Origin of the sequence: Methylomonas koyamae, assembly GCF_006483455.1 — a bacterium.
Taxonomy (GTDB): domain Bacteria; phylum Pseudomonadota; class Gammaproteobacteria; order Methylococcales; family Methylomonadaceae; genus Methylomonas; species Methylomonas koyamae_B.
In genome coordinates, this window is the sequence record NZ_PPPU01000013.1 from 171800 (window position 1) to 229470 (window position 57671).

54 protein-coding genes (2 of these 54 running past the window's edge) are annotated in these 57671 nt (G+C 54.9%); 25 read left to right on the plus strand and 29 right to left on the minus strand.

Annotated features, from left to right (window positions below):
* The 7 genes from rhuM to C2U68_RS08035 form a co-directional block, all read left to right on the plus strand.
* A protein-coding gene (gene rhuM / locus C2U68_RS08000; RefSeq protein ID WP_140912017.1) for a RhuM family protein crosses the window boundary here: on the plus strand, positions 1-339 show its 3' portion. It extends 75 nt beyond the left edge of the window; 339 of the gene's 414 nt are visible here — the last part of the coding sequence; its start codon lies off the left edge, out of view; it ends in the stop codon at positions 337-339.
* Positions 336-1811: a restriction endonuclease subunit S gene (locus C2U68_RS08005; RefSeq protein ID WP_140911948.1), complete on the plus strand. Its 1476-nt coding sequence runs from the start codon at positions 336-338 to the stop codon at positions 1809-1811. Before rhuM ends, C2U68_RS08005 begins: the two co-directional genes overlap by 4 nt.
* Entirely contained in the window at positions 1808-3226 is a 1419-nt protein-coding gene (locus C2U68_RS08010; protein WP_140911949.1) for an RNA-binding domain-containing protein, read from the plus strand. The genes C2U68_RS08005 and C2U68_RS08010 overlap by 4 nt, the downstream gene beginning before the upstream one ends.
* A 234-nt stretch (positions 3227-3460) precedes the next feature.
* Positions 3461-6706: a type I restriction endonuclease subunit R gene (locus C2U68_RS21560; protein ID WP_260839261.1), complete on the plus strand. Its 3246-nt coding sequence runs from the start codon at positions 3461-3463 to the stop codon at positions 6704-6706.
* A gap of 153 nt (positions 6707-6859) precedes the next feature.
* On the plus strand, positions 6860-7840 hold the full coding sequence (locus C2U68_RS08025) for an ABC transporter ATP-binding protein (protein ID WP_260839262.1): 981 nt from the start codon (positions 6860-6862) through the stop codon (positions 7838-7840).
* Positions 7837-8598, plus strand: coding sequence for an ABC transporter permease (locus tag C2U68_RS08030; RefSeq protein WP_140911951.1), 762 nt, complete (start codon positions 7837-7839; stop codon positions 8596-8598). The genes C2U68_RS08025 and C2U68_RS08030 overlap by 4 nt, the downstream gene beginning before the upstream one ends.
* An 18-nt stretch (positions 8599-8616) precedes the next feature.
* The gene (locus tag C2U68_RS08035) at positions 8617-10776 is read left to right on the plus strand and encodes a hypothetical protein (RefSeq protein ID WP_260839263.1); all 2160 of its coding nucleotides are present in this window, start codon (positions 8617-8619) and stop codon (positions 10774-10776) included.
* A gap of 32 nt (positions 10777-10808) precedes the next feature.
* On the opposite strand, the gene C2U68_RS08040 is transcribed toward C2U68_RS08035, so the two are convergent.
* The gene (locus C2U68_RS08040; protein ID WP_140911952.1) at positions 10809-12443 is read right to left on the minus strand and encodes an alpha-D-glucose phosphate-specific phosphoglucomutase; all 1635 of its coding nucleotides are present in this window, start codon (positions 12441-12443) and stop codon (positions 10809-10811) included.
* Positions 12444-12515: 72 nt separating this feature from the next.
* Here C2U68_RS08040 and C2U68_RS08045 point away from each other — a divergent pair, with 72 nt between their 5' ends.
* Both C2U68_RS08045 and C2U68_RS08050 read left to right on the plus strand, forming a co-directional pair.
* On the plus strand, positions 12516-13070 hold the full coding sequence (locus tag C2U68_RS08045; RefSeq protein ID WP_313901407.1) for a L,D-transpeptidase: 555 nt from the start codon (positions 12516-12518) through the stop codon (positions 13068-13070).
* 87 nt (positions 13071-13157) lie between these two features.
* A complete protein-coding gene (locus tag C2U68_RS08050; RefSeq protein WP_082409752.1) occupies positions 13158-13436 on the plus strand; it encodes an Lpp/OprI family alanine-zipper lipoprotein in 279 nt (92 codons plus the stop codon).
* A gap of 65 nt (positions 13437-13501) precedes the next feature.
* Here C2U68_RS08050 and C2U68_RS08055 read toward each other — a convergent pair whose 3' ends face one another.
* From C2U68_RS08055 to C2U68_RS08065, 3 genes are all read right to left on the minus strand, one after another.
* Positions 13502-14464: a L,D-transpeptidase family protein gene (locus C2U68_RS08055; RefSeq protein ID WP_140911953.1), complete on the minus strand. Its 963-nt coding sequence runs from the start codon at positions 14462-14464 to the stop codon at positions 13502-13504.
* Positions 14464-15372: a recombination-associated protein RdgC gene (gene rdgC / locus C2U68_RS08060; RefSeq protein WP_140911954.1), complete on the minus strand. Its 909-nt coding sequence runs from the start codon at positions 15370-15372 to the stop codon at positions 14464-14466. The genes C2U68_RS08055 and rdgC overlap by 1 nt, the downstream gene beginning before the upstream one ends.
* A 384-nt stretch (positions 15373-15756) precedes the next feature.
* Positions 15757-16320, minus strand: coding sequence for a YceI family protein (locus C2U68_RS08065; RefSeq protein WP_140911955.1), 564 nt, complete (start codon positions 16318-16320; stop codon positions 15757-15759).
* Between the two features lie 98 nt (positions 16321-16418).
* On the opposite strand from C2U68_RS08065, the gene C2U68_RS08070 reads away from it, so the two are divergent.
* The 5 genes from C2U68_RS08070 to fdxA all read left to right on the plus strand — a co-directional run bounded on the left by C2U68_RS08070 (position 16419) and on the right by fdxA (position 21206).
* On the plus strand, positions 16419-16763 hold the full coding sequence (locus C2U68_RS08070; protein WP_140912020.1) for a DUF2069 domain-containing protein: 345 nt from the start codon (positions 16419-16421) through the stop codon (positions 16761-16763).
* A 10-nt stretch (positions 16764-16773) separates the two neighbouring features.
* Positions 16774-17466 (plus strand): DnaA regulatory inactivator Hda, encoded by a 693-nt coding sequence (gene hda, locus C2U68_RS08075; protein WP_140911956.1) that lies wholly within the window; start codon positions 16774-16776, stop codon positions 17464-17466.
* Entirely contained in the window at positions 17463-18401 is a 939-nt protein-coding gene (locus C2U68_RS08080; protein ID WP_140911957.1) for a ketopantoate reductase family protein, read from the plus strand. Before hda ends, C2U68_RS08080 begins: the two co-directional genes overlap by 4 nt.
* 220 nt (positions 18402-18621) lie before the next feature.
* Positions 18622-20733, plus strand: a complete 2112-nt coding sequence (fusA, locus tag C2U68_RS08085; RefSeq protein WP_140911958.1) for an elongation factor G — start codon at positions 18622-18624, stop codon at positions 20731-20733.
* Positions 20734-20882: 149 nt separating this feature from the next.
* On the plus strand, positions 20883-21206 hold the full coding sequence (gene fdxA / locus C2U68_RS08090) for a ferredoxin FdxA (RefSeq protein WP_140911959.1): 324 nt from the start codon (positions 20883-20885) through the stop codon (positions 21204-21206).
* Between the two features lie 125 nt (positions 21207-21331).
* On the opposite strand, the gene C2U68_RS08095 is transcribed toward fdxA, so the two are convergent.
* From C2U68_RS08095 to C2U68_RS08120, 6 genes are all read right to left on the minus strand, one after another.
* The gene (locus C2U68_RS08095; RefSeq protein WP_260839264.1) at positions 21332-22027 is read right to left on the minus strand and encodes a DUF3240 family protein; all 696 of its coding nucleotides are present in this window, start codon (positions 22025-22027) and stop codon (positions 21332-21334) included.
* A 108-nt stretch (positions 22028-22135) separates the two neighbouring features.
* A complete protein-coding gene (locus tag C2U68_RS08100; RefSeq protein WP_140911961.1) occupies positions 22136-22441 on the minus strand; it encodes a DUF3240 family protein in 306 nt (101 codons plus the stop codon).
* Positions 22438-25500, minus strand: coding sequence for an efflux RND transporter permease subunit (locus C2U68_RS08105; protein WP_140911962.1), 3063 nt, complete (start codon positions 25498-25500; stop codon positions 22438-22440). Before C2U68_RS08105 ends, C2U68_RS08100 begins: the two co-directional genes overlap by 4 nt.
* Positions 25500-26585 carry an efflux RND transporter periplasmic adaptor subunit gene (locus tag C2U68_RS08110; RefSeq protein ID WP_140911963.1) on the minus strand — a complete coding sequence of 362 codons (1086 nt, stop codon included), beginning with the start codon at positions 26583-26585 and terminating at the stop codon, positions 25500-25502. The genes C2U68_RS08105 and C2U68_RS08110 overlap by 1 nt, the downstream gene beginning before the upstream one ends.
* A 2-nt stretch (positions 26586-26587) precedes the next feature.
* Positions 26588-27895 carry a TolC family protein gene (locus tag C2U68_RS08115; protein WP_140911964.1) on the minus strand — a complete coding sequence of 436 codons (1308 nt, stop codon included), beginning with the start codon at positions 27893-27895 and terminating at the stop codon, positions 26588-26590.
* 107 nt (positions 27896-28002) lie between these two features.
* Positions 28003-28395 (minus strand): hypothetical protein, encoded by a 393-nt coding sequence (locus C2U68_RS08120; RefSeq protein WP_140911965.1) that lies wholly within the window; start codon positions 28393-28395, stop codon positions 28003-28005.
* Positions 28396-28535: 140 nt separating this feature from the next.
* Here C2U68_RS08120 and C2U68_RS08125 point away from each other — a divergent pair, with 140 nt between their 5' ends.
* From C2U68_RS08125 to C2U68_RS08145, 5 genes are all read left to right on the plus strand, one after another.
* Positions 28536-29489 (plus strand): Tim44 domain-containing protein, encoded by a 954-nt coding sequence (locus tag C2U68_RS08125; protein WP_140911966.1) that lies wholly within the window; start codon positions 28536-28538, stop codon positions 29487-29489.
* Positions 29490-29491: 2 nt separating this feature from the next.
* Complete coding sequence (locus C2U68_RS08130) at positions 29492-30112, plus strand: class I SAM-dependent methyltransferase (protein ID WP_140912021.1); 621 nt, start codon at positions 29492-29494, stop codon at positions 30110-30112.
* A gap of 351 nt (positions 30113-30463) precedes the next feature.
* Positions 30464-32428, plus strand: coding sequence for a TonB-dependent receptor plug domain-containing protein (locus C2U68_RS08135; protein ID WP_186289542.1), 1965 nt, complete (start codon positions 30464-30466; stop codon positions 32426-32428).
* Between the two features lie 54 nt (positions 32429-32482).
* Positions 32483-33001, plus strand: a complete 519-nt coding sequence (locus tag C2U68_RS08140; protein ID WP_186289543.1) for a YfiR family protein — start codon at positions 32483-32485, stop codon at positions 32999-33001.
* A 2-nt stretch (positions 33002-33003) separates the two neighbouring features.
* Positions 33004-34530 (plus strand): ATP-binding protein, encoded by a 1527-nt coding sequence (locus C2U68_RS08145; protein WP_140911969.1) that lies wholly within the window; start codon positions 33004-33006, stop codon positions 34528-34530.
* 72 nt (positions 34531-34602) lie between these two features.
* Here the strand turns inward: C2U68_RS08145 and phoU are convergent, their stop codons facing one another.
* From phoU to C2U68_RS08175, 6 genes are all read right to left on the minus strand, one after another.
* Positions 34603-35322 (minus strand): phosphate signaling complex protein PhoU, encoded by a 720-nt coding sequence (gene phoU / locus C2U68_RS08150; protein ID WP_140911970.1) that lies wholly within the window; start codon positions 35320-35322, stop codon positions 34603-34605.
* A 10-nt stretch (positions 35323-35332) separates the two neighbouring features.
* On the minus strand, positions 35333-36166 hold the full coding sequence (gene pstB, locus C2U68_RS08155) for a phosphate ABC transporter ATP-binding protein PstB (RefSeq protein WP_140911971.1): 834 nt from the start codon (positions 36164-36166) through the stop codon (positions 35333-35335).
* A 29-nt stretch (positions 36167-36195) separates the two neighbouring features.
* Positions 36196-37848, minus strand: a complete 1653-nt coding sequence (pstA, locus tag C2U68_RS08160; RefSeq protein ID WP_140911972.1) for a phosphate ABC transporter permease PstA — start codon at positions 37846-37848, stop codon at positions 36196-36198.
* On the minus strand, positions 37845-40127 hold the full coding sequence (locus tag C2U68_RS08165; protein WP_140911973.1) for an ABC transporter permease subunit: 2283 nt from the start codon (positions 40125-40127) through the stop codon (positions 37845-37847). Before C2U68_RS08165 ends, pstA begins: the two co-directional genes overlap by 4 nt.
* Positions 40128-40342: 215 nt before the next feature.
* Complete coding sequence (locus tag C2U68_RS08170; RefSeq protein WP_140911974.1) at positions 40343-41332, minus strand: PstS family phosphate ABC transporter substrate-binding protein; 990 nt, start codon at positions 41330-41332, stop codon at positions 40343-40345.
* Between the two features lie 119 nt (positions 41333-41451).
* Positions 41452-41967 carry a dihydrofolate reductase gene (locus C2U68_RS08175; protein ID WP_140911975.1) on the minus strand — a complete coding sequence of 172 codons (516 nt, stop codon included), beginning with the start codon at positions 41965-41967 and terminating at the stop codon, positions 41452-41454.
* A gap of 60 nt (positions 41968-42027) precedes the next feature.
* Between C2U68_RS08175 and C2U68_RS08180 the strand changes: the two genes are divergently transcribed.
* Positions 42028-43053 carry an asparaginase gene (locus tag C2U68_RS08180; protein WP_140911976.1) on the plus strand — a complete coding sequence of 342 codons (1026 nt, stop codon included), beginning with the start codon at positions 42028-42030 and terminating at the stop codon, positions 43051-43053.
* A gap of 48 nt (positions 43054-43101) precedes the next feature.
* On the opposite strand, the gene C2U68_RS08185 is transcribed toward C2U68_RS08180, so the two are convergent.
* The 9 genes from C2U68_RS08185 to C2U68_RS21160 all read right to left on the minus strand — a co-directional run bounded on the left by C2U68_RS08185 (position 43102) and on the right by C2U68_RS21160 (position 48850).
* Positions 43102-43653, minus strand: coding sequence for a FlgO family outer membrane protein (locus C2U68_RS08185; protein ID WP_140911977.1), 552 nt, complete (start codon positions 43651-43653; stop codon positions 43102-43104).
* Positions 43654-43772: 119 nt separating this feature from the next.
* A complete protein-coding gene (locus C2U68_RS08190; RefSeq protein WP_140911978.1) occupies positions 43773-44402 on the minus strand; it encodes an SPOR domain-containing protein in 630 nt (209 codons plus the stop codon).
* The gene (gene argS / locus C2U68_RS08195) at positions 44403-46163 is read right to left on the minus strand and encodes an arginine--tRNA ligase (protein WP_140911979.1); all 1761 of its coding nucleotides are present in this window, start codon (positions 46161-46163) and stop codon (positions 44403-44405) included.
* A 57-nt stretch (positions 46164-46220) separates the two neighbouring features.
* A complete protein-coding gene (locus tag C2U68_RS08200; RefSeq protein ID WP_140911980.1) occupies positions 46221-46904 on the minus strand; it encodes a YggS family pyridoxal phosphate-dependent enzyme in 684 nt (227 codons plus the stop codon).
* The gene (gene tatC, locus C2U68_RS08205; RefSeq protein ID WP_140911981.1) at positions 46897-47652 is read right to left on the minus strand and encodes a twin-arginine translocase subunit TatC; all 756 of its coding nucleotides are present in this window, start codon (positions 47650-47652) and stop codon (positions 46897-46899) included. The genes C2U68_RS08200 and tatC overlap by 8 nt, the downstream gene beginning before the upstream one ends.
* Positions 47627-47947 (minus strand): Sec-independent protein translocase protein TatB, encoded by a 321-nt coding sequence (gene tatB / locus C2U68_RS08210; RefSeq protein ID WP_140911982.1) that lies wholly within the window; start codon positions 47945-47947, stop codon positions 47627-47629. The genes tatC and tatB overlap by 26 nt, the downstream gene beginning before the upstream one ends.
* A 7-nt stretch (positions 47948-47954) precedes the next feature.
* On the minus strand, positions 47955-48170 hold the full coding sequence (gene tatA, locus C2U68_RS08215) for a Sec-independent protein translocase subunit TatA (protein ID WP_140911983.1): 216 nt from the start codon (positions 48168-48170) through the stop codon (positions 47955-47957).
* 24 nt (positions 48171-48194) lie between these two features.
* Positions 48195-48512 (minus strand): phosphoribosyl-ATP diphosphatase, encoded by a 318-nt coding sequence (locus C2U68_RS08220; protein ID WP_140911984.1) that lies wholly within the window; start codon positions 48510-48512, stop codon positions 48195-48197.
* A 185-nt stretch (positions 48513-48697) separates the two neighbouring features.
* Positions 48698-48850 (minus strand): hypothetical protein, encoded by a 153-nt coding sequence (locus tag C2U68_RS21160; protein WP_186289544.1) that lies wholly within the window; start codon positions 48848-48850, stop codon positions 48698-48700.
* Between the two features lie 188 nt (positions 48851-49038).
* On the opposite strand from C2U68_RS21160, the gene C2U68_RS08225 reads away from it, so the two are divergent.
* The 4 genes from C2U68_RS08225 (at position 49039) to typA (ending at position 52838) form a co-directional block, all read left to right on the plus strand.
* The gene (locus C2U68_RS08225; RefSeq protein ID WP_140911985.1) at positions 49039-49941 is read left to right on the plus strand and encodes a LysR family transcriptional regulator; all 903 of its coding nucleotides are present in this window, start codon (positions 49039-49041) and stop codon (positions 49939-49941) included.
* On the plus strand, positions 49938-50510 hold the full coding sequence (locus C2U68_RS08230; protein WP_140911986.1) for a class I SAM-dependent methyltransferase: 573 nt from the start codon (positions 49938-49940) through the stop codon (positions 50508-50510). Before C2U68_RS08225 ends, C2U68_RS08230 begins: the two co-directional genes overlap by 4 nt.
* Before the next feature lie 10 nt (positions 50511-50520).
* Complete coding sequence (locus tag C2U68_RS08235) at positions 50521-50913, plus strand: rhodanese-like domain-containing protein (protein ID WP_140911987.1); 393 nt, start codon at positions 50521-50523, stop codon at positions 50911-50913.
* A gap of 101 nt (positions 50914-51014) precedes the next feature.
* The gene (typA, locus tag C2U68_RS08240) at positions 51015-52838 is read left to right on the plus strand and encodes a translational GTPase TypA (protein ID WP_140911988.1); all 1824 of its coding nucleotides are present in this window, start codon (positions 51015-51017) and stop codon (positions 52836-52838) included.
* A 23-nt stretch (positions 52839-52861) separates the two neighbouring features.
* Here the strand turns inward: typA and C2U68_RS08245 are convergent, their stop codons facing one another.
* The 3 genes from C2U68_RS08245 to C2U68_RS08255 are packed head-to-tail and all read right to left on the minus strand — an operon-like array spanning position 52862 to position 56597.
* Positions 52862-54553 (minus strand): NAD+ synthase, encoded by a 1692-nt coding sequence (locus C2U68_RS08245; RefSeq protein WP_140911989.1) that lies wholly within the window; start codon positions 54551-54553, stop codon positions 52862-52864.
* Between the two features lie 14 nt (positions 54554-54567).
* On the minus strand, positions 54568-55755 hold the full coding sequence (pncB, locus tag C2U68_RS08250; protein ID WP_140911990.1) for a nicotinate phosphoribosyltransferase: 1188 nt from the start codon (positions 55753-55755) through the stop codon (positions 54568-54570).
* An 11-nt stretch (positions 55756-55766) separates the two neighbouring features.
* Positions 55767-56597, minus strand: coding sequence for a hypothetical protein (locus C2U68_RS08255; protein WP_140911991.1), 831 nt, complete (start codon positions 56595-56597; stop codon positions 55767-55769).
* Positions 56598-56753: 156 nt separating this feature from the next.
* On the opposite strand from C2U68_RS08255, the gene C2U68_RS08260 reads away from it, so the two are divergent.
* Positions 56754-57422, plus strand: a complete 669-nt coding sequence (locus C2U68_RS08260; protein ID WP_140911992.1) for an NUDIX hydrolase — start codon at positions 56754-56756, stop codon at positions 57420-57422.
* Between the two features lie 56 nt (positions 57423-57478).
* Here C2U68_RS08260 and C2U68_RS08265 read toward each other — a convergent pair whose 3' ends face one another.
* A protein-coding gene (locus C2U68_RS08265; protein WP_140911993.1) for a sulfite exporter TauE/SafE family protein crosses the window boundary here: on the minus strand, positions 57479-57671 show its 3' portion. The gene runs 617 nt beyond the window's last position; 193 of the gene's 810 nt are visible here — the last part of the coding sequence; its start codon lies off the right edge, out of view; the stop codon is at positions 57479-57481.

Here is a 57671-nt window from a genome sequence, read left to right on the forward strand (position 1 = left end):
GCCATAGACGGCTCGGTTTGGCTCACGCAGTTGGAAATTGCCGAGCTGTTTGCCGCCACCAAACAGAACATCAGCTTGCATATCAAGAACATTCTTAAAGACGGTGAGTTGGTCGAAGCTTCAGTTGTCAAGGAATCCTTGACAACTGCCGCCGACGGCAAGAACTACAAAACCAAACTATTCAGCCTGCCGATGATACTGGCCATTGGTTACCGGGTTCGCTCGCCAAGAGGTACGCTGCATGTAGGATGGGCTGTTAAGCCCATCAACCGGCGTTTACGATGGGCTTCATTGGCATTTAGCCCATCCTACGTTGGCTTGCGGGAGGCAAGCCGATGAAATACCCGGCTTATCCGCAATACAAGGACAGCGGCGTAGCGTGGTTGGGTGAGGTGCCCGTGGATTGGGAGGTAAAAAAGGCGCGATATTTGGCATCTATGAAAGGAGGCTCCACCCCTTTAACAACCGAAAACCAATTCTGGGATGACGGCAATATTCCTTGGGTTTCACCGAAGGATATGAAAATTGGCCGAATTACGGATACTCAAGATCACCTAACCTCAGAAGGAGCTAGTCAATGCGCTAGCGGCATTCTTGCGCCCGGCCATGTATTGATCGTGGTACGTTCCGGCATTCTCCGGCATTCGTTACCGGTAGCCATAAACGACGTACCGGTTACTTTGAATCAGGATATGAGAGCCTTCAAATTGGGCGCGCGTCTTGATGCAGAATACCTAAGGTGGTTTATCGAGGGTAACCAAAAGCTGTTGTTGGAACAGTGGTGCAAGTCCGGCACCACGGTAGAGTCCATCGAAATGAGTTATTTGGCAGACGGTTTGATACCAGTTCCTCCAAGAACCGAACAAACCACCATCGCCGATTTTCTGGACCGGGAAACCGGGCGAATTGATACGCTGGTGGCGAAAAAGCGCAAGCTGGTGGAATTGCTCAAGGAAAAACGCAGCGCACTGATTTCCCGCACCGTCACCCGCGGCCTGCCCGCCGACGCCGCGCGGGAATTTGGCCTGACCACCGGCAACGCCGCCGTCCATGAAGCGCCCGGCGCGTATGGTAGGCGTAGGGGCGAAAAATTTTTCGCCCCTACGGACGGCGCTGGCACCCCCGAAAAATTCAAGGATTCCGGGGTTGAGTGGTTGGGGGAAATTCCAGTAGATTGGGTAATAACTAATTTGGGTTTTGCCAGTACAAAAATCGGTAGCGGTAAAACACCAACCGGAGGTGCGGAAACTTATGTGAGTGACGGAGTAATGTTTCTGCGTAGCCAAAACGTGTATGACGAGGGCTTGCTCTTGGATGATGTAGTTTTTATCGCCGAAGAGGTTGATGTTGAAATGTCAGCTTCCCGCGTTTTCCCTAATGATGTCCTTTTGAATATTACGGGTGCTTCGATTGGTAGGACATCAATTGTTCCAGCAGAATTTCCGCTAGCGAATGTCAATCAGCATGTTTGCATAATTCGGTTAAAGAATAAGGTTCATAGCTACTTTATTGCATGGGTAATGAAATCATCCTCGGTTAAAGCCCAAATTGAAAATGCGCAAACAGGGGCTGCTCGAGAAGGGCTTAACTTCTCACAAATTAGCAAAATCAAATTGGCACTTCCTCCTATTACCGAACAAACCGCCATCGCCACCTACCTCGACCGCGAAACCGCCAAAATCGACCGGTTGGTGGAAACAGTCGAAACCGCAATCGCCCGCTTGCAGGAATACCGTAGCGCATTGATCACCGCCGCCGTGACCGGCAAAATCGATGTGCGAGCCTATTCAGCAAAACAGGAAACGGCATGACTTTGGATCGGGATCAACACTATTTGCGCGGTCTGGTCGAGGAATTGCGTAAATTGCCGGATGAAACGACTTGGCTGGAATTCAAGGCCAACAATAGCGACCCTGACGAGATAGGCGAATATCTTTCCGCGTTGTCCAATGCGGCGGCACTGGAAGGCAAAGCCAATGCGTATTTATTGTGGGGTATCGCCGATGACGATCACGCCATTCTCGGTACGGATTTTGCGCCAAGCAAAGCCCGCAAGGGCGGTGAGGAGCTGGAAAGCTGGTTGCTGCGTTTGCTGAGCCCACGTCTGCATTTCCGCTTCTTGCCGGTAGACATTGACGGCAAAGCGGTTGTAGTTTTGGAAATTCCACGCGCCAACGGCAAGCCGACGCAGTTTTCCGGCAAGGAATTGATCCGGGTAGGTTCTTATAAAAAGCCGTTGAAAGATTATCCCGAATTGGAACGCTCGTTATGGCGGGTGTTCGACCAAACGCCTTTCGAAGCGTTGAAGGCCGCCGAAAACTTGGCTGCGGCCGATGCGTTGGCATTATTGGATTATCCTGCTTACTTCGATTTGTTAAACCAACCGTTGCCGACCGATCAAGCCGGCATACTGTCTCGTCTCGAAGATGCGGCTTTGTTGGCGCGGAATGTCGCAGGCGGCTGGGACATTACCAATTTGGGCGCAATCTTGTTTGCCAAGGATTTACACCGATTTCGCGGTTTGTCGCGCAAGGCGATGCGGGTGATTGCTTACCAAGGCAAAGGTCGGCATAGCCCCAAGCAACGCGAGCAGGAAGGCCGCAAAGGCTATGCGTCTGGATTCGAAGGTTTGATCGATTACGTCAATGCGCTATTGCCGAATAATGAAGTCATCGGCAAGGCGCTGCGACGGGACGTGCCAATGTACCCAAGTTTGGCGGTACGCGAACTGGTAGCCAATGCTTTAATCCACCAGGATTTTTCGATTACCGGAGCCGGGCCGCTGGTCAGAACCGAACGTTTTTTGGATAGCCCGCCGCGCTCCCGGAACGAGGCTTTGGCGTCGTCGATGCGATTGTTCGGTATTTGCGAGGAACGCGGCAGCGGGGTTGATAAAGTGGTGTTCGAAACCGAACTTTACCAATTGCCAGCTCCCAGTTTCGAAACGGCTGAAGAATCAACGCGAGTTTTACTCTTTGCCCACAAAGCATACAAACACATGGATAGTCAGGATCGTATCCGCGCCTGTTATTTACATGCTTGCCTGCGTTATGTGCAACGCGATCCAATGACTAATGCCAGCCTTCGCGAGCGTTTTGGCATTGAGCCTGAGAACAGCGCGATGGTTTCCCGAGTCATCAAGGAAACGCTGCTGTCTGAATTGATTAAACCTTTCGATCCAGAACAAGGAAAGCGGCATGCCAAGTACCTGCCGTTTTGGGCTTAGCTCTTATTTGATGGTTATTTGACTAAAACAGACATTTTAGTAAACAACCAATGCTAACCAACTGATTTATAAGTACAGTTTATAGAGTTCTTTTTGATGGCTATTTGACTGGCACGTTTCGTAGCGGATATTAAGCCACCGTAACCAACCAGGAAAAATTGGCAATTAGTTAAGTAAAACGACTTTTCCTTAACTAAGCCTGGAATTAAGTTAAGAAACAACAAGGACACCTGAATGGCGCAAACCACCGAAAAAGCCTTCGAAAGCTACGTCGAGCAAATGTTACTAGCGAAAGGCTGGCAAGCGGGTTCGGTAAAAGAGTGGGATAAGGCGCTGGCGTTATTCCCGGCGCAAATTCTCGATTTTATCGCCGCCACCCAAAAGCCGCTTTGGGACAGCATGAGCGAGCAACATGGCGCTAATCTGCCAGCCATGTTGATCAAAGAGTTGGTTAAGGAACTGGCGATTAAAGGCTCGTTGCATGTATTGCGTCACGGCTTTAAGTTTTACGGCAAGACCTTTCGGCTGGCCTATTTCAAACCGGCGCATGGCTTGAATACCGAGGTGCTGGCACACTATCAACAAAACCGGCTGACGGTGACGCGGCAGGTGCCTTGCCATCCGGGCGACCACAGTACGCTGGACATGTTGTTCGCAGTCAACGGCTTGCCGGTGGCGACCTGCGAGCTGAAAAACCCTTGGACTGGGCAAAACTGGCGGCATGCGGAGAACCAGTATCGTAATGACCGCAATCCGCGCGCGCCGTTGTTCGAGTTTAAGCAGCGGGCGCTGGTGCATTTCGCCGCCGACCCGGACGAAGTCCACATGACTACCCGACTGGTGGGCAAAAAGACCTTTTTCCTGCCGTTCAATCGCGGCAGCCATCCCGGCGAAACGGTCTGCGGAGCGGGCAATCCACAACACCCTTCCGGTTACCGCAGCGGTTATTTCTGGGAAGACGTGCTGGAACGCGAGCAGTTTCTGGACATTCTCGGTAATTTTATTTTCATTGAGCGCAAGGAAGAGAAAGTCGACGACGGCAAGGGTGGCAGTCGCTTGCTGCAAAAAGAAGCGGTGATTTTTCCGCGTTATCATCAACTTGATGCCACCCGGCGACTGGTCGCTGCCGCGGAATTGGAAGGCCCCGGCCGGAATTATCTGATTCAGCATTCGGCAGGCAGCGGCAAGACTAATTCGATTTCCTGGTTGTCGCATCGCTTAGCCAGCTTGCATGATGGCAACGATCACAAGGTGTTTGATTGTGTGATTGTGATTACCGACCGGCAAGTGTTGGACAGGCAATTACAAGATGCCATTTATCAAATCGAACACGCGCAAGGCGTGGTGAAGGCGATTGATCAGGATTCCAAGCAGTTGGCGGCGGCGCTGATTGATGGCACCAAGATTGTGATTACTACCTTGCAGAAGTTTCCGTTTGTGTTGCGCGGTTTATTGCATGCTGCTGGCGCTGATAACATCGACGCAGCAGACGAAATGGCAAAAACGCAAGCCAAAGCCTGGGAGCAGGAAATCGGCAAGCGGCGTTATGCGGTGATTGTCGATGAAGCGCACTCGTCGCAAACCGGTGAAACCGCCAGAGAACTCAAATCAATTTTGGGCAGATCGTCTCCTATTGATCGTTCTGAAATCGATGCAGAAAGCTCCCTCTCCCTCCGGGAGAGGGCTGGGGTGAGGGGAAACAACCAACCAACGTCTAGTTTTATATCCCCTCATCCTAACCTTCTCCCGGAGGGAGAAGGAACCGTCTTGTATGGCTCGGGTAAACGGGAATCAGGTGAAACAGAAGAACCGGATTGGGAAGACCGATTGAATCAGGTCATGGCTTCGCGCGGCCGTCAGCCCAACATCAGCTTTTTTGCCTTTACCGCCACTCCGAAGGGCAAGACCTTGGAGCTGTTCGGTCGTATCGGCCATACCGGCAAACCGGAACCGTTTCATCTGTACAGCATGCGCCAAGCCATTGAGGAAGGTTTTATTCTGGACGTGTTGCAGAATTACACGACCTACAAAACCTATTTCAAATTGGTCAAAGCCATGGAGGAAGACCCGAATCTGCCAAAGAAAAAGGCAGCGCGGGCCTTGGCTAAATTCCTGGTGCTGCACCCGACCAATATCTCGCAAAAAATCGAAATCATCGTCGAACATTTTCGCAACCACGTTAAACATCATTTGGGCGGCCAAGCCAAGGCGATGGTGGTGACCGGTTCACGCCTGCACGCCGTCAAATACATGCAGGCGTTTCAGGCTTATATCGAGCAGCATGGTTACCACGATGTACAGCCCTTGGTCGCGTTTAGCGGTACTGTGCTCGATCCCGAAACCGGGCAGGAATATACCGAACCGGGCATGAACGTCGACAGTGTGACCGGTAAAGCGATCAACGAAAAGCAATTGCCGGAGCGTTTTAATTCGCCCGATTATCAAGTGCTACTGGTCGCCAACAAGTACCAAACCGGTTTCGATCAGCCGAAGTTGATGGCGATGTATGTCGATAAGCGTTTGGATGGCGTACAGGCTGTGCAAACCCTGTCGCGCTTGAATCGCATGTTGCCGGGTAAGGAAGCGCCGTTCGTGCTGGATTTTGTCAATGAAGCTGATGATATTTACCGCTCCTTCAAACCTTATTACGACGCCACCAGTTTGCAGGAAACCTCCGACCCGGCTTTGCTGGAACAGGTCAAGCATGACTTGGACAGTATGCAGGTTTATTACTGGAACGAAGTGGAAGCGTTTGCCCGTATTTTCTACCGATCACCCAATAAGCAAAATCCGGCTGATCACGCCCATTTGCAGCGTCACTTACAACCGGCAGTGGACCGGTTCAAGGCGATAAGCGATGAAGAGCAGCGCTCTGTATTTCGGGACAAGTTAAGTGGCTATGTCAATGTGTATGCTTTTTTGAGCCAGATCATGCCTTATGCCGATCCTGATCTGGAAATGCTGTATAGCTTTGGTCGCTTGTTATTACCGCATTTGCCGCTGGATCGGGATAACACCAACGTCAAGCTGGGCGACGAAGTCGATTTGCAGTATTACCGGCTGCAACGGGTGTTTTCCGGTGCGATTGATCTGGCGGATGAGCAAGGCGAGTACACGGTTAAAAGTCCGACCGATGTCGGCACCGGCAAAGCCAAGGACGAAAAAGCCCCATTATCGGAAATCATCGAGATATTAAACAACCGCTTTGGCACCAACTTTACCGAAGAAGACCGCTTGTTCTTCGAACAAATCAGAGAAAAAGCGACCAATTCGCCAGAGGTGATTCGGTTACGGCAAGCGAATCCGTTTGATAAATTTCAGCTAGGTTTACGCCAAGTGTTGGAAGATCTGATGATTCAACGGATGAATGAGAACGACAAGATTGTGACGCGATACATGGATGACAAAGCCTTCGAAGATGCGGCGTTTGCGGTTTTGTCTAAGGTGATTTTCCAGAGCATTCCTCACACTGGAGGATAAACGGGCTTTGCCAGATTTAACGCCCACCCGCGTATGACAGCAAGGGCCCTTCGCCGCGTTAGTACCCTTAATTGCGGCATTTCAGGGCCGGTTGAATAGACGAGAATGGCGAATCCTACTTCCCCCAAACAGGCAACATTCAGGAACACAATCGTGACCACAGACGCCACCTCTGACCGCACGCCGGGAAGCCAAAGCACAACGATTATCTCGGTGCGCGGCGTACACAAAACTTACGCCGGCGGTTTTCAGGCCTTGCGCAATATCGATCTGGAGATCCGGCGCGGCGAGATTTTCGCGTTGCTCGGGCCGAACGGTGCCGGTAAGACCACGCTGATCGGCATTATCTGCGGCATCGTCAATCCGTCCTCGGGAACCGTGGTCGCCGCCGGCCATGACATCCGCAAAGATTACCGCGCCGCACGGGCGGCGATCGGTCTGGTGCCGCAGGAATTGCATACCGACGCGTTCGAATCGGTCTGGGCTACCGTCCGTTTCAGCCGCGGCTTGTTCGGCAAAGCGCCGAATCCGGATTACCTGGAGCGGATTCTGCGGGCTTTGTCGCTGTGGGATAAACGCGACGCCAAAATCATGGCGCTGTCCGGCGGCATGAAACGCCGACTGCTGATTGCCAAAGCCTTGTCTCACGAACCGGAAATCCTGTTTCTCGACGAACCCAGCGCCGGCGTCGACGTCGAATTGCGCCACGACATGTGGCGGCTGGTGCGCGAACTGCGCGAGCAGGGCACCACCATCATTCTGACCACGCATTACATCGAAGAAGCCGAGGATATGGCCGACCGGATCGGCGTGATCAACAAAGGCGAACTGGTCTTGGTCGAAGACAAAACCGCGTTGATGCGCAAACTGGGCAAGAAGGAACTGGCCTTGACCTTGCGGCAACCGTTGACCGCATTGCCGGCAGAGCTGAATGCCTGGCCGCTGAACTTGTCCGCCGACGGCCAAACCTTGGTTTACACCTTCGACAGCCAGACCGAGGAAACCGGTATCGCCGAATTGTTACGAGCCTTGAACCAACAAGGCATCGATTTCAAAGACTTGCGCTCCAGCGAAAGTTCGCTGGAAGACATCTTCGTCAGCCTGGTACAGCAAGCCAAAGGAGCTAAGCCATGAATTTTTACGGCATCCGCGCCATCTACCATTTCGAAATGGCCCGCACCTTCCGTACGCTCGCAGAAAGCATCGCCGCGCCGGTGCTTACCACTTCGTTGTATTTCATCGTCTTCGGCCGCGCCATCGGCTCGCGGATGGGGGAGATCGACAATGTCGGTTACGGCGCCTTCATCATTCCCGGCCTGGTGATGCTGAATCTGCTGAACGAGAGCATCTCCAACGCCTCGTTCGGCATCTACATGCCGAAATGGTCCGGCACGATCTACGAATTGCTGTCGGCACCGGTGTCGTGGATCGAAGTGCTGCTGGGCTACGTCGGCGCGGCCGCCACCAAATCGGTGATGCTGGGTCTGCTGATTCTGGGCACCGCCCGAGTCTTCGTGCCTTACCAAATTGCCCACCCCGGCTGGATGGTGGCGTTTTTATTACTGACTGCCGTCAGCTTCAGCCTGTTCGGCTTCATCATCGGCCTGTGGGCGGACAGCTTTCAGAAACTGCAAGTGGTGCCGATGCTGGTGGTGACGCCGCTGACCTTTCTCGGCGGTGCGTTTTATTCGATCAACATGTTGCCGCCGCTGTGGCAGAAAGTCACCCTTTTCAATCCGGTGGTCTACCTGATCAGCGGTTTCCGCTGGAGCTTTTACGGCATTGCCGATGTGGACGTGGCCATGAGCCTGGGGATGACCTTCGGCTTCTTGCTAGCCTGTCTGGCCTTCGTCTGGTGGGCATTCAGAACCGGTTATAAGATCAGAAACTGACGCCGATCGGCCGCGAAGATGAGCAGGGTTTCCGGTTTGGCTGCGCTGGTTTCGGTCATCGCGTCGATACGCCGAGTTCTCGACCGAACTTTTCGCAGCCGCTGTTGTTTCGACGCCGGCGCGGCGATTTTATTTTTCGGCGCGCTGGCGCAGCAGCCGGCGCTGCAAAGCGATGCTTATCAAGCAATCCAGGAGCTGGCGGCACTCGGCTACCGTATCCCCAGCGCGGAGGCGCCGTTAAGAGTGTTCCCGGCATTGACCGACACCGAGTTCAGCGGGCGCCATGCCGGGGCTTGGCGGCCCGGCAGCATCTATTTACGCGACCGAACCCAGCCCGATTTCCCCGCACGGGCGTACCTGCGCCACGAGCTGTTTCACGAAGCCAGTTATCGCAGCTGTAACGGCCGCCTGCCGGAATGGGCCGAAGAAATGGCTGCGATGCGTTTTAGTGGCGAACTGGCCGGCCGCGAGCAAGAGCCGCAGCCGAACACCACCGAATTGGAAGACCTGATCAGCCACATTCGGCAAAATTCGCCGCTGAACCAGCGCGACCGGGAAATTTTGGGGCGGCTGGCGCTGGATTACCCGTGGCCTGCCGAAATCTGCCAGGTTCCGGAAGCATTGAGCCGCCTATTGGGCGCGCCTTTTAGTGCAGCCGGCTCCGGTTACGTCTTGGCCAGTCTGGTTTCCGGCCGGATTTTAGAAACCGGCGGCGACATTGCCACGCCAATGCCGCCCGGCTCGTTGTTGAAAATCCCCTATGCGGCGGCGTTGAACCAAGCCAATCCGCAAGTCCTGGCCGACGAACTGGCGGCCAGCGATACCGGCCAATTGTTGTTACGCCGCGCCGCGTTCCGGCCGGAACGTTACCGGCTACTGTTATCCCCGATCAAACAGCAAAGCCTGACGCAACACGCACCCGTAACCGAACGGGATTGGCGGGCATACCTCGGCGAACGCGGTGGCGACGGCAGTTTCGCGCTCGATGCCTCGTTGCCGGAACTGGTGTTGACGCTGCGGGCCGCCCTGCTGTCGCAGCCCGATTACTTCACAGGCCTGGTGCGGAACGGCGCCAATCCGAATTCGACTTTGGCCGGCATCAACCCTGCCGACAAACGCATTTTCCGTGAGCTGCAAGCCTTAGCCAAGACCGGCACGGTATCCAGCAGCGACGGCCAACCCTTGATCGGGCATTTAATGCTTGCCTGGCCGGCCGAGCATCCGGTGTATCTGGCGATTTTTCGCCAATCCGGCAGTAGCGGCGCCGCGATTGCCGCGAAAGCAGCTGGCTTACTGCGCGATTGGCAACGGCGGTTTCCGCCGCGCTACGCCGCCGTGCGGGTGCATCTGTTATCGGCAACCGATCCGACCAGTTGGCAAGCGCACAGCGATTGTCCGGAACTGGAAACCGGCTCGGCGCGTTTCAATCTTTGCGGCACTTTCTATGTTACCTCGACCGCCCGCGGCAGCCGCTCGGAACGGCAGGTAAGCGGCATATTGCACCAGCGCGCGGCGGGCGGCGCGAGGGTATTGGAAACCGATGCCGACAGTTACGCCGACGCGGTGCTGGCGGCCGAAGCCCAGCAATTAACAGGAGAGGCGCGCGAGGCGTTGCGAGCGGTGATCGTTTGGAACGGCAGCCGGGGCGGACACCGCCATCCGGAATCCCGCTCGCTCTGCGACACCACGCACTGCATGGTGTTTCTTGGCGAGGATGTGGATGTAAGCAGACCAAGCCGGCGTGGACACACCACCGACCCGAAATTACTCGGTTTATTGGATGAATTGGCCGCTAACCGCGAGTGGTTGCCGTTTGCCAACGGCGGCGCACAACACTGGCAACGCCAAATCCCAATCGCAGAGTTGCAGCGGCTTTTCGCCGAAGCGCACATTTTGGAGATTCGGCGGGAGCGGCGTAAGGACGGCGCCTTATACGTGCGCCTGGTCTATGCCGACAACGACGAAGCCGTTTCCTGCGAAATATTTCGCAACACGCTAAAGCTGCCGTCCTGCCCGGACTCGATTCAAGCCGCAGACAACCAGAGCTGGCTATTTCAAGGCATAGGTGCCGGCCATGGCGAGGGATTGTCCATCGAAACCGCCCGCGAACTGGCTGAAGCCGGCCGCAGTGCGGAACAGATTTTACGGGACGCTTACGCTAGTAAAGCTCCCCGCTAGGCGGTTGACACCCAGCGGGAAACAGCGGCCAATCAGGTAATCACGTCCGGTTCGGTTCTGCCGGTACGTTTTTTCACTTCGCACAGTTGTTCGGCAATGTCGATCAATTCGGCCAATGCTGCCTGGGCATCCTGATCGTGCTTGCGGACATCGCGCTCATAGCGCTCCAGGTAGATCCGCAAAGTCGCGCCGACGGTACCGGTGCCGGACAGGCGAAACACGATGCGGGAACCGTTGACGAAGCCGATTCTAATGCCTTGCCGGCTGCTGACGCTGCCGTCGACCGGGTCGGTGTAGCTAAATTCGTCGGCGTATTTCACCTCGTAATCGCCCCAAGTCTTGCCGGGCAGGCTATCGAGCTGGCCGCGCAAATGGTCGACGATGGCATTGGCGATTTCGGTATCGACGGCTTCGTAATCGTGGCGGCAATAGATGTCGCGGCCGTAGGTTTGCCAATGTTCGCGGACGATGTCTTCCACCGATTCGCGTTTGCGGGCGATCAGATTCAGCCAGAACAATACCGCCCACAAACCGTCTTTCTCGCGCACATGGTTGGAACCGGAGCCGAAACTCTCTTCTCCGCATAGCGTGATTTTGTCTGCGTCGAGCAGATTGCCGAAAAACTTCCAGCCGGTCGGGGTTTCGTAGCAAGGCAGGCTGAGTTTGTCGGCGACCCGATCCACGGCCTGGCTGGTCGGCATCGAACGCGCTACCCCGCTGATGCCTTTGGCGTAAGCTGGGACCAATTTGGCGTTGGCGGCCATGATCGCCAGACTGTCGCTGGGCGTGACGAAGATATTGGCGCCCATGATCATGTTGCGGTCGCCGTCGCCGTCGGACGCGGCGCCGAAAGTCGGTGGGTTGGCGCCGAACATGATTTCGGCCAATTCATGGGCGTGCACCAGATTCGGGTCGGGATGACCGCCGCCGAAATCCTCCTGCGGCACCGCATTGAAAACTGAACCGGGCGCCGCGCCGAGCACGTCTTCCAGAATGTGCTTGGCGTAGGGGCCGGTGATCGCGTGCATCGCGTCGAACTTCAGTGTGATAAAGCCGTTCTGGATGCTTTGTTTCAATAGCTCGAAATCGAAAATCTGCGCCATCAATTCCGCATAATCGGCCACCGGATCGATAACGCGGATTTTGACGCCGCCTTTTTCGACCTCGCCGATCGTGTCCAAATCGATATCGCCGAAACGGGCTTTTTTGTAGCCGGTGATGGTTTTGGTATTCTCGTAAAGCTTGTCGGTGAACTTCTCCGGTGCCGGTCCGCCGTTGCCGACATTATACTTAATGCCGAAATCTTCTTCGGGGCCGCCGGGATTGTGACTAGCTGATAGAACAATACCGCCGAAGGCATTGTATTTCCTGATAATATTCGATGCGGCGGGGGTGGACAACAAGCCGCCTTGGCCTATAATGAGTTCACCGAAACCGTTGGCGGCCGCCATCTTGATGATGATTTGAATGGCTTTACGGTTGTAGTAACGGCCGTCGCCGCCAATCACCAAAGTTTGGCCTTGGTAGCCTTCCAGGCTGTCGAAGATGGATTGGACGAAATTTTCCAAATATTTGGGCTGCTGGAAGACTTTGACCTTCTTACGCAAGCCCGATGTGCCGGGCTTTTGATCGTCGTAGGGAGTGGTTTTGGTGATTGTTGTTGTCATATGCTACCCTTTGTAATACCACGTTTCGAAAGGGTTAAAGTACACCAAAATTTTGATTATTTACAGATTGCCATGTTAAAGAAAAAGTTACTAGGCGCTTTGATTGTACTGGGAAGTTCCGCGTCCGTTAACGCTTTCGCAACGGATGAAGTTTGGCTGCTAGTCGATACTCAGAAGCAAAATATGGAAATACGCAAGGGTGAGAAAACCGTTGCCGTACTCGAAAACATCGCCATCGGCCGCAATGGCGCCGGTGAAAAGAGCCACCGCGGCGACGACGTGACGCCGCTCGGCAATTACCGTATCGGCTGGATCAACGAAAAAAGCGCGTTTCGTAAATTTTTCGGCCTGACGTACCCCAACGTCGAACATGCCGACCACGCCCTAAAGCAAGGCAAGATCGACCTCGATACCTATGAGGCTATCGCCAGGGCTCATTCCTACGGGCAAGTACCGCCGCAAAACACCGGCCTGGGCGGGCAAATCGGCATTCATGGCTTGGGCAGCGGTAGTCTGTCCATCCACCGATCCATGAATTGGACACACGGATGTATCGCATTGACCAACGATCAAATCGATCAATTGAGCCAATGGGTAGAAAAAGGGACACTCGTAACCGTGAAATAATGTTGGTAAAATCCAAAAAAATGTTGGACAATTGCCACCGTTTTTCATTCTTTATTTTTTGAAACCACAATCAAGGGGAAATAAACCATGATGAGAGCTATTAAATTATCAGCAGTTGTTGCCGTTGCAGCTTTGGCTACCGGTTGCGCAAGCACTTCTGACCTGGAAGCTTTGGATGCACGCGTTGGCACTTTGGAAGGCAAAGTAGCTACCGCTTCTGCTGACGCTGCTTCTGCAAAAGCTGCTGCTGCTGAAGCTGCTGCTAAAGCCGCTGCTGCTGAAGCTGCTGCTAACCGCGCTGCTCAATATGCTCAAGACACCAACAGCAAATTGGACCGCATGTTCAAAAAATCACAACACAAATAAGCTTTAACGCTGTTGTCGATTTAAAAAGCCCGTGAGCCGCAAGGCCACGGGCTTTTTTATTGCCGTTAGTTTGCTGGCAACGCTTGGCTTTGCACAACTGGCGGAGTTTGAACCGGACGCTCGTAGATCGCGGTCGGTATTCCGGTCGATTTTTCGATAGCTGCTTTCAAAATCGAACCCTTGATGACCGGCATTTTGCCGCCGTTAGCCTGCTCGATTAGATCCAATGCCACATGCAGGCGCTGCTCGAAAGTAGCGGGCGTTTCTTCCAGATCCGGATAGGCTTCAAGATAGAGCGTGTCGTGATACCAACCAACCTTGATCGATTGGTTGACGATATTGACCTGAGTACCGACTTTGACCATTGGGAAGAACTGCTCGATGTCGGCTGGATACATGCGCATGCAACCGTGACTGACACGCATGCCAATACCGTTCACTACGTTGGTGCTATGTATCAGGTAACCCGGCAAGCCCAGCTTAAACGCAAAGAGTCCTAGAGGGTTATTCGGGCCCGGCGGATAATAAGGATCCAGCACATCACCATCTGCTAAGTGTTCGGCGATGATGGAGGGTGGCGGCGTCCAGGAAGGATTTTCAGTCTTCCCGACAATCCGTGTTTTCCCGAGCGGGGTTTTCCAATTATCTTCTCGACCGATTCCGATCGCGTAAGTGACTACTTTACTGGCATCCGGAAAATAATAAATCCGCATCTCCGGTAAGTTGACGACAATGCCTTCCCGCGGCGCATTGGGCAAGATAAAACTGCTAGGAATCCGCACCTGAGTGCCTTCGCGCGGCAACCAGCGATCGACGTAAGGATTGGCCAGCACGATTTCATCCTGACCAAGCCTGAAATTGACTGCAATATCGATTAGCGTATCTTCCTGCTTGGCGGCTACGTACTTGACCTCGTGCGGCGGATTACCGACCAGGCTGTCGCCCGGACGATCCGGAGCCGGCAACGTTAATGCCGACACACTGGCACTCACGGCCCACAACAAGCTGGTGATTAAACGAATTTTCATCAGATAGCGCCCTCGGCGTTAAACAACTCAAGCAGACGCGGCAAAAACTGCGCAAGTTCCGCGGTCATAATGGAAAAATCGGCATCGAATTGCTCGGTCTCGTCAAATGCCTCGATATCGGCCGCTTGCTCCTGAATCAGATCCAGAAACTTCAAGCGTTTGACGGCGAGATTCTCGTCCAACACGAACGATAGACGTTCGGCCCAACTCATCGCTAATTTGATCACTTGCTTGCCGCTATCCAAGTGGTTTTTGATCTCCGGCAAAGCCAAGTCGTGCCGCTTGCAGCGAATAATGGCGCCTTCCTCTTCAGGAGAGCGCAACTCGCACTCGTCTTCGATCAGAATATCCTTGGGTGAGGCATTGTCGGTCAGCCATTGCGTCATCACGCCGGCCGGCTTTGCGGTGGCTGTTAACGGTACGACCGGTAAAGAACCCAGGCATTTCCGTAATTGGCTGAGCAAATCCTCGGCCTTTTTAGCCGACGCGGCATCCACCACCAGCCATCCGCCTTGGCTATCGATATAGGCGTAGGTTTTTTTGGAAAACGAAAACGCCCGCGGCAACAATTCGAAGACCAATTCATCCTTGAGCCGGCTACGTTCCTTTGCCGGTAATTTACGGGCCTCTCGCTCTTCGATTTCGCTGATGCGCTCTTGCAGCATCTCGTTGATCACCGAACTTGGGACAACTTTTTCCTCTTTTTTGCCGCAAAGCATGAAAAAGCCATTGTTGGCATGCACCAAGGCATCGGCAGCTCTGCCCAACGGCGGAGTCCAACCGAAACTGAATTCGTCGTGACTACCGCAAGCACGAAATGGTTGTTGTTGCAGCTTTTGCTCCAACTCCTCGGCTTTCAGTTCGAACGGCTCGGAGAAACGGTAGACGGCCAAATTTTTAAACCACATGAAATCGCTCTTTTTCAAAACCGTCAATTATCTCAAATTTGCCCGGCCGCTTGCACCTGTGTCACTTAAAAAGCCGCGGAACGCCTCGCCTCCGCAGTTATACACACAAAGTCTTAGCCAATCCGCCTCAAATACCGCTTGACAAAATAACTCTTTGAAATAAAACAAAATAAACATAAGACGCTGATTCTTATAGAAAAAATCACCCTGTCCAAATTTTATACAATCTAACAAAAAGCCAGTATTTGCAGGCAACCGCCGCGGCTTTCGACATTCAACGCACAGAGTTATCCACAGACATTGTGATTAACCCAAGCCCCATCCCATCCAACCCGAATTTGCCGACCACCCCAATTCGCTGCAAATCAACACAGACGCTTCGAATCAATCCTTCACCGCCTCGACTTGAATCAACACCTTGACCTGATCGGCTACCGCAGGCACATATTTATCGATACCGAACTCGGAACGCACGATCAGGGCCGAAGCGTCGGCACCGCAACTGTACTTCATGCGCAACGGATTGATACCGCAATAAAAATGCTCAACCTCCAATCGTACCGGCTTGCTGACACCGTGCAACGTCAACACGCCGTCGGCCCCGACCAACTTGTCACCTCGGAAAATCAGCCGATTGGATTTGAAACTCATCAGCGGATATTTTGCGCTGTCTAAAAAGTCCGGTCCGCGCAAATGCGCTTCCAGCTCCTCCAGCCCGGTACTGATCGAGGCGGCACTGACCGAGATATCCATGCTGCCGCTACCGGTCGCAGTATCCAGCAACACTTTGCCGGATGTTTCGTTAAAACGCCCGCGCTGAGTGGAAAAACCCAAATGGTTAATCTCGAAACTCGGAAACGTGTGCCGACTATCGATGGTGTAGCTTTCGACAGCCAACGCGGAACCGCCGAATAACGCCAGCGCAATCGCGCCAAATAAACGAGCCATCGCAAACCTCCAAACCCAATAAGACCAAACTGCATTATGGCAAAGAGTTTGTGATAATGAGCGGGTTTACACTCCACAGCTTGGCTCGCGCCACTTTCATGCAAAGAATCCATTACTACAATCTAGCGTTGGCCGGATTTTTCGGTCTATTTTTTTTGTTGATGGCATGGCACACCCTATTGGCGCCATCCAACCGCTTGCCAACGGCATTGATCCTGATTGCCAGCGTCGGCCCGTTGCTCCTACCCTTCAAAGGCTTGCTGAATCGCAACTTGAAAAGCTGCACCTGGATGAGTTACATAAGCCTGCCTTATTTTGCCCATGGTATCGCCGAATCTTACGTCAATCTGAGCCAACGCCCGTACGCACTATTGGAAGTGTTGTTCAGTTTGATGCTGTGTTTCGGCGCCGGTCTCTACGTCTATAAAGCGGAAAAAGCCTGAGCCGACGCCGATGCAAGTCCCGTTACAGTTCGAATTTCAGGCCAACCAGACCTTCAGCAGCTATTACCCTGGAAACAACGGCGAAATTCTGGAGCAACTGCAGAAACTAGCTACCGGCGGCTCAGAACAACAAATTTTTCTGTGGGGCGACAACGGTAGCGGCAAGAGCCATTTGCTGCAAGCGTGCTGCCAACTCGCGACTAAGACCAATAAGGAGCCATTTTATTTAGAATTGGCAGCCGGCCGCTTGCCGAATCCGGCCTTGCTGGAAGGCTTGGAACATCTTGAACTGGTATGTTTGGACAACATCCAGTACATTGCCGACCATCCGGATTGGGAACACGCCTTTTTCAATTTCTACAACGCGCACCGGCAAGCGAATCACCAGCTGGTTCTGGCTGCAGACTGCCCCCCCAAATATTTAAGCTTCGAATTGCCGGACCTGAAAACTCGGATGGGCTGGGGACTGACGCTAAAAATTCAGCCATTACGTGAAGACCAATTGATCGACGCCTTGAGCCACAAAGCGCATTTTCTCGGCTTCGACATTCCCCCCGCTGTCGGTCGCTTTCTACTGAATCACTACGTACACGATGTGGCCGCCCTGTGGTTGTTGCTGGACCGAATCGACCGGGCGACCCTCGCCGCACAACGTAAATTGACCATCCCGTTTTTGAAACAGATTTTGAGCAATAACGCGTGAGCGACAAAATCCTGATCATCGGCACCGGGGCCATAGGCGGCTTTTACGGCGCCTTGTTAGCCCAGTCCGGCGCCGAAGTCAGCGTCGTTTGCCGTTCGGATTACGAAACCGTAAGCCGCCATGGTTTCGAGATCAACAGCCATGCACTGGGCCGATGGCAGTTTCGCCCGGCGCAAGTCTTGCGCCGGGCACACGACTACAAAGATTGCGCCGATTATCTGGTACTGTGCAGTAAGGTCGTCGCAGACATCGACCGCGTAAATTTGATCCGCGCCGGCCTGTCCGACAAAACCGCGATCGCGTTCATCCAAAACGGCGTCGATATCGAAGCGGAATTGCTCGCCGCCTTCCCGGACAGAGTGTTGATCAGCGGCTTGGCATATATTTGCTGCAACCGGTTAGCGCCCGGCCATATCAGGCATCTGGCCTACGGCAAACTGACCATAGGCGCGCTAACTCCGGACGACGCGGGACTCAGCGAAAGACTGCGAGACTTGTTCATTGCCGGTGGCGGAGACTGCGAAATCAGCCACGACATTATCGCCAGCCGCTGGCAAAAGTGCGTCTGGAATGCGCCGTTCAACCCGTTATCGGTACTCTCCGGCGGGCTCGCGACTCAGGCGATTCTGCAGAACCAGGAAAATTTCGTCCGGGAGGTGATGGAAGAGGTATGCCGGATAGCCGCCGCTTGCGACCACCCCTTGGCCGACGATACCGTCGACATCAATCTCGAGCGCACCCGCAACATGCCAGCTTACAAAACCAGCATGCTGCTGGATTTCGAACAAGGCCGGCCGATGGAAACGGAAGCCATTCTCGGCAATGCGGTTCGCGCAGCTCAACGCCACGGCATCGAATGCCCACGGTTGCAGTCGCTGTATGCATTGATGCAGCTCAGAGAACTGCAAATCCATGAAAATCGGCCCCCAGATTAATTCACACAATTGACATTCCGTTTTTTTTGATTTTTCGGTTAGAATGTGAAGATTTTCATTGACCTTGTCATTGAAGAAGCCGTGTGCATTTCGCCTCATACCTAACAAAGCGAAGAGCGGCCGCATACTTCGCTAGGCTAGCAGCTATGTGATCCACAACGACCGTGGCAATGGTGCTGGGGTTTAAAGAGTTTTTATATTCAATATTTAGAGTAAAACCATGACTGATCTATCGCTTTACAGAAACATCGGTATCTTCGCGCACGTCGATGCCGGTAAAACCACCACGACCGAGCGGATTTTGAAGCTGACCGGAAAAATCCACAAAATCGGCGAAGTACACGATGGTGCGGCGACTACAGACTTCATGGTGCAAGAACAAGAGCGCGGCATCACCATTCAGTCTGCGGCGACCACCTGCATGTGGCCGGGCAGCACCAACCAATTTCCGGCGCACCGCTTCAATATCATCGACACCCCGGGCCACGTGGACTTTACGATCGAAGTGTATCGTTCCTTGAAAGTTCTGGACGGCGGTATCGGCGTATTCTGCGGTTCAGGCGGCGTTGAACCGCAATCCGAAACCAACTGGCGTTACGCGAACGATTCCAAAGTCGCTCGTGTTATCTACGTCAACAAACTGGACCGTCTGGGCGCGAACTTTTACCGCGTCGTCAAGCAAGTCGAAGACGTCCTGGGCGCGAAACCGGTTGTTATGACCTTGCCGATTGGCGAAGAAGAGAACTTCATTGGCGTGATTGACCTGTTGACCCGCAAAGCCTGGGTCTGGGACAACTCCGGCGATCCGTTGAAGTACGAAATCCAAGACGTGCCAGCCGACATGGCCGAGCAAGTCGAAGAATGGCGCGCGAAATTGATCGACCAAGTCGCCGACCAAGACGACGAGATCATGGAGAAATATCTGGAAGGCGAAGAGCCGACCATCGAAGAAATCAAAAAATGTATCCGTAAAGGTACCATCGCGATGGATTTCTTCCCGACCTTCTGCGGCTCTTCGTTCAAAAACAAAGGCGTGCAATTGGTACTGGACGGCGTCATCGAATACCTGCCGAATCCGACCGAAGTCAACCCGCAACCGGAAACCGACATCGAAGGCGTCCCAACCGGCGAACACGCGATCGTCGATCCGGAGCGTCCATTCCGCGGCCTGGTGTTCAAAATCATGGACGACCGCTTCGGCGCGCTGAACTTTGTTCGTATTTATTCCGGCAAATTGAAAAAAGGCGACACCGTTTTGAATACCTATACCGGCAAAACCGAACGGGTAGGCCGGATGGTGGAAATGCACGCCGACGACCGTAACGAGATCGAAACCGCGCAAGCCGGCGACATCGTCGCCCTGATCGGTTTGAAAAACGTGCAAACCGGCCACACGCTGTGCGATCCCGACAAACCGGCTACGCTGGAACCGATGGTATTCCCTGATCCCGTTATCTCGATCGCGATTTCGCCGAAAGACAAAGGCAGCAACGAGAAAATGGGTATCGCGATCGGCAAAATGGTGGCCGAAGACCCGTCTTTCCGCGTCGAAACCGACCAGGAGTCCGGCGAAACCATCATCAAAGGGATGGGCGAGTTGCACTTGGACATTAAAGTGGACATCCTGAAACGGACCCACGGCGTCGATGTTAACGTCGGCAAACCGCAGGTCGCTTACCGCGAAACCATTACCAAACGCGTCGAAGACGAATACGTCCACAAGAAACAATCCGGCGGTTCAGGCCAATACGCGAAAATCAACTACATCATCGAACCCGGCGAACCCGGCAGCGGCTTCCAATTCGAATCGTCCGTGGTTGGTGGTAACGTACCGCGCGAATACTGGCCGGCCGTCGAAAAAGGCTTCAAAGCCAGTATCGATAAAGGCGTGTTGGCGGGCTTCCCTTGCTTGGACTTCAAAGTCAATCTGACCGACGGCGCGTTCCACGCGGTCGACTCGTCATCGATCGCTTTCGAAATCGCCGCCCGCGCCGCGTATCGCCAATCCATCCCGAAAGGCGCACCGCAATTGCTGGAACCGATCATGAAAGTGGACGTGTTTACTCCGGAAGCTCACGTCGGAGACGTGATCGGCGACTTGAACCGCCGCCGCGGCATGATCAAATCGCAAGATCCGGGCGTCACCGGCGTTCGCATCAAGGCCGACGTGCCGCTGAGCGACATGTTCGGTTACATCGGCGATTTGCGCACCATGACGTCCGGCCGCGGCCAGTTCTCAATGGAGTTCTCGCATTACGCACCTTGTCCGAAAAACGTCGCTGACGAAGTCATCAAAGAAGTCAACGAACGCAACAAAAACAAGGAAAAGTAATTTTGCCGGAACCGGAGGCCTCGGCGCCTCCGGTTCGATTTGGGGTTCCGGCTCGCTAGCCGCCTGATTCACAAACAGGATTATTTTCAACCATAAAGTTTCCGCAACGTACGGAAACTTGTTCCAGTACCTAACCTTGGAAGAACATTATGGCTTTTGTAATTACCGAAAATTGCATTAAATGCAAATTCACCGACTGCGTTGACGTCTGTCCGGTGGACTGCTTTCACGAAGGGCCCAACTTCTTGGTCATCGACCCGGACGAGTGCATCGACTGCACGCTGTGCGAACCGGAATGTCCGGCAAACGCGATCCATGCCGAAGACGAATTGCCGGAAGGCCAAGAACATTTCGCCGCATTGAATGCGGAACTTGCCAAAGTCTGGCCGCTGATCACGGAAGTGAAAGACGCGATGCCTGACGCCGACGAATGGAACGGCAAACCCGGCAAGTTCGCTTTGTTGGAAAAATAAAAAACCGCTAACGCTCTAGAAGCATCCGGACCACTGCCCACATCGCGGCTTTGGTCCGACTTTGTCGCAGCGACACTGAGCTGCCGCTCGACCAAACCAGCGGTAAGATAGTATCCGCCGCAGCCTTAAATCTCGCCTTTCTCCACCACCGGCATGATCCAGTAATGGATGCCTGAGCCGGAAAACTCTTCTTTCAACCTTTCCAGCAAAGCCGATATCGCCATTTTTTCGGCGTAGATTTGGAAGCGCGCCGTTTGCTGTTCGTTCTCATCGGCCGCAGTGAGAAACTTGGTCATCCGGTGTTCACCGAAATTATCCCTATCGATTTCGAAGCCCGACAGACATTCCATCATCGCCACCTCCAAATCCGGAGGTACGATAAAAGATATCGAAAACTGCTGGTGGTTGACCGATTTGAAAAAGTCGTCTTCGCTGTTAAACCGATCAGAAGCGTTCTTGATAACTTGCAAATAGCGGCCGCGGCGGCGATCGCCTTTACGCTTATCGACGATACCGGCCGGTATCTCGGTCTGATTTTGGCGGGGATCGTTGTACCAACTGCGGTGGTAGTAAGGCCTGACCACCACCATACGGCCGTTAAATCGCCGGTTCTTTAAGGCCTTGACGACCCGTTGCACAGTGACTTCCGAATCCAGTGTTACCAAGCCGTGATATTCGATAGTGCCGACCCGAGTATCTTGCAGCGCCAGTATCTCCACATCCACGATTCGTCCCGACTTTCTGAAAAAACCGTTATTCAGCGCTGGCGCCACGAATTCGGAAATTTCTATATGCCGGGTATTGGCGGGAATTCTGCGCAAAAAAATGTTCATAACTCGTAATGTGGCATGAAAATTAGCTCATTTCACAACAATCAATGGCCTTCGAAGAACTGTAGCACTCCCTGCCGGTTTATGCATGCTTTATGCTTAAATTACGCCCTGTTCGATTGCCGGCACCAACCAGTATTTCAATCCGGAGCCGGCAAATTCATGCTTAAGTCTAGCCAACAATGCGGGGGCATGCTGCTTCTCGACATACATTTGAAAGCGGAGCTTGCGCTGGTGCCCGGCGACCTGTTCCGCCAACGACAAACCTCGGGCGTTGTAGTCATGGACATTGGCCGGATAACTGGAAAATCCCTGTTGCCATTCCAACGCCAGCAGACAGTCGACTAAAGCGTCTTCCAAAGTAGGCGGCGCAGTCACGGTCAGAATAAAAGCATCGTGGTTCATGGTTTAAGTTCCGGGTTACGGCCGAACAACTTATAAAGGATCGGCAGCAATATCAGTGTCAACAATGTGGACGACAACAAGCCGCCGGTCACTACAATCGCCAACGGCCGCTGGATTTCCGAGCCGGGGCCGGAGGCGAACAACAGCGGAATCAAACCGAAGGCGGCGATACTGGCGGTCATTAAGACCGGTCTCAACCGCCGCGCGGAACCTACGACGACGACGCGAGCAATGTCCATACCGGTAGCGCACAGCTGGTTGAAATAACTGACCATAACCACGCCGTTCAATACGGCGATACCCAGCAAGGCAATAAAGCCTACCGAAGCCGGTACCGATAGATATTCGCCGGATAACCACAGGCCGAACACTCCGCCGATCAGGGCCAGCGGGATGTTCGACAACACCAGCACCGCTTGCCGAATCGAACCGAAAGTGGAAAACAGCAATAGAAAGATCAAGCCCAGCGACAGCGGAATCACCAGACTCAAACGCGCCGATGCTCGCTGCTGATTTTCGAACTGACCGCCAAATTCGACATGGAAACCGTGCGGTAATTTGACCCGTTCCGCGACGGCTTTGCGCGCCTCATCGACAAAGCCGACCAGATCGCGGCCTTCCACGTTGCTGCGAATCACGACGAAACGCTGGCCTTTTTCCCGGTCTATCGAAACCACACCTTCCACCGGCTGAATCTTTGCCACCGCCGTAATCGGCACATGGCCGCCGTCGGGCAAAGTCAGTTGCAGGTTATCGAAATTGGCAGTGTTGCTGGCCCCGCGCAACAACAACGGTGTGCGTTTGACACCTTCCTGGACGATGCCGAGTTGCACACCTTCGATTTGCGCGCGCAATAGGGTTTCGATGCCATTGGTATCCAAGCCGAACCGACCGGCAGCCTGCCGGTCGATATTGACCTGCAAAAACTGCATGCCCTCGTTCTTGCGGGTAAACACGTCGCTGGCACCGGGAATGGTCTTCAACACCGCTTCGATTTGCTCCGCCTTGCGGTTCAATGTATCCAAATCGGCGCCGAACAATTTAACCGCTACATCGCCACGGGTGCCGGTCAGCATTTCCGAAACCCGCATTTCGATAGGCTGGGTAAAACCGAACGCAATGCCTGGAGTGTGGACCATGATCTTGCGGATGTCGTCGATCAAAGCCTCTTTGCTGTCCATCCGCCATTCCGACTTCGGCTTCAAGATCAGGAACGTGTCGGTATCGTTCAGACTCATCGGGTCCAAACCCAATTCGTCGGCGCCGACCCGAGACACCACCGTGGCAACCTCGGGAATATGCTCGCGAATGTTTTTTTGGACCCGGCCATCGAGCGCAACCGAATCCTGCAAAGTTATCGACGGCAACTTTTCCAATTGAACGATGATATCGCCTTCGTCCAACGTCGGCATGAAGGTACTGCCGATCCGGGTAAACGCGATCAAACTTAACACCAGCATGGCGCCGGCACCGATGAACACTTTCCTAGTGTTACTCAAACACCAGGCCAATACCGGCTGATACCACCGCAGCAATTGGCGCGGCAACCAAGGCTCCTCGTGAGAAACTTGCTTCAGCAACAGCGAAGCCAGCACCGGAATTACCGTCAACGACAATACCAGCGAACCGCTCAAAGCAAATACGATGGTCATCGCCACCGGCCCGAATAACTTGCCCTCCAAGCCTTGCAAGGTCAGCAGCGGCAGAAACACGATGACGATGATCAAAATGCCTGAAGTCACCGGTAGCGCCACTTCGCGGCTAGCCCGGTAAATCATATGTAAACGCGGCAGGCGCTCGGCCTTGCGGTGGTCCGCAAGCTGGCTGATGACGTTCTCGACCACGACCACCGCACCGTCGACCAGCATCCCGATCGCAATCGCCAAGCCGCCCAGACTCATCAAATTGGCCGACATGCCGAACACATTCATCATGATGAAGGTCGCCAACGCCGCCAACGGTAGCGCCAAAGCCACGGTCAACGCCGCACGCATATCGCCCAGAAACAAAATCAACAACACGACCACCAGCACGATGGCCTCGGCCAAAGCTTTGGCAACGGTGTTTACCGCTTTGGCCACCAATACTCCGCGGTTATAGAACACATTGATATGTACACCCTCGGGCAAACTGGGCTGCAACTGCGCCAGCTTCTGTTCCAATTGTTCGATGGTCAATCTGGCATTGGCTCCGCGCAAGCCCAACACCACCGCGGTGACCACTTCACCGCTGCCGTCCTTACTGACCGCGCCGTATCGGGTCAACGCTCCAATCCGCACCTCGGCAATATCTTCCACCCGCACCGGCATGCCGTCATGCTGTTCCACGACGATCGATTTCACATCCTGTTCGTTTTTGATGCGGCCGTCGGCGCGGACGATCAGCGCTTCTTCACCTTCGGTCAACCTACCGGCGCCATCGTTACGGTTATTTTTTTCCAAAGCCGCCATCAATTGCTCGATGCCGATATTACGCGCCGCCATTCTGACGTTGTCCGGCACCACTTCGAAACTGCGCACCAAGCCGCCCAAGGCATTGACGTCGGCCACGCCTTTGACGGTGCGCAAGGCCGGACGGATGGTCCAATCCAGCAACTCCCGGCGCTGCATCAAATCAAGATCGCCGCCTTCGATCGCGAACATGAACATCTCGCCCAACGGCGTCGTCATCGGCGCGATCCCGCCCTGTACCCCGTCCGGCAAATTGCCCCACATGGCATTCAGGCGTTCCGCCACCTGCTGCCGGGCCCAGTAAATATCGGTGCCTTCCTCGAAGTCCAGGGTGATGTCGGTAATCGCGTATTTAGCCAGCGAACGCAGCATGGTTTGATGCGGAATTCCCAGCAACTCCACCTCGATCGGCGCGGTGATCCGGGCTTCGACCTCTTCCGGCGTCATACCGTTAGCTTTGACAATCACCTTGACCTGAGTCGGCGAGACCTCGGGAAAAGCGTCGATCGGCAGTTGTTTAAAGGCATAAATGCCACCGCCCATCAACAGTAGTACGCCCAATAGCACCAACAAGCGCTGGGTCAGGGCAAAGCGAATCAATGCCGCCATTATTCATCGCTCCCCAAACCCAACCAATTGGCTTTCAACGCCACCGCGCCTTTGACGGCGATTTGTTCGTTGCCGGTCAGCGCGCCGCTGATCAGTGACTCGTCACCTTGCTTGCCATTGACGCTGACCTCGGTCACAGCAAAGCCGTCATCGTTACGCACGAACACGTAACTACGGCCCTCGTTTTGCGACAAGGCCGAATTCGGCACAGTAAAGCCGGTCGTCGCACCTTGTTGCAGGATTTGTACATTGACGTTTTGCCCAAGCCGCAAACTTTGCGGCTTGCCGTCCACCACGGCCCGCGCGGGTACCGTTTGATTGTCCGCGTTAACGCTTTGCCCCAACAGGCTGATGGTTGCCGACACATCGCTCGACTCCAACCGGACCCGATCGCCCACCTTGACCGTGCTCAGGCGTTCCTGCGGGATACTGATTTCCAGCCATAATTCGGATAGATCGGCGATGCGGAATAGGGAGGCCTGGATATCCAGCCGCGCGCCCAGATTGACCATACGCTGCAATACCACGCCTTCGATCGGCGCCCGAATCGACAAGCGATCGTCCAGTTTACGTGTGTGCGCCAACGCTTTAATCTCTGCGTCAGACATGCCGGCAAGCACCAACAATTGCTTAGCCTCGTCGGCGCGCGCTACTTTGCTTTGATGCTGGGTTTGGGTCTCCTGCCAACGCCGTTCGGCGATAACCCCTTCCTGCAACAATTTCTGGTCCCGGTTGCGCTCCAACCCGGACAAATTCAGCTCGCTGGCAGCAGCCAAATATCCCTGTTGCAAGCCGACCAACTCCGGACTGCGCAATTGGGCCAGAACCTGGCCCTTGCGTACGCTGTCGCCGATATTCGCCGCCAATTGCGTCACCAGACCGGGCTGGCTGCTGCTGACCAGCGCTTCGCGGTCGGCCGGCGTTACGACTTTTGCGGGCGCGTAAAATAACGGCACGCTGGAACTGGCAACCAACGGCGCGGTTTTGATATCCAGATTCTCGATCTGTTGCCGACTCATCCGAATTTGCGCATCCTGCGCCAAGGCGGAGGCAGCCAACAGCGATAACAACAGTGTGGCCGGCATTCTCACGGCTGCACTCCGAGCGCTTGGTTATAAAACGCGATATTGCGCTGCAACTTCACTTCCTGCAATTTGGCATTGCGTACCGCTTCCAGGCTCCGGGCCTGAATTTTGATCAGATCCAGCAAGTTGATTTCGCCGGCCGAAAAGCTGACTTCGGTCATTTTCAAATGGGTTTCGGCGATTTGCTTCAATTCGTTGGCAATCGCCAATTCCGCCCGCGTCACCTCCAGCGCATGTTCCGCCTCGTGCAGATTCTTTTCCAGCTGGCGGTATAAATGTTCGCGCTGCGCCATGGCGTTGTTCAGTTCCAGATTGGCCTTGGCGATCTCCGGTGCGTTATAGGCATCGCCGCCGAACAACATCACCACGCCGACGCCGGCACTTTCGATATTCTGGCCGTCGCGGCCATCCCGGGTACTCTTGGCGCCGATATTCAACTTCGGCTGATTGATCGGATCCGTAGTTTTGATCCATTCCACCTCGGCGCGTTTACGTTCGATCACGGCATTAACCGCTTCCAGGACCGGATGGCTCGGCATAATGCTTTTCAGCTCGCTTTGCCGTTCCAGATAATTCGCCGGAACCCGTGCCAACGTCGTCAGACTGGAATAGGCCTTACGGCTGTGCATGACTTCCGCTTCGGCCTGGGTCACCAGTCCGCGGTTCTGCAAATACTCACCTTTGGCCAGTAACAGATCGGCGCGGGGCAAATCGCCCAGCTCAACCCGCCGCTCGACTTTTTTCATCAATTGCTCGGACACCGACAAAGCGTTCTGCGCCTGTTGCAAGCCGATGTTGGCGACCTCCATATTCCACAATGCTTCCCGCACCAGACGCGTCACCTCCAATTTAACCGCCGCCGACTGCTTTTGCGCCGATAAACCGGCCCGCTCGGCCACGGCTTGGCCGGCGTCGCGCTGACCCCAACTCCAGGTGGTGACTTCGACTTTGGCCGACATCTCGCGCGCGCCGCGGTCAGCCGCAACCCGGTCGTCGAAGTAGTCCAGAGCCAGCGCCGTCGAGCCCGCCACCCAGGAGTCGCTGCGCTCGGTCAAAGCATCCGCTTCTTGGGTCAACGCTTCGCTTATCAGGCGGTCCGGATACTTTTCTAAGGTCAGTTCGACCAAGCCGGACAGGCTAAGGGACGGATCCGTGTCGATCGGGTCCATATGTTCGACAATCAGCTTGTCCGCCGCCGTTGCACTGAGTGGCGCCGACCGGCTTTCACTCTCTTCGGTTTGCGCTACGCAAGGCAGGGCAGCTAACAGTAAAACTGGTAATCCATATTGAATATGACGGTATACGGTCATATCTCGCTCCAAAAATTGATAGATGGCAAATCTGTCGCCGGCATTGACGCAGCGGCAGGTCGAGCGGTACAGGCAAAGGCTGACGGTTTACGCCTGGTTTCCCCGCCTCAGCAGCCAGGGGGAGCGCGGGAAGCGTTATCGGCGAGAAGGGGCGCTGTGGGCGGTGGCGAAACGAGAGATCGGTAAAAAGGTGCTCGGACTGGCGGGTAAAATTTGGGCTCGGCAACAGACGGCAACAGGAACCCAAGCGGCACCAAGCGTTCGCGCATCATTTGCAGTTTGATGGCGGAACCGACATTGACAACGGCCGCTTGCTGATGCAATTCATGCCGGTTGTCTGGCAAGCTCCACTGGTCCGGCTCGCTCTGCAAACTCTCCAGTCCATGCAGATGGATGCCGCAGTCCCCGGCGTCACCGCCGACATGGGCATGCACCAACGGCGCGGCTGTCTGCAGCAGCACCAGTAGCACGACCAGAAATTGACGCAGATATGCAACCATTTACGTTCTAAGAATGTCTGTGAACTCGCGCGTTCGGCCAAACCGCGGTTGTACCGGGCCGTGCGAAACGCTATTCTACTTGAAAAGCGCGATTCTACCCTGAATATAAGCAAACATTTACTCACATTAGGCGAAAAGCTATGAACAGAAAAATTGGCATTTTGGCAACGATATTCATTGCATTGGCCTTGACCCTGGGCGGCATCCAAGAAGCCCAAGCCAAACGCATGGGCGGCGGCAAATCCTTTGGCAGCCGTCCGAGCTACAGCGCTCCGTACCAACGTTCTACAACGCCGAACGACTTGGGCAACCAGACCGCGCGTTCGGCCAGCCAAACGCAGGCCGCCGCGCAAAACCAGGCCGCGCGCCAAAGTTGGGCCGGCCGCGGCGGTATGATGGGTATGCTCGGCGGCTTGGCCCTGGGGGGGCTGTTAGGCTCGCTGTTTTTTGGCGGCGCGTTTGAAGGTTTGAACCTGATGGATATGCTGGTATTCGCCGGCATAGCATTTCTGTTGTATCGCTTGTTTGCGGCCAAGGCCGGCCAGCAGACTGCAGCCAGCGGCGCTTTCAGCCAAGCCGATAGCCGGCGGGAGCCTCAGTATTACCGGGAAAATCAAACCGGAAACAACGGTCCGGCCGGTTTCAATACCGACGTGTTGTTCGGTAACAATAAAACGGGCGGCGGCAACCGCTTCCAAACCGCAGCCCCGGCAAGCGCTTTGCCGGCAGGATTCGACCAAGCAGCGTTCCTGAACGGTGCCGAAAAAGCCTATCATTATCTGCAAGCCGCCTGGGACAACCGCGATCTGGCTGAGATTCGGGGCTTGACCACCGATAAAGTCTTCGCCGAAATTCAGCAGCAATTGCAGGCGTCCGGCGAGTCGAACCGAACCGAGATATTGTCGTTGAAGGCGGAGTTGCTTGAAGCGCGCGAAGCCGGTACCGAGCAGGAAGCCGCGGTACTGTTCGAAAGCCTGATCCGCGAAAATGGCGGCCAGCCCGAAAGCGTTCGCGAAGTCTGGCACTTCGTCAAACCCAAAAACAGCAGCCAAACCCGTTGGTTCCTGGACGGTATCCAACAAATCGAGGAGTAATGATGGTTGCGGCGAACAGCGAGCAGATCAAGCGGCGCTACGACAGGCTGGCACCTTGGTTTGACAGCCTGGAAGGCATTCTCGAAGGCTTGCTGTTTCGCCGCCTGCGTAAAAAACTATGGTCGCAGGCCGGCGGCAACCACATATTGGAAGTGGGTGTCGGCACCGGAAAGAATTTTGGGTTTTATCCGGACGGCGCCCGAATCACCGGCATCGACTTCAGCCCGAAGATGCTGGAACAAGCGCAACGCAAACGCCAACGCCAGCAAATCGCCGTCGATCTGACGCAGATGGATGTCCAGGCGCTGGATTACGCTGACAACAGCTTCGATACGGTGATCGCCAGCTTTGTATTCTGCTCGGTGCCGAAACCTCGCCGCGGCTTAAAAGAACTGTATCGGGTCTGCAAACCGGGCGGGCAGGTTCTGTTACTGGAACACGTACTCAGTTCCAACCGCTACATGGCGTTCATGATGAATCTGCTGAATCCGCTGATCGTCAGAACCCTGGGCGCCAATATCAACCGGGAAACGCTGAAAAACGTGCAAGCCTGCCCGTTTCGGAACGTTTACATCGACCCGGCCAGCAGCGACATGATCAAACTGATCCGGGCCGTAAAATAGCTGTCCGGGCTTGGCGCCGGAACATCCAAGCCGCTAGATTCCGCCAATCTAGCGAAATCGATCAGTCCGTCAAGTGCCAGGTTGCCGGGTTTTTACAACACCCGGATTGCCCAGTTCCTAGCAGACGCTGCCAAATGACGGATTCAGCCTCCCCAGCTTAAACGTTTCGCGGTTTGGCCAGCCCGGCGCTGCGCTTAGTCGGAGTTAGTCCCGGCAAACGCTTATGCTAAGGCCTCGAATTTGGCAACGGCCGTTGCGAAACCGTCAGGCACGGTTGCGCTTTGAACGTCGCCGTCTAAAATGCGTTTGGGCTTTTAATCGAATTTACCGGCTATGGCGAATTGCGCGAAGATGATTGGGGACATACGCTCGATTCTATTGCTATGTGCCGCCTTTAGCCAAACCCGGCAGGGACACGCCGGCGACGAGTCGCTGGACCGGCTGAAAACCTTATCGCTGCAGGAGTTGACTGCCACCACGGTTTCGCTGGCAGCCAAGAGCCAGCAAACGCTGCAAGAGGCCGCCGCTGCAGCCTACGTAATCAGTAACGAGGAAATCCGGCGCTCCGGTATGCAATCGATTCCTGAAATTCTGCGCAAAGTTCCCGGCCTGGAAGTGGCGCGGGTCGACGCCAACCAGTGGGCCATTACCAGCCGCGGTTTCAATGGGGCTTTCGCCAACAAATTACTGGTCATGGTCGACGGCCGCACCGTTTACGATCCATTCAATTCCGGTGTGTATTGGAACGAACAGGATTATCCTTTAGAGGACATAGATCGCATCGAAGTGATTCGCGGCCCCGGCGCAACGATGTGGGGGTCGAATGCCGTTAACGGCGTGATCAACATCGTGACCCGTACTGCGCAGGAATCGCAGGGAACACTGGTATCTGCCGGCGCCTCGCAGGAAGAGCCGGGGTTCGGCACATTGCGTTACGGCGGCCAACTCAACCCGGATCTGCATTATCGGGTTTACGGCAAATACAACCACCGGGACGACTTTCATTTCAGCGACGGCAGCAAAACTTCCGACAACTTGGATCTGGGCCGCGCCGGCTTTAGAAGCGACTGGACTCCGAATGCTCAGGAAACCCTGACGTTGCAGGGCGACTATTTCAACGGCACCATGCAACAAACCTTAACTGGCGCCGACGCCGCAATGCCCGACCGGATGCAAAAGCAGGGCGGCAATCTGCTGCTACGCTGGCAACGCAATTTGGCCAACGGTAACCGCGTGCAGATCCGCAGTTATTTCGATCACGCCACCCGCCAACAAATGCGTCTGGATCACCGCCGCGACACCTTCGATTTCGATGTGCAACACAGCTTTCATTGGCATAGCCATGCTACGACCTGGGGAGCCGGCTACCGATTCAACAGCGATCAACTCACGCAAAAACTGGCACTGTTAACATTCGATCAAGCCCGGCGCGACTTACACCTGTTCAACCTCTTCGCCCAAGACGAGTGGCGGCCGTTCGGCGACGCTTGGCGGCTGATTTACGGCGGCAAACTCGAGCATAACGACTTTACCGGCTTCGAACTGCAACCGACTGCGCGGCTATTATGGAGTCCGGATCAGCAACACAGCGTTTGGGCGGCGGTTTCCCGGGCGGTAAGAGTACCGTCCCGGGTCGAGCACGACCTGAACTTGCTGTACAACTTCGCCCCCGGCGTGACAACCAACATCCGTGGCGGCGACAGCTTCAAGTCCGAAACGGCGCTCAGTTACGAACTGGGTTACCGCTTCTTCCCCAACCGTTCGTTCAATCTGGACACGACACTGTTCTACTGCGATTACGCCCGCCTGAGCACAACCGAGCCTCAGACTCCGATCATTGGCGTAGGCGGCATATTAATCCCGTACCAAATCGCCAATATGGCCCAAGGCGAAACCTACGGCTGGGAAACCGCGCTGAATTGGCGTGCCTCCGAGTTTTGGCGCCTGCAAGGCAGTTATAGCTTGTTCGGTATGGCTATCCACAAAGATCCGCAAAGCTTGGATAGCGCTGCCGCCATCGCCGAAGGCAACAGCCCACGCCAGCGCTTCAATCTGAGCGCTTACATCAATTTGCCCAACCAGTTGGAATTCGACAGTCACTGGTACTATACGGATAGACTCGCCAACGGCGTTCCTGCCTATCATAGGTTGGATTTGCGGCTGGGCTGGCAACCCAGCCTGCATCTGGAACTCGCCGCCGGCGTCCAGAATCTGCTGGACAATCGCCATCTGGAGTTCATTCCGCCGCAGGATAACCCGGTGCTGAGCAGCCAAATGGAACGCAATTACTATCTCAAAGCCACATTGCGCTTCTGAATGCGACTGCCATCGAATCGCCTTATATTGCCGAGCCATCCCGCGACCGCATTCATGCGGCGGATTGCATTGCTGATTTTGAGCGCAATCGTCTGCACATTTTCTATGCCGAGTCCGGCTCAGCAATTCAACGAAACCGAATTGAAGGCCGCATATCTTTATAACTTTGCCTACTTCATTACCTGGCCGGAGCCGGCCGCCCCCGAATTTTTGTTTTGCAGCTATGCCAACACCCCGGTTACCGCAATTCTGTCGCGATTAATCGATGGCGAAAAAGTGCATGACCGGCCGATCCGGTTACTGATCGATCCGTTACCCGAACAGTTGCACGAATGCCATATCGTGTTTATTCCGGTGCAACAGGAACGGGTTCTGGCGACCACGCTGGACTATATCCACGCATTTCCGGTTTTGACCGTGAGCGATATTCCCGACTTCGACCAACGCGGCGGCATGGTGCGCCTGACGACAGAAGACCGGAGGATTCAACCGGTGATTCATTTGCAAAACGTTTCGCGCGCCAAGCTCTCGGTCAGTTCCAAGCTGTTGCGCAGTTCCCGGATTGCCGAATAATCATGGCAATCGGCGCCTTGTTCTCCTCCGGCTCCATCCGCCGCAAAATCTTCGCGATCGCCGCGTTCACGGCCTTATTGACGGCATTACTTACGCTGTTGTTGTTTTTGAGTACCGATTACCGCCACCAGAAATTGAAGCTGTTGGAACAAAGCCGGGTACTGTCGAAAATGCTCGCCAGCAATGTGTCGGCAGCGATCGTCTACCGTGATCCGAACACAGCCGAGGAAATTCTGTCGGCACTCAAAGAGAAAACCGACGTTCTGGACGCATACCTGTTTACCGAGGATCACCAATTGTTCGCCGCCTACCATAACAAGGCCGCAGCGGGCCGGCAGCAAGCGGATTCCGGATTACAGGACCAATTCCGCCGTCAATTCGACCAATATCTGCAGCAAGGCAAAGACCACGCTTTCAGTAGCGACACGCTGGAATTGGTCGTTCCGGTCAGGGTCGACCAGCGCCGGATCGGCTTCGTCGCGCTGCATCTGTCGCTTGCGGCATTGCAACAAAGTTTCCGCTATACCGTGTTAGAAGCATTGGGGGCCATGGCATTGGCGATCTTAATCGCGGTGCTTCAAGCCCGCTGGCTGGGCGCGAAAATCAGCCGGCCCTTGCTGCAATTGACCGCCAACATCGAACAGATCAGCCGCGACAACACGTTCGATGCCCGTCTGCAGGTGGAGAGTAAGGACGAAACCGGGGTTTTGATCAACACCTTTAACTCGATGCTAGACAAACTGGAACGGCAGGAACACAACAAAAACGCGCTAATCGTCAACCTATCCCAGGCAAAGTGGGAGGCGGAACGAGCCAGCCGCGCCAAAACCGAATTCCTCTCGCGGATGAGCCACGAATTTCGCACCCCGTTGAATGCTGTAATCGGATTTAGCCAGCTGTTGGCTGCCGATTCCGAACACCCGTTGAACGCCGAACAGCAGGATTCCACTCGCCACATCCTTGATGCCGGGCTACATCTGCTGGACTTGGTCAGCGAATTGCTGGATTTGGCCGCGGTCGAGAGCGGCAAATTGACGCTGAATATTGCCAGCGTCGCCTGCCGGCCTTTGGTCGCCGAATGTTTGGAATTAATTCGCCGGCAAGCCGAAGCGCGCGGAATTCAAATTACCAGTCGAGTCCCGGACCAGGAAATTTGGGCTGCGGCCGACCGGGTGCGCTTGAAACAATGTCTGTTGAACCTGCTCTCGAACGCAGTGAAATACAATCGGCCGCAGGGCCACATTACATTAGGTATGGAACTTGAAAAGCAGCGGCTGCGGATTTGGGTGGCAGACAGCGGAGCAGGCATTGCCCCTGAGCAATTCGACTTACTGTTTCAACCGTTCAGCCGCTTCCACCACGACCAGGATTTGATCGAAGGCACCGGCATCGGCCTGTTACTGACCAAGCACATGGCCGAATTGATGGGTGGCGAATTGGAAGTGGAAAGCCGACTGGGTCAAGGCAGCAAATTTACGCTGGTATTAAACCGCGCGGCCGAGTTCGGGACTGGGGAACCGGGGCATTAACCAGTGGCTGTGGTCAATCCTCAGTGCTGAACCCTATCGGGCGGCACGATCGCCCGATAGGTCCGGCGAAAATCAACGTACCGCGTTGACGGTCCGCTCCAGTTCTTCCCGGCTCATATGCCGCACATCCTTGCCTTTGACCATGTAGATCACCTGTTCGCAGACGTTGCAAGCGTGATCGCCGATGCGTTCCAGCGCCCGGGCCGCCCATAACATATCCAAGGCGCGGGTGATATTGCGCGGATTTTCCATCATTTGCGTGATCAACTGGCGGGTGATACTGGTGTATTCGCGGTCCACCTTGGCGTCCTGCTCGGTAATCGCAATCACTTCTTCGACGTCGTTGCGGGCGTAGGCGTCCAGCGCGCCGTTCAACATTTCTTTGACCAGATTCAGCAAATGCTCGATCTCGTAGTATTTGTCCTGGTAATAGTCGGCCCCTTCCAGACGCATCGTCATTTTGGCGATCCGCGCCGCTTCGTCGCCAATCCGTTCCAGATCGGTGATGATCTTGATCGTCGCGATCAACATCCGCAAATCGAAGGCAGCCGGCTGACGCTTGGCCATGATTTCGGTGCATTCGTGGTCGATGTCTTTTTCCATATCGTTGACTTGTTGGTCCTGCTGTACCACTTTTTCGGCATTCTCCATGTCGTAACCCATGAAGGCCTTGGTCGCCAAGTCCACTTGTTGCTCGACTAATCCGCCCATCGACAGGACTTTGTTACGGATATCTTCCATCTCCTCGTTGAATTGGCGAGAGATGTGTTGTTTGATTTTGCTGTTATCCATTGTTTACCTCCTAACCGTACCTGCCGGTAATGTAATCTTCAGTTTGTTTTTTTGCCGGGTTGGTAAACAACTCGCTGGTTTCGCCAAATTCGATCAATTCGCCCATGTACATGAAGGCGGTGTAGTCGGACACCCGTGCCGCCTGTTGCATGTTATGGGTGACGATAACGATCGTGTATTTTTCTTTCAATTCGTTGATCAGTTCTTCGATCTTCAGGGTAGATATGGGATCCAGCGCCGATGCCGGTTCATCGAGCAGGATCACTTCCGGCTCGATCGCAATGGCACGGGCAATCACCAGCCGCTGCTGCTGGCCGCCGGACATACCCAACGCATTGTCGTTCAACCGGTTTTTCACCTCGTCCCACAACGCCGCGCCGCGCAGGGATTTTTCGACCACCTCGTCGAGAATGTGGCGGTCGTTAATGCCCTGAATCCGTAAGCCGTAGGCCACGTTCTCGTAGATCGTCTTCGGAAACGGGTTCGGCTTTTGAAACACCATGCCGACCCGGCGCCGTAAAGCGGCGACGTTAACCGACTTGTCGTAGATATCTTCCCCGTCCAACAGAATTTTGCCCTGGATGCTGACGCCGTCCACCAAGTCGTTCATTCGGTTGATACAGCGCAGCAGTGTCGATTTGCCGCAGCCGCTAGGACCAATGTAGGCCGTGACTTTCCGGCGCGGCATTTCCATATTGACACTATGCAAGGCCTGCTTCTGGCCGTAGAACAGATTCAGGTCTTCCACCTTGATACAGGTTTCGGTCTTTTCGGACGCGTTACGGTCGTCTCGATTCAACGCGCTGATATCGATGGCGTGAGTTTTGGTTTGGGCTGTGGTCATAATCCAAGGTTCCGGATAAGCGAGCGATATTAATTTTCCAGCGCACGATATTTTTCGCGCAGGTTATTGCGGATGGTGATGGCGAACATGTTCAGGCCGACAATGACCATCACCAAAAGCAGTGAGGTGGCATACACCAGGGGCCGCGCCGCTTCGACGTTCGGGCTTTGGAAGCCGACGTCGTAGATATGGAAGCCCAAGTGCATGAATTTACGGTCCAGATGCAAATAAGGGAAATTGCCGTCCAGCGGCAAGGTGGGGGCCAGTTTAACGACGCCGACCAGCATCAATGGCGCCACTTCGCCGGCGGCGCGGGCCACGGCCAGAATCAAGCCGGTCATGATGGCCGGGCTGGCCATCGGCAATACGGTGCGCCACAAGGTCTCGGCCTTGGTCGCACCCAGTGCCAGACTACCTTCGCGTATCGATTTCGGAATCCGCGACAAACCTTCTTCAGTGGCAACGATGACGACCGGCAAAGTCATCAAGGCCAGCGTCAACGAGGCCCATAGCAGACCGGGCGTACCGAACACCGGGGCCGGCGCGGCTTCCGGAAAAAACAAGCGGTCGATGTTGCCGCCGATGATGTAAACGAAAAAGCCGAGGCCAAATACGCCGTAAACGATGGACGGCACACCGGCCAGATTGTTGACGGCGATCCGGATGATCCGGGTCACGAAACCCTGCTTGGCATATTCGCGCAAATAAACCGCGGCGATGACGCCGAACGGCGTCACCACCACCGCCATCAGCAGCACCATCAGCACGGTACCGAATATCGCCGGAAATATGCCGCCTTCCGTGTTGGCTTCGCGCGGCTCGTCGCTGACGAAGGTGACGAAGTTGCGGACGTACTCGACCATTTTATCCAGGCCGCTCATCGCATTGGGTTGAGTCAGTTTGACGATGCGGTGCAGCGGCAGATTGATTTCCCGGCCGCCGGCTTCCACCGCGACCAAACTGGCGCGCTTCATTTCCTTGTTCAGCTTGGCTAACTGGGCCTGAATTTCCTGATACTGTTGTTGGTAAGTCTGTTTCTGAACGGCGAACTCTTGGGCGTGGCCGTCGTTCCATTCGCCTTTCAATTCCAGGGCGCGCTGTTTCAAGCGCAAGCGCTCCAGGCCATAGTTGATCGCACCGACGTCCTTGTCCTGCAACACGTCGATCTGTTCGTGCAATTCCAGTGCGGCCGCCAATTTTTCCTGGGCAACGGCCAGCGCGGCTTCACCTTCGGCGATGATGTTGCCGTCTTCCTTGACCGCCTTCAGCCTGCCGTAGAAGTTACCCCATTCGCGGCGTTCGACACTAATCAAATCCGCAGGTTCGGCTTTCTGTTTGATGTACTGTTGCTGAATCCAGCGGAAATCGCTGCCCAAAATATCGCGGTTACCGGTTTTAACCAGAAATTGCTCCAGATACTCGGCGCCGTTCAGTACCTGATGACCGGCAGCTTTGGCCTGCGCGGCCGGCAACAGCGAGGTGTCGACCTGTTCGCCGATGATGGTCGAACGGCCGTTTTGGTCCTCGTATTGGTACTCGACGATGTCGGCCGGCCAAAAATGACCCAAGCCGCGTAACGCAATCAATAACAAGAGCCCCACAACCAACACCAGGTTGATCGTCACCGCGCCGGCAGTCAACCAAATCCAGGGCGAACCGCTTTTAAACCATTCTTTGATCATAGTGAACTGTATTTCTGTCTGAGATTTTGCCGAACCAATTCGGCCAGCGTATTGACGACGAAGGTGAACACGAACAATACCAGCGCCGCTAAAAACAACACCCGGTAATGGGTACTGTTGACTTCCGATTCCGGCATTTCCACCGCAATATTGGCGGACAAGGTGCGCAATCCCTGAAAAATACTCAAATCCATCACCGGCGTGTTCCCGGTGGCCATCAGCACGATCATGGTTTCGCCCACCGCCCGGCCGAAACCGATCATCACCGCGGAAAAAATACCGGGACTTGCGGTCAGCAAAACGACTTTGGTCATCGTCTGCCATGGCGTCGCCCCCAAAGCCAGCGAGCCAGTAGTCAAATGTTTTGGTACGCTAAAAATAGCGTCCTCGGCGATCGAGAAAATCATCGGAATCACGGCAAAGCCCATGGCCAAGCCGACCACCAGCGTATTGCGCTGGTCGTAACCGATACCGAATTCCTCGCGCATCCAGACTCGCAAATCGCCGTGGAAAAACCAGGCTTCGAAGCTGGGCGCCAATTCAAACGCCAACCAGGCGCCGAAGATCACGACCGGCACTAAAACGATGGCGTCCCAACCGTCAGGGATTTTAAGACGAGTCGGTTCCGGAACCTGCTGCCACAGGTAAGCGAATACCATCACCGACAAAGGCACCACCATCAACATCGCGAAAATTCCGGCGAGATGGGATTCGACGAACGGCGCCAGCCATAAGCCGGCCAGAAAACCCAAAATCACGGTCGGTAATGCGCCCATGATCTCGATACCGGGCTTCACGTACTGCCGCACCCGCGGCGCCATGAAATAACCGGTGTAGATCGCGCCGAACAAAGCCAGCGGAATTCCCATCAGCATCGCGTAAAACGAAGCCTTCAAGGTGCCGAACACCAGCGGCGTCAGGCTCATTTTCGGTTCGAAATCGTTGCTGGCCGACGAAGATTGCCAAATGTAGTCGGGCTTCGGATAACTTTCGTACCAGACTTTACCCCAGAGCGATTTCAGCGAAATCTCCGGATGCTCGTTTTCCAGCCGCCAACTCAGCACTTTGCCGCTAGCGTCCTCCACCAAAAAATAATCGGCTTTAGGAGATAAGGCCAACACCTGCGGCGCGGACTGCAGTAATTTGGTATTGACTAACTCACGCTCGGCCGTCGAGTTGTATACCGCCAATTGTCCCGCGTTATCGATCGCCAACATGCCGCGGCGGCGCTGTTCGGCGCTAACCGCTAAGATAGGGTTGTCGGCCAACTTGAAGCTGCGCAGTTTTTGCATGTTGACGTAGTTCTGGTCGTTACGGACCAAGGACCATTGCGCCAGTTCGCCTTTGGAATCACCAACCAACAACGAGTTTTCGCCGTTCAAGAATTCCATACTGGAAATTTCCTGACCGTTCTCGACCAGATTCAACTTGTGCTTGACCACGGGCGCCGAGGCGTCACTGACATCGACCACGGTGATGCTTTGGCGGCTGGCTAAATACAGATTGCGCTGTTCTTTATCGAGCAACAGAAATTCGATGTCGTCGCCGGCCACATCCAATACGGTATCGCTGGCTTCCAACGTCACTTCGTCATCGAACATCGACTCCTTTTTAGTGAGCCGGCTTAACAACACGCGGTTATCGGCCGTTTTCGCCACCAACGTGCTACGGTCGTCTGCTACCGCCAGAGTGATTTTGGCCAAAGGCTGGCCGGATTTATCAATAGTCAGCGCTTGGTTGCCCAATGGATAACTGAGCGAAGGCGTAATCAGGCGCTTGCCGTCCGGATAGCTCAATTTATATTCGTGTTTGACCACTACCGCCCGGCCATCCGATAAGCCGTATGCCACCACGCCTTTGTCGATGCTGGCGTGGGCGAAACTGGCTATTTGGCCGTTTTCCGGCAGCGCTACGGCTTCGCTGCTAACGATCGCGCCGCTCTCTATATTGAAAAAAACCGCTTTGCCGGCATCGGTAAATCTGACTGCAAGCTGGTTTTGTTCCTCAATGGCCGCGAACAGCGTTTTGCCCATTTCCACGCCCGGAACGTTATAGCCACCGTTATCGGCGGCCCTGAGCTGTGCCGGCAAAAGCAACGGAAATACAACATACAACAGGTAAAAGAAAATCAGCACCACCGCCAAGATAATACTCAACCCGCCGACCACCACGCCCCGCGCCGCTAATTTGTCTTTAACCAAACGCCAACGCTGGTAACTATCGCTGGTGGCTGTTTGAAACAGCGTCGGTTTGCTTTGAGTGGTTCGGGATTCAGTCATAACTGGACATCACAAAATTTGCGGGGGAAACGCACCGGAATGCTTACAAAAACAAAAAAGCCGATAATTTACACGCAATTATCGGCTTCGTTATTATACAAGATCAACCGCAATTGATTGGCGGCTACAAATAAGGGTGGCGATTTTTCGCGCCAGTCCTTTGAAGCGTCCCTGCATAAATTGTCCCTGATCAGGCCGGTCCTTGGCTTGATAACTCACTGAATTAAAGTCAACGCTTTTTCAACTGCTTTGGCCGGCAACGGAATGTAGCCGTCTTTGATCACGACTTGCTGACCGGTTTTGGACAACACCATTTTGATGAACTCCTTCTCCAGCGGTGCCAACGGTTCGTTCGGTTTTTTGTTGACGTAGACATAGAGAAAGCGCGACAGCGGATAGGCACCGGAAGTCGCATTTTCCGGAGTCGGATCGACAAAAGCCTCTCCGTCTTTATGCGACAACGCGATGGCTTTCACACCGGAAGTCGAATAGCCGATACCCGAATAACCGATACCGTTGGCGGAGGTGGTAACAGATTGCACCACCGATGCCGAACCGGGTTGCTCGTTGACGTTGCTTTTGAAATCGCCTTTGCACAGTGCTTCGTCCTTAAAGAAACCGTATGTACCGGATACCGAATTACGACCGTACAACTGAATCGGCCGGCTGGCCCAGGCACCGGTCAGACCGGCTTGGCCCCAAGTCGTAATATCGTTGGCGCCGCCGCATTTACGGGTTGACGACATGATCGCATCGACTTGCGGGATGCTTAAGCCTTTGACCGGGTTGTCCTTGTTGACGAATACGGCTAACGCGTCGATCGCAACCGGAATCGCGGTCGGTTTATAGCCGTATTTGCTTTCGAAATCGTCGATTTCGTTGTCTTTCATTTTCCGGCTCATCGGACCCAGGTTGGATGTACCTTCGGTCAGAGCCGGCGGCGCGGTTGAAGAACCAGCCGCTTGAATCTGAATATTGACGTTGGGGTAAATTTTGCCGAATTCTTCGGCCCACAATGTCATCAGGTTCGCCAAAGTATCAGAGCCGACGCTGGACAGGTTGCCGGAAATACCGCTCGCTGCGGAATATTCCGGAAGTGCCGCATCCAAAGTTGCAGGGGCAGCCGCGGCCTCGCCGGCCAACAATGCGGCGGAGGCGAAACCCAATCCCATAACCAGCGATTTCAGCTTGAATGTTTTATTCATATATTTTCTCGAAAATGTTTAAAACCAAGATCAGTGTGCCAAAGTGACATGACAATACTATGAAGCAAATATGACAGTTTTGTGACAAAACTTAAGGAATTGTAAGCGCAACCGAGGTTTTAACCAAAAACCCGATCCGGGTCGGCCGTATCGACGCGGCGCAATTTCAAAAAACGGTAACTGAAGTCCACCTGACTGTCGTTTTCGATCTCTTCTCGACTGAGTTCCTGCCATTGGCGCCGATCGATATCCGGGAAAAAGGTATCGCCTCTAAAGCTGCGCTCAATCTCGGTCAAATAAAGGTAATCGGCAACCGGCAACAAGGCTTGGTACAAGGTGGCGCCGCCAATCACGAATACCTCATCCCGATCAGCCAAGTCTCTGAGCGCAGCCTCGATATCGGTAAACACCCGACATTGCGGTGCTTCATACTCGGCACTGCGGCTGATGACGATATTTTCCCGGCCCGGCAAAGCTTTACCGATGGCCTCGAAGGTCTTGCGTCCCATCAACACCGGCGAGCCCATCGTGATTTGTTTGAAGCGTTTCAAATCAGCGGAGAGATGCCAAGGCATCCGGCCGTTCAGACCAATGGCGTTGTTGCTGGCCTTTGCCACAATTAGTGATAATTTCATGCCAAATACTTAAGATGCGGATTCAATCCGTAACCCGACATGATACTAGAAACGCCGAATATGAATAAAAACATCCTGCTGGTGTTCACCGGCGGCACCATAGGTTCGCAAGTGACGGGCAGCATCGTCGACACGTCGGCCGCCGCCGGTTTCAAACTGCTGGCATTGTTCGCCGACCACTACCCCGAGGCAGGTTCGATAGCGTTCAAGTCTCAGCAACCTTTGCGAATCCTCAGCGAGAACCTGCATACCCAACACTGGTCGCAGATCATTGCGGCAATCGAAGCCGAGGACCTAAATCAATTCGACGGCATTATCGTTACCCACGGTACCGATACCCTGGCATTTAGCGCCGCGGCATTGGGACTGTATTTCCATAAGTTACCGATTCCGCTGTTGCTGGTCTCGAGCGATTTGCCACTGGACAGTCCGCAGGCCAACGGTTTAGCCAATTTTTGCTGCGCGGTGGAGTTCATCCGGCGCGGTGGTCAACCTGGGGTATACGTTCCGTACCGCAATCCCGGACAGGATCAGCAAGTTCATCTGGCAACCCGGCTCTCGTCCTGCCTGCCGTTAAGTAGCGACTTCATCAGCATCCAATCGCAGCCGTTTATGCGCTTCAGTGACGGACGGTTCGAAACGCTGGCGCAGCCGGATAGCTCAAGCCGTCAATCGGCCAACTTGAAACCCGATTTTTCGGCGCGAATTCTGTTGGTAAGGCCCTATCCGGGTCTCGACTACACCGCGTTCAATCCCGAAGGATTCGATGTGGTGCTGCACGACCTATACCATTCCGGCACGGCCTGCGCATCCAATAGCGCTGGCGACCGATTCAGCTTGGTCGCATTTATCCGCAAATGCCGGGAAAAAGGCCGGAAAGTTTATTTGGCTCCGGCCTTACGATCGGAAAGCGCTTATGCCTCGACCAGCGATTTGATCGCTGCCGGGGCGGAGATGGTCTGGAATATGAGTTTGGAGGCGGCTTACGCCAAACTACTGTTGGCGCTCGGCAATTTTACCGAGTCTGAGCAAGTATCGGAGTTTTTACGGCTGGATCTGGCTTACGAACATGTCCAGCCTGCCTGAAATAAACGTGGAAGCGGCCACGGTCCAACGGCCGCTTCCCTGGACGGTTTATTGTTTAGGCTGGGGCTTGGTCGTCAGCACTTTGGCGTCTGGTCCCATTGCCACCGAGTAATCAGTCGAGGAAACCACGTTCTGGCTGGCGATATCGACCACCCGCAAGGAGACATAAACGTTATCGCGTCCCGGCGCGTAGGAACCAATCACAATCGCTTTAGCACCGACGTTATTTAAAGCTTCCTTGGTTTTTTCCGGCAATTCCAGAATGCCGGCTTCATTTTTGGCAAAAATCTCGGTCGGTAGCTCCATACCCATCACCCGGTAACCGGAACGGTGCAGCGCCGAAGAAAGCTGGTCGGAAATGATCCTGCCGAATGGCAGGGTTTGGCCCATGTCGTCGACGTTGACCAGGGAATTGATCACGACCAGACTGCCTTTAGGCAAGGGCTGGCGCAAATCGGCCAGCAGCCAGCCGACCGCATCGTAGCTGACTTCGACCAAGTCGTCGTCATCAATGCTGCTCGAGTAGTAGTAAAGCCGGCTGCAACCGCTCAAAACGGTCAAACCTGCCAACATCAACACCATTAATTTTTTCTTGAGCATGTAGCCTCTCCCCTGGAAATTGTGGGCTTTAATCAGAGCTTAAAACTATAGGCCAGTCAATCGATAAATGCCGAATTGGCGGTAAATTTTGCACCGAATTGCAACTTACATCCTGAAATCTACTGACCGCTTTCGGTGACGATCACGCCGATACCGTTTTTCTGCAGCAGTTCCTTAATCGTGGATACGCTGGCTGGGTTATCGTACGGCCCCACTTTGACTCGATGCCAAATCACGTTACCGACTTTGGCTTTTTCGACCCGCGACTCGATGCCGAGTAAGGCCAGTTTGGCTTTGTGACGTTCGGCTTCAGCCGCCTCCCTGAACGAACCGGCCTGCATGATGTATTTGGCAGCCTTGGTTTTGCCGACCAACTGCTCGCGGACCCGGGTTTTGATTTCATAGTCCGGCACCACGACTTCCGCCTGCGGCAGAATCGTATAAAAGTCGTAACGCGGCTCTTCCGGTTCGACCGGCTCGGCCGGTTTTTCCGTTTCGGCGGCGGTTTGGGGTTTTAGCGGCAACTCTTGCTTTTTCGGTTCGGCGGCGGGCTGGGTTTCCGGGTTGGGCTTGCCGGCGACCAATTCCGGCACCAGCTTGCCGATCATATTCAAAAACACCACGAAGGCCGCTATCAGCATAATCACCAACAGCCAGCGCCATAACGCAACCGACGACGACTGCTTCGGCTTCCGCCGCCCGGCGCCGTAATTGGGGCTTTGTACGCGGTGCTTATAATCTCTGGCCATTTACATCGCTTCGGGTGTATTGATTTTCAGCAGCGACATGGCATTGGCCAGCACTTGCCGGACCGCGCAAACCAGGTTGATCCGGGCATTGCACAGCTTGTCGTCGTCGACCAAAAATTGGTGGGCGTTATAGTAACTATGGAATTGGTTGGCCAATTCGCGCAGATATTGAATCAATTGGTGCGGTTCGTAGTTCAACGCCGCCCGCTCCAGCGTTTCCGGATATCTGGACAATGTCGTCAATAGCGCGCTTTCCTGTTCCTCGACCAACAGATTCAGATGCTGCATGCCCAGCAACGGATCGCGTTGGCGACCTTTTTCGTCCAATTGGCGCAACACGCTGCACACCCGGGCATGCGCATACTGTACGTAATAGACCGGATTTTCGTTGGTTTTGGAGGTCGCCAGTTTCAAGTCGAAATCCATGTGCTGCTCGGACTTGCGCATCACATAGAAAAAACGGCAGGCGTCTTTGCCGACTTCGTTACGCAGTTGGCGCAAGGTGACGAATTCACCGGAACGGGTCGACATCTGCACTTTTTCGTCGCCGCGGTAGAGTACGGCAAATTGCACCAGCAACACTTTAAGTTTGGAATCGTCGGCACCCAGGGCCTGCATCGCGGCTTTGACCCGCGGAATATAGCCGTGGTGGTCGGCGCCCCAGATATTGACGATCTTGTCGAAGCCCCGATCCAGCTTGTTCATGTGGTAAGCGATATCGGACGCAAAATAGGTAGTTTGACCGTTGTCGCGCACTACCACCCGATCTTTCTCGTCGCCCAATCGGCTGGAAGCGAACCAGGTCGCACCTTCCTGCCGGTACAGAAACCCTGCCTCGTCCAAACGCTGCAGCGCCCGGTCGATGGATTGGTCGTCCATCAACGAACGTTCCGAGAACCAACACTGATAACCGACGCCGAACTCGGCAAGGTCATCTTTGATATCCAGCAAGATCTCGTTCAGGCCGGCTTGAAACACTTGCTCGTAGGCTTCCGGCCCCAACAATGTTTTAGCGCGTTCGATCAGCGCGTCGATATGCTTTTCCTTATCCCCGCCTTGCGCTTCGTCAGCGGGTAAATCCGCCAAAACTTGTGCGGCTGGCTGGCGGTACTTGTCGCCGGCGCTTCTGTGCAAATTGGCGGAAATATCTCTAACGTATTCGCCTCGGTAGCCGTTACTCGGAAAAGGCAATACCTCGCCGCAGGCTTCCAGGTAACGCAACCAGACGCTGGCCGCCAGAATATCCATTTGCCGGCCGGCGTCGTTGACGTAGTATTCACGCTCGACGCTGAAACCGGCCGCTTCCAACAGATCGGCTACTGCGGAACCATAGGCGGCACCGCGGCCGTGGCCGACATGCAATGGCCCGGTCGGATTGGCGGAGACAAACTCGACTTGCACCCGCTGCCCGGCTCCAATCCGGCTCAAGCCGAAGCCGTCGCCTTGCTCCAGCACTTGGCGCACGATCTGGAACTGGCTATCGGGATTGATGAAAAAGTTGATGAATCCGGGCCCGGCGATATCGACTTTGACCACTGCCGGGTCGGCAGGCAAGGCCGCGACGATTTTTTCGGCGAGTTGGCGCGGGTTTTGTTTGGCCGGTTTGGCCAGCAGCATCGCCAGATTGGTAGCGAAATCGCCGTGTTGCGGGTCTTTGGTGCGTTCTAATTGAATTTGGGCAATGAAATCGTTTTCGAGAATACCTTGAGTTTTGATACCTGCAACTGCCTGTTGTAAAAGGGATTCCAGCTTTTGTTTCATCGGGTCGGAGAATGGGGATTTGTCGGAAAATTCCCCGCATTATCCATGAAAAACAATTTATTGGCTAGGACGCGCGCCGAACAGCGCGGTGCCGATTCTAACCAGCGTCGCGCCTTCGGTGACCGCGGCCAGCAAGTCGCCGCTCATGCCGAACGAAAACGTGTCCAGCTGCGGCCTATGCAATGCCGTTGCCGCCTGATAAAGGCGCCGGTACGGAATACACTGCGTTTCGAAATCGGCCGCCGGCTCGGGAATCGCCATTACACCGCGCAAACGCAGACGCGGCAATTGTGCCACTTGCTCAACCAAATCCGGCAACTCGGCCAGACCGACGCCGGATTTGGTAGCTTCGTCGCTGATATTGACTTGCAGGCAGATATTCAGCGGCGGCAAATGATCCGGGCGTTGCTCGCTGAGACGCTCGGCGATTTTGAAACGGTCAACGCTGTGCACCCAAGCGAAATGCGTGGCTATCGGCCGGGTTTTGTTGGATTGGATCGGGCCGATGAAATGCCAACTGATATCGAACGCGGCCAGTTGTTGCTGCTTCTTCAGCGCTTCCTGCAAATAATTTTCGCCGAAATGGCGCTGACCCAATCGATAAGCCGCGGCCAGGTCCGCCGCCGGTTTGGTTTTGCTGACGGCAAGCAATTGCACGCTACCCGGCAGGCGCCCGGCGGCGTTTTCGGCATCGCGCAATTGGGCGCGAACCGCGGCAAAACGCCCGGCGATACTAACCATCGCTCTCGGCTGCGCGGTCGCTCCGGGTTATTAACCTGGAGAACAACAGGCCCGACTCGAACAACAACCACATCGGCACCGCCAACAAGGTTTGGGACAAGGCGTCGGGCGGCGTCAGAAACATCGCCACCACAAACACGCCGACGATCACATAAGGCCGTTTTTCCGCCAAGGATTCCGGACTGATGATGCCGGTCCAGACCAGCACGATGGTCAGCACCGGAATTTCGAAGGCCAGGCCGAACGCAAAAAACATCGCCAACACGAAATCCAAATAGGTGGCGATGTCGGTCATTACGGCGACCCCGGCCGGGGCGGCCGCCGTCAGGTAGGAAAATACCAACGGGAATACCAAAAAGTAGGCAAACGCCGCGCCGCCGTAAAACAATACCGTGCTGGCCAGCAACAGCGGCGCCACCATCATTTTCTCGTGGCGGTACAAGCCCGGCGCGACGAAGCCCCAAAACTGATAAAGGATGAAAGGGATGCTGGCGAACACGGCGACGACAAACGCCAGTTTAAACGGCGTAAAAAACGGCGAAGCCACGTCTATCGCAATCATGGAACTGTTTTTCGGCATATGCTGCAACAGCGGATCGGCCAAAAAAGCATAGATCTCGTTGGCGTAACTGGCGGTGCCGACAAACACCAGCAATACGCAGAGCACCATCTTTAACAGACGGTCGCGCAGTTCGACCAGATGGCTGAAAAAAGACTGTTGGTTATCCGGCTGAACTTGGTTTGTCATCGTGTTGATCGGTTTCGGTCGCAGCTTGAATGCTGAAATTGACGTCGTCGACAGCCGAGCGGGTCTCGTCTATAACTTTTTGTACTTCGCCGGCGATGTTTTGCTGCATCAGTTGCCGCATCTCTTCAGCGGCCAGCTCCTGCTTGATTTCCGCCTTGGCGACTGCCAGCACACTACGTGCCTTACCGACCCATAGCCCGGCCAAGCGGGCAGCTCTGGGCAATTTTTCCGGGCCCAGTACCAATAAAGCCACCAAGCCGACCATCAGCAATTCGGAAAAACCGACATCGAACATAGTCGCGTTACACCTTGTCTTTTTCTTTACTGGAGACTTCGCCTTCCAGCACATCGTCTTCCTTATTGGCCAGCGTTTTGTCTTCGCCGCCTTCCTTGACAGCATTGCGGAAACCCCTGATAGCCTCGCCAAGGTCGGCGCCGACATTTTTCAAACGTTTGGTGCCGAACACCAACACGACAATTACCAACACCACCAATAAATGCGGAATACTAAAACCCATTACCTACTCCTGCTGTTTGCCTATTTAAGAGCTGCGTTGCGCTTTTTCCTGCAGACCGGACAAACCGAAACGCCGCTGCAGCTCGTTGATCACCTGTTCCGGCCCGAGTTCCTGGTGCGCCAACAAGACCATGGAGTGAAACCACAGATCGGCCACTTCGTAAACGATCTTATCCTTGTCGCCGTCTTTCGCCGCCATTACCGTTTCCGTGGCTTCTTCACCGATTTTTTTCAAAATATGGTCCAAACCTTTGGCGTACAAGCTTGCTACATAAGATTGATCGGCCGATTGCTGTTTGCGCTGCTCCAGCACCAATGCCAATTGCTGTAAAACGTCGTTCATGACTGTTGATCTCGATTGCGAACGGGCTGAATCATAGCATGACGCCCAAAGTGCCGGAAAAACTGCGGACAAAAAAAACCTCCCAATGCTTGCGCAGAGGGAGGCAAGAAAACCAGCGGAGTGCTTGAAAGGAGGTTACCGCTCGTTAATTACAACACCAGGAGGTAGTTACAAATTCAGGGGGATCAGCGGCTCGCTTGAGTATTAAGCGAAATATTGCTGAACATTGACGTCGCTGCAAACAGGACAGTGGAAATTACAAACAGGCCGGAAAGAAAATTCAAAATACCGGCGACAAACAAAGTACCGACCAGTACGTCTTTTTTAAATTCGTTCATTGTGCTCAAATCCTCTGTTTAATCTTGCATTTGGCAAGATTTTCTGTGCTTTCTCGTTAAGTTGCTGCACACTATACCGGAGATAAAAAAGTTTACAATTAGGCATTTATTAAATAAATTGTATAAAATTAAGAAACAATAAAAATGTCAACGTTTTTTAGCTCCTTTATAATGTCCCCGGAGGCAGAATGGACAAACTAACCAGCATGAACGTTTTTGTCCGTGTCGCCAAGGCCGGCAGCTTCGCCGGTGCCGCCAAGGATTTGGATATTTCCAGAGCCATGGCCACCAAACACATCATGCAACTGGAAAGCGAACTCAACACCCGCTTATTCAACCGTACGACCCGCAGCTTAAGCCTGACGGAAGCCGGCGAAGCCTATCTGGAACGCTGTCAACAAGTGCTGCTGGACGTTGCAGAAATGGAATCGGCCATCACCCATTTGCAAACCGAACCGCGTGGTACATTGAAAATTCTGGCGCCGCCAGTGATCGGCGCCAGCCATATCTCGCCGGGTCTGACCGAGTATCTGAAAAACTACCCAGATCTGTCGGTGGAGATGGTGCTAAAGGGTGGCCAGGTTGATTTGATCGACGAGGGCGTCGATCTGGCGATCTACTTGGGCCAACTCAACGACACCAGCCTGGTCGCCCGCAAATTGGCAAGTTCGTCATTGGTGGTCTGCGCCTCGCCGGAATACCTGAAAAAACACGGCATCCCCCAAGACCCGGAAGACCTGGAAGACCACAGCTGCCTGATCAACTGGGCGATTCCGCCGCGCAATAAATGGCGCTTCAAAGGCATTCTCGGCGAACGCACCGTCACCGTAACCGGCCGGATGCAAGCCAACATGGCCGACCCGATCCGCAATGCCGCGGTCAACGGCCTGGGCCTGATCATGCTGCCGCGCTACATCGTCGGCCGCGACATCGAACAAGGCCGTCTGCAAGTGGTGATGGAGCAATACGGCATCGCGCCGTTGGAAATCTACGCGGTCTATCCACACCGCAAGTATTTGTCCGCCAAAGTCCGTTCCTTCCTGGAGTTCATTCAGGCCTGGCTACCGCACCGGATCGGCATGAACCCGTGACCGAGTTGCAAAACAAGTGGGACGCGATTTACCGCAACGCAACGGCAGCACCCGCCGCGGCGGAGTTACTCGCCAACCACTTGCATTTGCTCCCGCCTCAGGGCAAAGCGCTGGATTTGGCCTGCGGCCTGGGCGGCAATGCGCTGCTATTGGCCGGATCAGGACTGAGCGTCGACGCCTGGGACGTGTCGTCGGTAGCGCTGGATAAACTCCGCCACTATGCCGATCGGCAAAGCCTCAGCATCAATACCCGGCACTGCCAAATCGGCAGCGAATCGTTAGCGGATCACCGCTACGATGTGATTGTCATCTGCCGTTTTCTTGACCGCACCCTGTGTAATGCGATAATGGCGGCCTTGAACCCGGGCGGCCTGCTGTTTTATCAAACATTTACCCGCGACAAGCTTGACCAACACGGCCCCAGCAATCCCGATTACCTATTGGCGCGCAACGAGCTTCTCGAGCTGTTTCAGCCCCTGAGCGTGGTTTTTTACCAGGAATACGCCAGGATCGGTGACACGCGGCTCGGCAACCGAAACGAAGCCTGTTTCATCGGGCAAAAAACTTGAGCGGTAACCCATGATAGAAAATCTCGACCCCAAACAAGCCTGGGACTTGTTGCAAACCGATCCCAACGCCGTGCTGATCGACGTCCGCACTGCCATCGAACACGGCTTCGTCGGCCATCCGCCAAAGGCCATCCACGTCGCCTGGAAAGAATTCCCGGGGATGCAGTTGAACGCCGATTTCGTTGCCCAAGTCCAACAACACGCTCCGAATAAAGCGGCGCCGGTACTGCTGTTATGCCGCAGCGGACAGCGTTCTGTAGACGCCGCCAAAGCCCTGGAGGCCGCCGGCTACCAGCATTTGGTCAATATTCTGGAAGGCTTCGAAGGCCCGCTCGACGCCAACCAGCATCGGGGCAAGCTCGGCGGCTGGCGTTTCCACGGCCTGCCTTGGAGCCAAAGCTAATCCCCCCATTCACTGTAAATCCATAGCCACCCATTTCCGCGCCGGCTCGCATTTTTAGCAAAGCCGGCGCACGTTCTTTTGTAAAAAACTTAATAAATCCCGTGATAGAAAAACTCAGAAATATCGCCATCATCGCCCATGTCGACCATGGCAAAACCACCCTCGTCGATCAATTGTTGCAGCAATCCGGCACCTTCGACGCCCACGAAAAAGTCGACGAGCGGGTGATGGACTCCAATGCCCTGGAAAAAGAACGCGGGATTACGATCCTGGCGAAAAACACCGCCATCGACTGGAACGGCTACCACATCAACATCGTCGACACCCCGGGCCACGCCGACTTCGGCGGCGAAGTCGAACGGGTGCTATCCATGGTGGATTGCGTATTGCTATTGGTCGATGCGGTGGACGGCCCAATGCCGCAAACCCGCTTCGTGACTCAGAAGGCTTTTGCCTTGGGCTTGAAACCCATCGTCGTGATTAACAAGGTCGACCGGCCCGGCGCTCGCCCGGATTGGGTGATCGACCAAACCTTCGATTTGTTCGACCGCTTGGGCGCCACCGACGAGCAACTGGATTTCCCCATCGTTTACGCCTCGGCGTTGAAGGGTTATGCCGGCTTGGAGCTGGAAAGTACGGTCGAAGGTGGCGACATGACGCCGTTGTTTCAAACCATCGTCGACAAAGTTAGCCCGCCGCCGGTCAACATCGACGGCCCGTTCCAAATGCAGGTGATCAGCCTGGATTACAACAGCTACGTTGGCGTGATCGGCATCGGCCGCATTCAGCGCGGTACCGTTAAATCCAACCAGCAACTGACCTTGATCAACCGCGAAGGCACTACCCGCAATGTGCGGATGCTGCAAATCTTCGGCTTCAAGGGTCTGGAACGGATCGAAGTGCCGCAAGCGCAAGCCGGCGACATTATTGCCTTTACCGGTATCGACAAGTTGGAGATTTCCGACACCCTGTGCCAACAAGACGCGGTCGAAGCCTTGCCGCCATTGAAAGTCGACGAGCCGACCGTCAGCATGACCTTTCAGGTCAACACCTCGCCGTTCGCCGGCAAGGAAGGCAAGTTCGTCACCTCAAGGCAGATTCGCGACCGTTTACAAAAAGAATTGCAGCATAACGTGGCGTTGCGAGTCGAAGACACCGAGGACCCGGACAAATTCAAGGTTTCCGGCCGCGGCGAGCTGCATTTGTCGATCCTGATCGAAAACATGCGCCGCGAAGGTTACGAACTGGGCGTGTCGCGTCCGGAAGTGATTTTGAAGGAAGTCGACGGCGAGATGCACGAACCGTTCGAGATGGTGACCATCGAACTGGAAGACGAACACCAGGGCGCGATCATGGAAAAATTAGGCGAACGCAAGGGCGACCTGCTGAACATGGTGCCGGACGGCAAGGGCCGCACCCGCTTGGAATATATGGTGCCGTCGCGCGGCCTGATCGGTTTCCAAACCGAATTTTTGACCGCCACGTCCGGTTCCGGCTTGTTCTACCACGTCTACGACCACTACGGGCCGATGAAAAAAGGCAACGTTGGCGGCCGTATCAACGGCGTGCTGGTGTCGATGGTGCAAGGCAAATCGCTGGGCTATGCGTTGTTCAACTTGCAGGAACGCGGCCGTCTGTTCATCGAACACGCCACCGAAGTCTACGAAGGCATGGTCATCGGCATCCACTCGCGCGATAACGACTTGGTGGTCAACCCGACCAAAGCCAAGCAGTTGACCAATATCCGCGCCGCCGGCTCGGACGAGAACATCCTGCTGACCCCGCCGATCAAGATGAGTCTGGAGCAAGCGCTGGAATTCATCGCCGACGACGAGTTGGTCGAAGTCACGCCGCAATCGATCCGGTTGCGGAAAAAACTGCTGACCGAAAACGAGCGCAAACGCGCCTCGCGAGCCAGCGACTAAGCGCTAAACCGGTTGCGGCCTAGCTAATACTTGGCCGCAATCGGCATCTGCCGCCCGGCGCCGAAGGCGCGGGGGCGGACCCGGATGATGGGCGGCGCCTGACGCCGCTTGTATTCGTTCCGCGTCACCATCCGGCCGATGCGTTGGAACACCGCCTCGCCTTCGGCCGAATGCCGATAATCGCTAACAAAATCGCAGGCTCGGCGGTATTCCGCTTCCGCCAGCAAATCACCCTCGATCAATAGTTTCAATATTTCATCCAGCACCGGATACGGCGGCAAACTGTCGGTATCTTTCTGGTCGAACGCCAATTCGGCCGAAGGCTCCTTGATCAGAATCGACTCCGGAATCAGCGGCCGGCCGGCGCGCCGGTTCAGATAACCCGCCAAGCCGTAAACCTCGGTTTTGTACAAATCGCCGATCAAACCCAAACCGCCGTTGGTGTCGCCGTACAAGGTGCAATAGCCGACCGAGATTTCGCTCTTGTTGCCGGTGGTCAACACCAACGCGCCGAACTGGTTGGAATACGCCATCAACACGGTGCCGCGTATCCGCGCCTGCAAATTCTCCAACGGCAGACCCGCCAGCGGCGCGGCGAAGCTGGCTTGAAACTGGGCTTTGAAGGCAGCGACCTGTTCCCGAATCGGATGCGTCAACAACCTTACCCCCAACGCGTCGCACAACAACTGCGAATCGGTGACGGAACCGGCGCTGGAATATTCGGAAGGCATCGTCACGGCAATCACGTTGTCCGGGCCGAGCGCTTCGGCCGCCAAGGCGATGGTCAACGCCGAATCGATACCGCCCGAGGAACCGACCACAACCTGTTGGAAGCCGCAGCGGCGGGCGTAATCGCGCAAACCCATAAGGATGTGCCGAACGACAAACTCCGGCTCCGGCAAAGGCTGGCCAGAGCCGACGCCATGAAACACGCCGGCGCTAAACTCGACCGGCTCGACTGCCGCTTCGAAAGCCGGCAATTCGAACGCGAGCGTTCCGTCCGCATTTACTCCAAACGAAGCGCCGTCGAACACGATGCTATCCTGGCCGCCGACTTGGTTTACGTACAGAATCGGCAAGCGGTGGCGTTGCGCGGCACCGGCGATAATCCGGTGGCGTTGGTCGCGCTTGCCGATATTGGACGGGCTGGCGTTGATGCTGACCACCAGGTCCGGCCCGATCGCGGCCAAAGCCTGGTAAGGATTGACCGGATAATCGTTGGCAGCGTCGTTCCAGCCGTCTTCGCAGATCATCAGACCTACTTTGTAGCCGGCGACTTCGATGCTGGCGGCGGTGGCCGGCCCCGGCTCGAAGTGCCGCCGCTCGTCGAAAATGTTGTAGGTCGGTAACAATTGTTTGTGGTACGCGGCAAGCACTTGGCCGTTTGCCAGCGCAAGCAAGGAATTGTGCAGCGGCTTGCCCGGCCCGGAACGGGTTTGCGGCAAACCGGCGATAACGACAATTCCCGGAAACCGGCGGGAAAGTTCCGCCAACTCTGCCAGAGCCCGCTCAGCCTCACGGATGAACGCCGCGTCGTTCAGCAAATCTCCCGGATAGTAGCCGCACAACGAAAGCTCCGGAAATACCAGCAACTGCGCTTGCAGCCGCTCGGCGTCGCGAAACGCCTGCTCGGCGATGCGCAGGTTGCCGGCAAAATCGCCGACGGTAGGATTGGTTTGGGCGACGGCGATACGCAATGGTGTTTGTCCCGGCATAGCTGATTCCCGCTTCAGACGTAGTGGTTGAAAATCTGCCGCAAATAGGCAACGAAGGTCGGATCGTCGCACAAGGTTTTGCCGGGCGCGTCCGATAACTTGGCCACCGGATCGCCGTTGCAGCGCATCAGTTTCATGACGATATTCAGCGGTTTGACGCCAAGGTCGTTGGTCAAATTCGTGCCGATGCCGAATCCCAGCTGGATCCGGCCGGCAAATTGGCGGTACAGCGCGATCGCTTTCGGCATGTCCAGACCGTCGGAAAACACCAGACGCTTGGTATGCGGATCGATTTTTAGCGCTTGGTAATGGGCGATGGCTTTTTCGCCCCAAATGCCCGGATCGCCGGAATCGTGGCGCAAACCGTCGAACAACTTGGCGAAATACAGATCGAAATCGCGCAAAAAAGCATCCATGCCGATGGTATCGGTAAAGGCTATCCCCAAATTGCCGCGGAACTCCTGCGCCCAATCCTCCAGCGCCGTGCGTTGAAACTCGCGCAAGCGGACGATATGCGCCTGGTAAGATTGCAAATACTCGTGCGCCATCGTGCCGATCGGTTTCAGCCCGTATTTTTGGGCCAGATAAACATTCGAGGTGCCTTTGAACAAATTCGGCAATTCGGTCGACAAGGTCTGCACCACTTCTTCCTGCCAGCTGCCCCAGGCCCGGCGGCGCAAGCCGAAGTCGAAAAACTCGAACGGATGGGTTTCGGCCGGCTGTTCGGCAAAGTCTTTCAGCATCGCGATTTTTTGTTGCAGCCGGCGCCGGCCTTCGGCCAACAAGGCGGCTTGATCGAAACGGCGGAAATACAGTTCCGAGACGATGTATAAAACAAAAATCTCGAAATTCATCACGTGAACTTGCGGGCCGGCGGCATCGATTCTAAGCCGGTCACCCTCGGCATAGACTTGCAGATATTTGGGTTTGAAGCGGAACAGCGATAAAAACTCGATGAAATCCGGCTTCAAATAACTAAGCCCGCTTAAATACTCGAGTTCGTGGTCGGCGAATTGCAGTGCGCACAACTGCTCCAACTCGTGCTTGACGTCGGCAACCAGTTCGGCCAGCGGATATTCCGGCGTATTGCGGCAGACGAAACCGTATTCCGCGGTGGCTTCGGGGCGTTTATGCAGCATGGTTTGCCACATCGGAAATTTATACAGATCGTTTTCCAACAAGCTTTTTACAATCGGGGCCATCGCTTCCTCCGTTACGGCCGGCCGCAGCCGAGTTCGCTAGCGGCGGCCAAGCGGACGCCCCGCTGCCGCACATCGTCAAAAAATTGCTCGGCCAATGCTTCGCAACCCGGCACCGGGCTCATGCAATCGGTCAACAGCGTCAAGCGCCCGGCGATATCGGCCGGGCCGTATTGCAGCAGGTCCAACACGGTTTGCCTGACGCAGTGGCTGCTGGCCTGGCCGGCCACCCAGACCGGTTGCGGACCGGCCAACAGCTCGAGCAAGTGCCGGTTCAAGTCGGTATCGGCGTCGCCGGGGTAGGGAATCACCGCTTTCAACGCCGAAAAGCTTTCGGTCCAGATGTTGCGGCCTTTTTCGATCACATCGATAGCCTTAAAGCGCTTGGACTCCCAGCGTTGCAACGCGCCGGCAAGTTCGGCGTTCAAATTTGCGCCCGGCGAGCCGACCAGACAATGCGGCGGCCACAGCGTCAACGCCAAACCGAGCTGCTCCAGATTTTGCAAATATTCCAGAATGTACTGCTCGGCGTCGGCGGATATTGCTGCCGCCAACGCGCGGTAACGGCCGTGGCGGACGTCCGCCGCCGTGACCTGGGTAAACGGCGGCGGCAAGGCGCCGTTCGCGTCGCGCCACATCGTGTAATGCGCCAGATCGATACTGTGGTGCAAATCGAGGCTGACGATGACCGAATCTATCGCCTCGGCCAGCCGATCTACCAACCGGACCAGGCGCAGGCAGTCCTGATAGGCGCCGGGAACCGGCAAAGCCGGCAATGCGCCGGCGAAGGGACGGTCGCAAAAATCGTTTTGGGCGTCGATGATCAACAATTGGATCGCATTCATAAGCCTGCTCCGGCTATAAAATTGGGACAGGCTTAGCTTATTCCTGTTAGTTACATATTGCAACTATTAAAACAACGAAAAATATCTATAAAATAAGACTTACATTGATAAATTTCACATTTTGTTACTAAACAGCCTGAAGGATAAACGCCCTCTATGTCCGAGCGGATGATTGCAACGATAGATGTGGTGCTGCTGACGATTCACCAGCAACAATTGAGCGTGGCCCTGGCTAGGCGCGAACACGAGCCTTTCGCCGGCCTGGATGCCTTGCCGGGCGGCTACATCCACGCCGAGACCGACCGCGACAGCCTGGATGCGGCGCTACGCATTCTGCGCCAGAAAACCGGAGTGAATCCGCCTTACCTGGAACAGTTGCGTACCTTCGACGGCTGCGCCCGCGACCCCAGGGGCTGGTCGATTTCGATCGCATATTTTGCGCTGGTCAACGCCGAATTGCTGCTGCAGGCCGGGCATCCCGGATTGTCGATTTGCCCGGTCGATGCGCTGCGGCGCCTACCCTTCGACCACAACGACATTGTCCAGGCCGCGGTGGAGCGCATCCGCAACAAATCGCAATATTCTTCGTTACCCTGCCACTTGGCCGGGGAACGCTTCACCTTGCCGAAATTGCAAAAAATCTACGAAGCCTGCCTGGGCGAGACGCTGAATAAAGTCAGCTTCCGCCGAAAAATGGACGAACTGGGAGTGTTGGAGGAAATAGCGGGGCAAACCGAAGCCAACGGCGCCCATCGGCCGGCGCAGGTCTACCGGCTGAAAGCCGAATTTGCCAACGCCTTGAAGTTGTTGCAGCGGGGATTATGACAAGCTTGGCCCAAGGCGCGCCTCCGATCCGGATCAGGCGGCCTTGGTCCTAAGAATTACTGCAACACGAATTTGGTGCCAATCACCAGCAGTAAAGTCGCCAATACCGGCCGCAATACATGTTCCGGAATTTTCGCGCTCAAATGGCTGCCGATCCAAATCCCCGGCACCGACCCCAACAACAGACTAATCAGCAAATCCAGATCGAAATTGCCCAAACTCAAATGGCCGAGGCCGGCCACCGCGGTC

Coding starts and splice junctions, on each gene's coding strand:
- C2U68_RS08005 (WP_140911948.1), top strand. CDS start 336: ATGAAATACCCGGCTTATCCGCAATACAAGGACAGCGGCGTAGCGTGG.
- C2U68_RS08010 (WP_140911949.1), top strand. CDS start 1,808: ATGACTTTGGATCGGGATCAACACTATTTGCGCGGTCTGGTCGAGGAA.
- C2U68_RS21560 (WP_260839261.1), top strand. CDS start 3,461: ATGGCGCAAACCACCGAAAAAGCCTTCGAAAGCTACGTCGAGCAAATG.
- C2U68_RS08030 (WP_140911951.1), top strand. CDS start 7,837: ATGAATTTTTACGGCATCCGCGCCATCTACCATTTCGAAATGGCCCGC.
- C2U68_RS08035 (WP_260839263.1), top strand. CDS start 8,617: ATGAGCAGGGTTTCCGGTTTGGCTGCGCTGGTTTCGGTCATCGCGTCG.
- C2U68_RS08040 (WP_140911952.1), bottom strand. CDS start 12,443: ATGACAACAACAATCACCAAAACCACTCCCTACGACGATCAAAAGCCC.
- C2U68_RS08045 (WP_313901407.1), top strand. CDS start 12,516: ATGTTAAAGAAAAAGTTACTAGGCGCTTTGATTGTACTGGGAAGTTCC.
- C2U68_RS08050 (WP_082409752.1), top strand. CDS start 13,158: ATGATGAGAGCTATTAAATTATCAGCAGTTGTTGCCGTTGCAGCTTTG.
- C2U68_RS08055 (WP_140911953.1), bottom strand. CDS start 14,464: ATGAAAATTCGTTTAATCACCAGCTTGTTGTGGGCCGTGAGTGCCAGT.
- rdgC (WP_140911954.1), bottom strand. CDS start 15,372: ATGTGGTTTAAAAATTTGGCCGTCTACCGTTTCTCCGAGCCGTTCGAA.
- C2U68_RS08065 (WP_140911955.1), bottom strand. CDS start 16,320: ATGGCTCGTTTATTTGGCGCGATTGCGCTGGCGTTATTCGGCGGTTCC.
- C2U68_RS08070 (WP_140912020.1), top strand. CDS start 16,419: ATGCAAAGAATCCATTACTACAATCTAGCGTTGGCCGGATTTTTCGGT.
- hda (WP_140911956.1), top strand. CDS start 16,774: ATGCAAGTCCCGTTACAGTTCGAATTTCAGGCCAACCAGACCTTCAGC.
- fusA (WP_140911958.1), top strand. CDS start 18,622: ATGACTGATCTATCGCTTTACAGAAACATCGGTATCTTCGCGCACGTC.
- fdxA (WP_140911959.1), top strand. CDS start 20,883: ATGGCTTTTGTAATTACCGAAAATTGCATTAAATGCAAATTCACCGAC.
- C2U68_RS08100 (WP_140911961.1), bottom strand. CDS start 22,441: ATGAACCACGATGCTTTTATTCTGACCGTGACTGCGCCGCCTACTTTG.
- C2U68_RS08105 (WP_140911962.1), bottom strand. CDS start 25,500: ATGGCGGCATTGATTCGCTTTGCCCTGACCCAGCGCTTGTTGGTGCTA.
- C2U68_RS08110 (WP_140911963.1), bottom strand. CDS start 26,585: ATGCCGGCCACACTGTTGTTATCGCTGTTGGCTGCCTCCGCCTTGGCG.
- C2U68_RS08115 (WP_140911964.1), bottom strand. CDS start 27,895: ATGACCGTATACCGTCATATTCAATATGGATTACCAGTTTTACTGTTA.
- C2U68_RS08120 (WP_140911965.1), bottom strand. CDS start 28,395: ATGGTTGCATATCTGCGTCAATTTCTGGTCGTGCTACTGGTGCTGCTG.
- C2U68_RS08125 (WP_140911966.1), top strand. CDS start 28,536: ATGAACAGAAAAATTGGCATTTTGGCAACGATATTCATTGCATTGGCC.
- C2U68_RS08130 (WP_140912021.1), top strand. CDS start 29,492: ATGGTTGCGGCGAACAGCGAGCAGATCAAGCGGCGCTACGACAGGCTG.
- C2U68_RS08135 (WP_186289542.1), top strand. CDS start 30,464: ATGATTGGGGACATACGCTCGATTCTATTGCTATGTGCCGCCTTTAGC.
- C2U68_RS08140 (WP_186289543.1), top strand. CDS start 32,483: ATGCGGCGGATTGCATTGCTGATTTTGAGCGCAATCGTCTGCACATTT.
- C2U68_RS08145 (WP_140911969.1), top strand. CDS start 33,004: ATGGCAATCGGCGCCTTGTTCTCCTCCGGCTCCATCCGCCGCAAAATC.
- phoU (WP_140911970.1), bottom strand. CDS start 35,322: ATGGATAACAGCAAAATCAAACAACACATCTCTCGCCAATTCAACGAG.
- pstB (WP_140911971.1), bottom strand. CDS start 36,166: ATGACCACAGCCCAAACCAAAACTCACGCCATCGATATCAGCGCGTTG.
- pstA (WP_140911972.1), bottom strand. CDS start 37,848: ATGATCAAAGAATGGTTTAAAAGCGGTTCGCCCTGGATTTGGTTGACT.
- C2U68_RS08165 (WP_140911973.1), bottom strand. CDS start 40,127: ATGACTGAATCCCGAACCACTCAAAGCAAACCGACGCTGTTTCAAACA.
- C2U68_RS08170 (WP_140911974.1), bottom strand. CDS start 41,332: ATGAATAAAACATTCAAGCTGAAATCGCTGGTTATGGGATTGGGTTTC.
- C2U68_RS08175 (WP_140911975.1), bottom strand. CDS start 41,967: ATGAAATTATCACTAATTGTGGCAAAGGCCAGCAACAACGCCATTGGT.
- C2U68_RS08180 (WP_140911976.1), top strand. CDS start 42,028: ATGAATAAAAACATCCTGCTGGTGTTCACCGGCGGCACCATAGGTTCG.
- C2U68_RS08185 (WP_140911977.1), bottom strand. CDS start 43,653: ATGCTCAAGAAAAAATTAATGGTGTTGATGTTGGCAGGTTTGACCGTT.
- C2U68_RS08190 (WP_140911978.1), bottom strand. CDS start 44,402: ATGGCCAGAGATTATAAGCACCGCGTACAAAGCCCCAATTACGGCGCC.
- argS (WP_140911979.1), bottom strand. CDS start 46,163: ATGAAACAAAAGCTGGAATCCCTTTTACAACAGGCAGTTGCAGGTATC.
- C2U68_RS08200 (WP_140911980.1), bottom strand. CDS start 46,904: ATGGTTAGTATCGCCGGGCGTTTTGCCGCGGTTCGCGCCCAATTGCGC.
- tatC (WP_140911981.1), bottom strand. CDS start 47,652: ATGACAAACCAAGTTCAGCCGGATAACCAACAGTCTTTTTTCAGCCAT.
- tatB (WP_140911982.1), bottom strand. CDS start 47,947: ATGTTCGATGTCGGTTTTTCCGAATTGCTGATGGTCGGCTTGGTGGCT.
- tatA (WP_140911983.1), bottom strand. CDS start 48,170: ATGGGTTTTAGTATTCCGCATTTATTGGTGGTGTTGGTAATTGTCGTG.
- C2U68_RS08220 (WP_140911984.1), bottom strand. CDS start 48,512: ATGAACGACGTTTTACAGCAATTGGCATTGGTGCTGGAGCAGCGCAAA.
- C2U68_RS21160 (WP_186289544.1), bottom strand. CDS start 48,850: ATGAACGAATTTAAAAAAGACGTACTGGTCGGTACTTTGTTTGTCGCC.
- C2U68_RS08225 (WP_140911985.1), top strand. CDS start 49,039: ATGGACAAACTAACCAGCATGAACGTTTTTGTCCGTGTCGCCAAGGCC.
- C2U68_RS08235 (WP_140911987.1), top strand. CDS start 50,521: ATGATAGAAAATCTCGACCCCAAACAAGCCTGGGACTTGTTGCAAACC.
- C2U68_RS08245 (WP_140911989.1), bottom strand. CDS start 54,553: ATGCCGGGACAAACACCATTGCGTATCGCCGTCGCCCAAACCAATCCT.
- pncB (WP_140911990.1), bottom strand. CDS start 55,755: ATGGCCCCGATTGTAAAAAGCTTGTTGGAAAACGATCTGTATAAATTT.
- C2U68_RS08255 (WP_140911991.1), bottom strand. CDS start 56,597: ATGAATGCGATCCAATTGTTGATCATCGACGCCCAAAACGATTTTTGC.
- C2U68_RS08260 (WP_140911992.1), top strand. CDS start 56,754: ATGTCCGAGCGGATGATTGCAACGATAGATGTGGTGCTGCTGACGATT.